Here is a 56,246-nt window from a genome sequence, read left to right on the forward strand (position 1 = left end):
GCAGCATACCGAGTGCAGTACAGTGGTGCGAAGCCAATTCAGCGCGAATTTGGTCCCACGCTCAGCGACGACGTTGACGCGGACGTCAGTCAACGTTTTGTTAAGCTCCCTGGCCTGCTCGCGAATCTTGTGTTCCCTGCATGTCTTTTTCGTTGGAAATCCTGCTCGCGCTGCCTTTCATCATGGCGGCCGCCGCCGCGCTGCTCTGGCGCACATCCCGTTCGATCACTGCGTGGTTGGCTGCGGCTGCGCCGTTGGCCGGGCTGCTGGTGCTGGCCCTGTTGACGCCAGCGGTGCTGCGCGGTGAGGTGATTGGCAGCGAACATGCATGGTTGCCGCAGATCGGCCTGATGTTCTCGCTACGGCTCGATGGCCTGGCCTGGATGTTTGCGCTGCTGGTGCTGGGCATCGGCGCATTGGTGGTGATGTATGCGCATTACTACCTGAGCGCACGCGATAGCGCATCACGCTTTTTCGCTTATCTCATGCTGTTCATGGGTGCGATGCTCGGCATGGTGTTGTCGGGCAATCTGTTGCTGCTGATGGTGTTCTGGGAACTTACCAGCATCAGTTCGTTCTTGTTGATCGGGTTTTGGTCGCATCGCAAGGATGCACGCGAAGGTGCGCGCATGGCCTTCGTGTTGACCGCTGGCGGTGGATTGGCATTGTTGGGCGGCGTGTTGATGATCGGCCGCATCGTCGGCAGTTTTCAGCTGGATGCAGTACTAGCTGCCGGCGATGCGATTCGCGCCAGCCCGCTGTACCCATATGCGTTGGGGCTGGTGCTGCTGGGGATTTTCACCAAGAGCGCGCAGTTCCCGTTCCATTTCTGGCTGCCTCACGCGATGGCCGCGCCCACGCCGGTGTCGGCATATCTGCATTCGGCCACCATGGTGAAGGCCGGCGTGTTCTTGCTGGCGCGCCTGCATCCTGCGCTGGCCGGCACCGATCTGTTTTTCTACACGGTCACCAGTATCGGCGCGATCACGCTGTTGCTGGGCGCCTGGCACGCGATTTTTCAGCATGATCTCAAAGGTGTGCTGGCTTACTCGACCATCTCGCATCTGGGCCTGATCACGATGCTGTTTGGTTTGTCCACGCCGATGGCGATGGTGGCCGGCGTGTTCCATATCCTCAACCATGCCGTATTCAAGGCCTCGTTGTTCATGGCTGCCGGCATCATCGACCACGAGACCGGCACGCGCGACATGCGCAAGCTGGGCAATCTGCGCCGTTTGATGCCTGTCACCAGCGCGCTGGCGATTACCGCATCGCTGGCGATGGCGGGGGTTCCGCTGCTCAACGGCTTCTTGTCGAAGGAAATGTTCTTCGCCGTTGCGTTGGAGACCGAAGCGCCGCAGCTGATGCGCATTCTGGCGAGCATTGCTGCGCTGCTGGCCGGTCTGCTCGGCGTGGCCTACAGCTTGCGCTTTGTGCACGACACTTTCTTTGGCGAAGGCCCGCGCGATCTGGACACCGCGCCGCATGAGCCACCGGGCTGGATACGGATTCCGGTAGACGTGCTGGTACTCACGTGTGTGGCCGTCGGCATCGTGCCGGCGTGGACAGTGGCGCCGGTCTTGCGCGCCGGTGCAAGTGCAATTCTTGGCGGCATGCTGCCCGACTATAGCCTGGCGTTGTGGCATGGCTTCAACTGGCCGCTGGCGATGAGCGTCGCCGGCATGATCGGCGGCATGCTGTTGTACATGGCGCTGCGCCGCACGCTGGATCTGTACGCGATCCAGAACCGCTCGCCGGGCAAGGCCTTGTTCCAATGGAACCAGCGCGCGTTGTTCGCCGGCACCACACGCATGACCGATGCGGTCACCAACGGCAATCTGCAGCGCATGTTGATGTTGCTGGTGCTGAGCGCAGTGGTGGTTGCGCTGGTGCCGTTCCTGCAAGGCGGCACGCTGGCGGACTGGCCTGCGCCCACGCCGATGCCGTTGCTGGGTTGGATGGTGTGGCTGCTGATGATGGCATGTGCGCTGGGCAGCCTGTTCTTGTACCAGCAGCGCCTGCTGGCGGTACTGGTGCTAGGCGGCACCGGCCTGGCGGTCAGTTTGACCTTCGTGTTTTTGTCGGCGCCGGATCTGGCGCTGACGCAGTTGCTGGTGGAGATGGTGACGCTGGTGCTGATGTTGCTGGCGATGAATTATCTGCCCGAGCGGTCGTTGCCCGAGCGTGCACGGCTAGGCAAGATCCGTGATGCGTCGATCGCCATCTTCGGCGGTGCGGGCCTGGCGGCGTTGGCTTATACGTTGATGACACAGCCCAGCCGCACCGTTGCTGGCGAACTGCTGCAACGCGCGCTACCGGAAGCTTACGGGCGCAATGTGGTCAATGTGATCCTGGTGGATTTCCGCAGCTTCGATACCTTCGGCGAGATCACTGTGTTCGCGATTGCCGGGCTGGTGGTGCACGCCTTGCTGCGGCGCGCGCGCATGGCACCGGAGCGCACCATGCCCGGGCCGCCGATCAAGTTGCCGGTGCCGGCCGATCTTGCGCAGATCATGTTTCCGCTGACGCTCACGGTGTCGTTGTTCCTGTTCCTGCGCGGCCACAACGCGCCTGGCGGTGGCTTTATCGCCGGCCTGGTGCTGGCGGTGTCGCTGCTGATGCAGTACGCGATCCAAGGCAACGCATCGGTGGAATCGCGCTTCGGCTTCGACTACATCCGCCTGATCGGTATCGGCCTGCTGTGCGCGCTGGTCAGCGGCGCCGGTTCGCTGGTGTTTGGCATGCCGTTTATGAGCAGCGGGCATCTGGAGATTCCATTACCGCTGTTGGGCGAGCTGGAAGTCGCCAGCGCGTTGGGCTTGGATATCGGCGTGTATCTGGTGGTGTTCGGTGCAGCGATGTTGATGCTGTCGATGATGGGCACGATCAAACCTTCGCGTACGCGCAGTTCGCAGCGCGGCGAGATCGACCCTACCCAACGTTCGACACGCACCGCGGAGCAGCATTGATGGAATTGGCAGTGGCAAGCGCGATCGGCGTCCTTACCGCATTGGCAATCTATTTGCTGCTACGCGCGCGCAGTTTCGATGTGATTCTGGGAATGACGTTCCTGTCGTACGCGACCAACCTGCTGATCTTCGCCGGTGGACGGCTGCGTAGCGGCCAGGCGCCGGTGTTGCGCGATGGTGTGCCCGCCGACCTGATGCATTCCACCGATCCGCTACCGCAAGCACTGGTGTTGACCGCGATCGTGATTGCATTTGCGATGACGGCGGTGAGCCTGGTGCTGGCGATCCGCAGCCGCAGCGACAACGGGAGCGATCATGTGGATGCACACGAAGATGCCGCCACCGGTGTGGATACACGCCAGGCGCGGCGATGAATCATCTGCCGATCCTGCCGATCCTGATCCCGGTGCTGGGCGCGGCGGCGGCGCTGTTTGTCGAGCATCGCCGCTATGGGCCACGCGTACAGCGCACGGTGGCATGGGTGAGCATGGCCTTGCTGGCAGCGGCAGTCACCGCCTTGTTCGCGCGCGCCGCCGAAGGCCAGGTGCTGGTGTATCTGCTCGGCGATTGGCCGGCGCGTATCGGCATCGTGCTGATGGGCGACCGCTTGTCGGCGTGGATGTTGTTGACCACCTTGATCCTGGGCGCGGCCTGCCTGCTGCACGCCTGCGCTGGTTGGGACCGGCGCGCGCCGCATTTCCATGCTTTGTTTCAGTTCCAGTTGATGGGCTTGAACGGCGCGTTTCTGACCGGCGACATTTTCAACCTGTTCGTGTTCTTCGAAGTGATGTTGATCGCTTCCTACGGCCTGCTGCTGAGCGGCGGACGCGGCCTGCAGATGCGTGTAGGCCTGCATTACGTGGTATTCAACGTGTGTGCGTCGACGTTGTTTTTGATCGCGCTGGGCTTGTTGTTCGGTGTGTTCGGCACGCTCAACATGGCCGAGTTATCGCACCGCATCGCCGATCTTCCGGCGCAGGATGTGCCGTTGGCCAAGGCCACGCTTGGCTTGTTGCTGTTGGTGTTCTGCAGCAAGGCCGCATTGTTGCCACTGTATTTGTGGCTACCGGAAACCTATTCGCGTGCACCGGCAGCGGTGGCCGCGTTGTTCGCGATCATGACCAAGGTTGGGCTATACGCCACGCTGCGGGTGTCCTCGCTATGGTTCGGCGTTAGTGCCGGCGCACTGCATGGCTTCGGTCGGCGTGCACTGCTGTGGCTGGGCATTGCAACCCTGCTGATGGCCGCGTTCGGCGTGATGGCCGCATCGCGACTGCGGGTGATGGTGTCGTACCTGGTGGTGTTTTCGGCAGCGACGTTGTTCATCGCGTTCTCGTTGGATGATGTCGGCGCAGTGGGTGCAGGCCTGTACTACCTGCCGCACAGCAGCTTCGTAGCGGCCGCGTTGTTCATGGTGTCGGACCTGATTCGGCGCCGCCGCGGCAGTGCCAGCGATCGCAAGGAGGTGGTCGCGCCGCTGCCGCGACGTGGAAAGCCCGGCACCATGTTCATGATCGCCGCGATCGCTGTGGCGGGCCTGCCGCCACTGTCCGGATTTCTTGCCAAGGCAGCCTTGTTGCAGCACGTGCCCGCCAGTCTGGTCGGGCCGGTGTGGGCCGCGATCCTCGGCAGCAGTCTGTTGGTGGTGATCGGCCTGACCCGTGCGGGTGTGCGTCTGTTCTGGCGCGTGCCAGCAGCCCTGGAAGGCGTGCACGAGTTGCAGCCGCAACGGCGCGGTCGCATGCGACCGGTGGAAACTGCCGCCGCCGTGGTGTTGCTCACCGGGCTGGTGGCGATGACCGTGGCGGCAGAGCCGTTGATGCGCTACACCAATGCCGCCGGTGCACAGTTGCGCGATCCGGGCGCGTATGTGGAGCAGGTCCGCGCCACCACGCCGCAGCGGAGGCAGCCATGACCACGCAGGTGCCGTTGAAGCGCCGCATGTTTCCGTCCGCGCCGTTGAGCGTCATGGTGTTTGTCTTCTGGCTGCTGCTCAGCGACAGCTTCGGCCCGCAGCAGTGGGGGCTGGGCGCGTTGCTTGGCTGGGTGGTGCCGCTGTTCGCTGCGCGGCTGGACCGCGAATTCGCACAGATCGGTTCGCTGCGCTCGGTACCGCGCATGCTGCTGGTGGCCGCGGGCGACATCGTGCGCTCCAACATCCAGGTCGCCGGCCAGGTGCTCGGCCCGGAGTCGCGCATCCATCCGGGCTTTATCTGGGTGCCGCTGGATATCGCCAACATCCACGGCATCGCCGCGCTCACCAGCATGATCACGCTGACCCCGGGAACAGTCTCGGCGGCGCTCTCGGACGATCGTCGCTATCTGCTGGTGCACGTGCTGCACCTGGATGATCCGGACGCGTTGATCGCCCAGATCAAGACCCGCTACGAAAAGCCCCTGATGGAGATCTTTCCATGACCGGCCACATGTTCATCGAATCGACCATCGTCATCTGCATGCACACGGTGGGCCTGGCCATGCTGATGGCGCTGTGGCGGCTGCTGCGCGGGCCGACCGTGCCCGACCGCATCCTGGCGCTGGACACGCTGTCCATCACCGCCATCGCCGAGCTGATGCTGTGGGGCATGTATCTGGATTCACCGATCTATTTCGAGGCCGCATTGGTGATTGCGATGCTGGGCTTCGGCAGCACCGTGGTGCTGAGCAAATACGTGTTGCGCCGGAGCATTGTCGAATGATCGCCTTGACCGAGTATTTGCTCAGCGCATTGTTGCTGGTAGGCACGTTCTTCATCCTGATCGGCGCGTTCGGGCTGGTGAAGTTGTCTGACTTTTTCAAACGCCTGCATGCACCGACCAAAGCCAGCACATTAGGGGTGGGCTGCGTGCTGCTGGCCTCGGTGGGCTATCACCTGTTCCTGGGCGTGGACCCGCAGCCGCGCGAATTGCTGATTACCGTATTCCTGTTCATCACTGCACCGATCAGCGCGCATTTGATGGCCAAGGCCGCGCTGTCGCTGATGATGGAAAACCGCCCGGAAGTGCCGAATCATGGCCAGACGCACAGGGAAGCAGTACCGCAGCTGCAGGGAGATGCAGGCGAGGACGGACAGACCGAGAAGCAGCATCCGGGGCCGCAATCGGAGCAGCATCAAGCAAGCTCTGAACAACTCTTCCATGAGCCTTCGATCGAGAACCGAGGCGATCGCCGCGATGGGTAAGCGCATGATTTTCAGCATGGACAATCGGCGCGTTCCGGAAACGGCCTGTCGTTGGGCACTGCAACGCGCCCGCCTGTTGACTCGTTGACATAGTAAAACGGCGTCACGGTGGCAGCCGCGACATCTCAGCCTGGCGCGTGCTGCCGGGCCACTGCATCCAGCGCATGCACCGCGGCCGGCCAGCAGGCGGCGGCGGACACTTCGCGCATGCGCGGCTCGTCGGCGGCCACACCATGCTCCTGCTCGTGTGCCCAAGTCATCGCGTACGGCGTGTAGATGCCCCAGCCACCGATCGCCAGCACTGGCTCCACGTCCGAGCGCAGCGAATTGCCGATCATCACAAAGCGATGCGCCGGCAGGTCGAATTCGCGCAGCACGCGCGCATAAGTCCTGGGATCTTTTTCGGAAACCACTTCTACCCGCGGAAACAGATCGGCCAGACCGGACTGCTCGATCTTCTGCTCCTGATGAAACAGGTCGCCCTTGGTGATCAGCACCACCGCGTAGTGGGCAGCGATCGCAGCGAGCGCCTCGCGCACGCCAGCAATCACCTCCACCGGGTGTTGCAGCGTGGCGCGACCGATCTCGACGATGCGTTGGATGTCGCGCGCGTCGATGCGGGCCTGCGTCAACTCGATTGCGGTTTCGATCATCGACAACGTCATGCCCTTGGCACCATAGCCGAACACCTTGAGGTTACGCCGCTCCACCGCCAGCAGATGCTGCTGCATGCGGCTGTCGCCCAGGTCCAGATAACCGGCCAGGATCGCTTCGAACGCCGCTTCGGCGCTGCGGTAATAATCCTCGCTCTTCCAGAGGGTGTCGTCGCCATCGAAGCCGACCAGCTGGATCGCCTGGCCTTCGCGCTGTGCAAAAGAGGTCATTGCGCAAGTCTAGCAGCGCGGTATGGCGGTGCTACGCTCAGTCCCCTGCGGCATCGCCCGGGCCGGGCTGATAGCTTGCGAATTCCTCGCGCGACAGATGCACGTCGCCATTGCTGTCGAAACCGGCGAAATTCTCGCGCAGGATCGGGTCGGCGCCCGCTTCGGCCACGATCAGCAATCCATCGGCGTCGGTGTCCAGGTTACGAAAGCTGTGCGGCGCCAGCGTGCCGGCCGGTGCGACAGATGCATCGGCTCCGCTCTTGGTGCTGGATGGCCCGGAAGCATCGACAGGCAGCAAGGGAGTTGTGGCCGGGGTTGTCGGATCGATCGGCATCGGCATCGGCAACATCGCCGACGCACCACGAGTGGCAGGCACTACCGACGCCGGGTTGGCCTGCGGCAATTTCGGTGGCGCGGCAAGCGCCAGCATTGGACCCGACAACCCGACCAACAAAGCGATGCGCAGCTGCGGCATGGACGACGACCTGACGCGCAATGCATCACCGTAGCGCGGCAGATGTAAAGAAAGCGGGAGCGATCCTGGCAGATCGCTCCCGCGCGTCCATCCCGTTGCTTGGTGTAATTCACTTGCCGGTGGCCTCGCAACGGCGCCACCGAATTGCGTTGTCGTTGCCATCCGCTCGATGGCGTGCGGGAGAGTGACAGAAGACGTGCGCGAGTATGTGATCAGTTGCCCTGCGAACCGGTTGCTGCACCGCCACTCTGTTGCTTGGCAACGAAAGCCTTGTACTCATCCGTGGTCAGCTTGCCGTCGGTGTTGCCGTCGGCTTGATCGAAAATCTGCACGAGCCCTGCATTGACCTGCGCCTCCTGCTTGCTGATGGTGCCGTCGCTATCGGTATCCACGCTGGCCCACGTCTGACCGCCGCCCGAACTTGCACCACTGGATTGGGCCGAAGTGGCCGAACTACCCGACTGCGCGGCGGCATCCTGAGCGGGACTTTGGGCGATGGCCGGCAGCGCCAGAGCGGCGGACAGAGCGGCGGTGGCGGCGAGCAGCGAGGTGCGGTTCTTCATATTGAATGGTCTCATTGGCTTGGGAATGCGCGGTATCCCCGCGCATTCCACTACCCTACCCAACGCAAATGAACATTCAACCCACCGCAATTTCGTGCAAAACGACCTTTTAACCACACAACAAACGTTTGCGGCTAGCCGTCTGTTAGGCGTCGGTGAGCCAAATAGAAGTGCCTCATTCAATATATAAAACTTTGCGAAACGCAGCGCGTTCTACGACATGATTTCAGACGTTGGGGGCATCGTCGTCCCAAGGTCCGGAACTGAACGGTTTCCAACCCACCGCGACTCAGGCAATCGCACCGACCACTTCCAACACCACCCGCGAACCCAACGCGTTGGGATCTTGGATAGCGTGTGCCCGTGGGTGAAGTGCAGTCGCCGACCGATATGCTCTACCGCCGCAAACACCAGCACACCGAGGATGAGTGCGATCGAGCCGGCCTCCAGCGAATCGAGCAAGCCCAAGTGCAGCGGCAAATTCATCGTGACGGTCCAGGCAGCAGGCGCATCAGTCTAGCGGCTGCGGGCAATGGATTCTTGCCGTGTACGCTGGCGAGGCTGGATGCGCGGTTCGCGCAATGCGTTCCTGTGGTTCTGGGCTCAGGCGTCGTTCTGCCCACGTGCGCGCACTTGCGCCTCGCCCTGTTCATCCCATTGCACGCCGACCGAAATCGGCTTGCAGCACACTTGGCAGTCTTCGATGTAGTGCTGGTCGCCGCCGGTCAGATCCAGCGCCAGTGTGATCCACTCCCCGCAGTACGGGCAGGCGATATCGACAAAGCGTTCCGGTTCGGACATTGCAGTTCCTTGAATCAGATAAATCGTCGCGAGCGACTGTCGGATCGAGCAGTCCGCGCGCAGACCTGGAGCGTACGAGGGTCCATGCCGATTCCGTGGACCGCGCCCGCTTAGCGAGTGCGCAGCGGCTCGTCGCGTCGCTGTCAGTCGACCGGCACATCGTAGGCGGTGTCGGGGGTCGGTTCGGGACGGAAGGTGAAATGCCACCATTCCATCGGGTAGTTGGCAAACCCTTCGGCCGCCAGTGCGCGCAGCAATCGCTGACGGTGCGCGCGCTGCGCCACGCTGATGCCGTGCGAATCGGTATGCGCACGCGTATCGAAAAAATCGAAGTGGGTACCCATGTCCACAGCGCGGCACGGACCCGACCGGCAAGCCAGCAACCCAAGGTCCAGCGTCGCGCCACGGCTGTGTCCGGAGGTCTGCGCAATGTAATCACCGAGCAGCGCACGCTTGTCCACGCGCGGGTAGTACTGCGCCTTGGTCGATTGATCCTGCAAATCCGCAGCCCAGGTCACAAATGCCTGTACTGCCCGCACCGGTCGATAGCAATCGAACACCTGCAACCGATACCCTTCGGCCTTGAGCGTGCGCGCCGCCCGCGTCAATGCCTCGGCAGCCGGCCGCAGCAAATAGCACGTCGGCGCCACATAGCCTGGCACCACACGCCCGGTGAAGTTATTGCTGCCCGCATAGCGCATGTCCACCGCAATCTCGGGCGCAAGACGGTGTACGTCGACCAGACCAGCCTCGGCGGTTGTTTTTGCTGAAGACACGTGCACATCGGCCGCAATCATGGCAAATGGCGCGGTGGTTATCAGCAGCACGATGCCCCAGGCAACGAGATGCCGCCAACAGCGCGAAGTCCGTAAAAGCGTGGTTTTTTTCATCGCCGTTCCTTTACGGGAGCATGAGATCTGCACGCTACGCAACGAGCTCCACACCCTGGTGCCAGCAATACGCGGCTTTTATCCGACCACGATGCACTTATCGGCTGTCGCCCTCAAGCGACTCGACGGCATCATGCACACTCGGTGGCCGCAGCCGTCCGGTCAGCGCGTAGAGGATGCGCAAATCTTCCGCATCGAAGGTGCGTGTATCGCTGCCCCGATAGTGATGATGAAAAGCCCGCAGCGTGGCGGCGGGATCGTCGAGGCTGTAGCCGACCAGAGCCAGCGCCTGCCAGGGGTCGAAATCTGCCGGAGCGGCTGGGGTGTCGGCGGCAGGCCAGCGGCCGAATCCGGCGTCGGCCAGGCGCTTCCATGGGAATAACGGGCCAGGGTCGTTCTTGCGTGTCGGCGCGAAGTCTTCATGGCCGACGATCTGCGTGCGCGGGATGCGCAGACGCGTGCACAGGTCTTCCAGCAATAGCAGCAGGCTGTCGATCTGCGCAGGCACAAATGCCTCGCTGCCGTCGTTGTCCAGCTCGATGCCGATCGAGACGGAGTTGACGTCGGTGATGGTGCCCCAGCTGCCAGCACCCCCATGCCAGGCGCGTTGCTCATCGCTGACCAATTGATAGCGCTGCCCATCTTGGCCAATCAAATAGTGCGCACTGACCAGACCACCGCTATTGCGCCCGCGCAATGTGCCCAGGCTCTGCTGCACCGAGTGTTGGCCGGTGAAGTGCAGCACGATCAGGATCGGCCGTCGCGCATCGTAATTGGGCGACGGCACCCAGTGAGCGAGCGGATTGCGCTGTGGCGCATGTGCGCAGGCACCCAGTGACAGCAAGACCATGCACAAGGCGGGCCGCAGCCAGACCGATGGCATCAGGTTCGAAATGGATGACATCGGTTTCTCCTGGCCAAATGACAATAGCATGCACCGTGCTTCGGCCCCGAATGGACACCGGATGCCAAGCGCCCATTGATCTGCCAAGTAGGCCACAGTGGGGCGCCATCAGGCGCATCGGGGTCCAGGGGCATGCAGCTGAGTTGCTGGCGATGCCATCTTCAACCCAGCATCCTGCACGCCGCATGGTTTCGTGACATGTCATGGATTGCCTCAGGCAAAGCGCGTACGAATGCAGTGCCAACGCCTGCAATGCACCCTTGCAGGCGGTTCCCGGCCAAGAGCAGGCATGGCGACACGAGCGCGACGAGTGGAATCGCGCCACTGCGTCATCGCCCCACGGCGAGCGCCGCAGCATCGGCATGTGCCACGATACACTGCCAGCCGTGCGCGCTGTTGGCAGGTGTCGATGCTGGGCATTGGCACTATCGCGCAGTGCTTCATCGGTTATCGGTCGTTGCATCCTTCAAGAGCCTTGTTCATGCCACTGTCGCGTCATTTGCTGATGTTGCTGCTGGTCCTCGCCCTGCCCTGCATTGCCGATGCGGCAACCCGCTACACCCCAGTGCGGCAAATGGCTCCGTTTGTGATTGGTGACGCGCAGCTAACACCCGATTACTGGATCCAACGCAGTCGCACAGCGCAAACGCCGCGCATGAACGCCATGCAGATTGCCGGCTTCAATACGCATCTGATGCGCGACGATGCCTCCATGCACGATCTGTGGCAATTGCCCGAGACACTGCCAGCTGCCGATGTGCGCGCACGCATCCAGGCGCTATCGGCCACGCCGATGCGGGCGCTGTACGACGCGAATGGAAGCGCCATCGCTGCGACGCGTTTGGCAGCACTGCGCAGCGCGTTGGCGCTGGATGCGCTTCCCGATCAAGTAACACCGCACTTTGCATTGGTGGTGAAGCGCGCCGCGTTACGCACCTTCCCAACCTCGCAGCGGGTATTCACCAGCACCGATGACCACGATATTGACCGCTTTCAGGAATCGGCGCTCTATCCCGGCACACCCGTTGCGGTGTTGCACGGCAGTGCCGATGGGGCGTGGCAGTTCGTACTCGCCGCCAATTACGCGGCATGGGTCGCTACCGATCAAATTGCCGAAGGCAGCCGCGCCGAGGTGCTGGACTACGCGCAACGCGGCTCACGCATGATCGTCACCGGTGCCCGCGTGCAGACTGCCTACACGCCTGAACTGCCTGCCGGTTCCGCTCTCACGCTGGACATGGGCACCAGCCTGCCGTTGCTCAGCGACTGGCCACCGCAGCAGCCGGTCAACGGACAGCTGCCGCTTGCTGCCTATGTGGTGCAACTGCCGCTGCGCATCGCCGATGGGCGCTTGCAGCTGGTACCGGCATTGATTCCGCGCGCCGCCGATGTGCGCATTGGCGCGTTGCCGGCCAGCGATGCTGCACTGCTACGACAAGCCTTTAAATTCCTTGGCGAGCGCTATGGCTGGGGCAACGATTACGACGCGCGCGACTGCAGCGGCTTCGTGCTGGATGTCTACCGTAGCCTGGGCATCGCACTGCCACGAAATACAGGCGATCAGGCGCGCAGCCCGGTGCTGCGCAGGGTGCCGTTCGACGTACGCGCACCGATGCCACAACGCCTGCAACAGCTCGCACAGGTGCAGATCGGCGACCTGATCTATCTCCCCGGTCACGTGATGCTGGTCATCGGTCACGAGCGCGGCGCACCGTGGGTGATCCATGATGTGGCCGGCGCCAATTACCGCGCCGCCGACGGTAGCGTGCAGCGCGCGCGTTTGAATGGCGTATCGGTCACGCCGCTGCTGCCATTGCTCTCCAGCGACGGCACACCGTTCATCGACAACATCACCCGCATCCAACGCATCGTACCGGTTGGATCCCCATGAAGATCACCAGCTTCCGACTCGGCATGCTGCGCGTGCCATTGAAGACCCCGTTCAACACTGCAGTGCGCACCGTGCACGCGATCGAAGATGTGGTGGTGCTGTTGCAGACCGACGGCAGCCACATCGGTTATGGCGCGGCACCGGCCACTGCACCGATCACCGGCGATACGCATGGCAGCATCGTTGCCGCGATCCAACACTGCATCGGCCCACGGTTGATCGGCCAGGACGTGGCCGATCTCAATCGGCTATGCGGGCTCGTGCAACACGCGCTGGAACGCAATACCAGCGCCAAGGCCGCAGTGGAGATCGCGCTGTACGACCTGTGGGCCCAGGCCTTCGGTGCGCCGCTGTATCAGCTGCTCGGTGGCGGCACTCCACGTATCACCACCGACATTACTATCAGCGTCGATGCCATCGACGCCATGGTCGCACAGGCCCAGTCGGCGCTTGCACGCGGCTATCGATCGCTGAAGATCAAGGTCGGCAAGGACCCCGGCTCGGATGTCGAACGCGTCAAGGCAATCCATGCAGCGGTCGACGCAAGCGCATCGCTGCGACTGGATGCCAACCAGGGCTGGACGCCCAAGCAGGCGGTGCGCACTATGCGCACGCTCGAAGACGCCGGCATCGTATTGGAACTGCTGGAGCAACCGGTCAGGGCCGCCGACATCGATGGGCTCGCCTTCGTCACCGCACGCATCGACACCCCGGTGATGGCCGACGAAAGCGTGTTCTCGCCAACACAGGTGATCGACCTCATCCAGCGCCGCGCCGCCGATATCGTCAACATCAAATTGATGAAGACCGGCGGGCTGTCCAACGCGATCCGTGTTGCAGATGTCGCGGCGTTGTACGGGGTGCCGTGCATGATCGGCTGCATGATCGAATCCAGCGTCAGTGTGGCCGCGGCGGTGCATCTGGCGGTGGCCAAGGCCGACAGCATCACCTTGGCGGATCTGGATGCGCCGGCGCTCGGGCAGTTCGATCCCACCGCCGGCGGCGTGCACTTCGATGCGGCGCAGATCCACATCGACGATTCGCCGGGGCTGGGTATCCGCCGCATCCGCGGGCTCGAGTTGCTGCCGGGCTGAGTACCGCTGCTGCAGACATGCGTACAAACACCACACAGCGCCTGCGGCATGCGCGCGCATTGCTGGGTACAGTAGGGGCCGAGTGTTTGCGAATGACACGTTGCAGGCGCACAGCCTCATCGTTGCGCATCATCTACTGATCAGACGCGGGCTTATCCCAGCTCGCCCCCTTCCTACGGAGCCTGCATGCACCTTGCCATCCCGTTTCGATCCGTCGCGTTGCTGACGCTGGCGAGCTTTATCAGCGTCGCACGCGCGGCCGCGCCAATCGATGCATTGCATCAAGCACGCGCCCTGATCGTGGTGACCACGACGGATTGGAACAGCACCCAGGCCCGCCTGCAGACGTTCGCGCGTGTGGACGGCCATTGGCAACCGGCCGCCGTACCGGGGTTTGCAGTCGCACTTGGTCGCCATGGCAGCGCCTGGGGCGAGGGCCTGCATCCGGCGCAAACGCAAGGCCCGCAGAAGCGCGAAGGCGACGGTCGCAGCCCGGCCGGCGTGTTCGCCATCGGCACGGCCTTCGGTGATGCGCCGAGGATCGAGAGCGCGATGCCGTATCAGGCGATGAGCGCCACCAACTACTGCATGGATGTGCCTAGCTCGCCGCTGTACAACCGCATCGTCGATGCCGCGCAGGTCGGCGAGGCCGCAGTGGCTGGTTCGACCGAACCGATGCGCCTGGATCTGCACCATCGCAACGATGCGCGCTACAGCGAAGGTTTTGTCATCGCGCACAATCCCAAGGCCATTCCCGGCCGCGGCAGCTGCATCTTCGCGCACCTGTGGCTTATGCCAGGGCAGTCGACCTCTGGTTGCACCGCCATGGCGCTGGCCGACATGCAGCGCCTGCTTGCGTGGTTGAAGCCCGATGACAACCCGCTGTTGGTGCTGTTGCCACGCGCCGAATATGCGCGCCTGCAAACCGAGTGGCAATTGCCGGTGTTGGCGGAGGCCGCACCATGAGTACGCCAACTGCTCGGCCCGATGCGTCCGGGCTGGTCCGCGTCGTCAACCGTTGGCAGATCGTCGGGTTATCGATCAACGATGTGATCGGCAGCGGCATCTATCTGCTGCCGGCCGCCACTGCCGCACTGTTGGGGCCGATGAGTTTGTGGGCGGTGATATTGGCTGGCCTGGCGGTGGCTCCGTTAGTGCTGTGCTACGCGCAGGCGGCGAGCTATTTCGACACGCCAGGCGGCAGCTACCTCTACACGCGTGAAGCGTTCGGCCCGTTTGTCGGTTTTCAGATCGGCTGGATGATCTGGCTGACGCGCATCAGTTCGGCAGCTGCATTGAGCAACGGGCTGGCCGATGCGGTGGCGCGGTTCTGGCCTAACGCAGCCACCGATCAATGGGCACGTCTGCTAGTCGTGGTCGGCGCGTTGGGGTTGCTGACCGCCATCAACGTGATCGGGGTGAAGTCGGCCGCACGTACCGGCATTGCGCTGGTGATCGGCAAGCTGGTGCCGTTACTGTTATTCGTGGCGATCGGTGCGTTTTACGTCGATTGGTCATGGGCCTTTGCCGGCACCACGCCCGACCTGCGCAACCTTGGCAATCTCGGCGAAGCCGCTTTGTTGTTGCTGTTCGCCTACGCTGGTTTCGAGAACATTCCCGCGGCCGCAGGCGAATACCGCAACCCGCGTCGCGATGTGCCGTTCGCACTGATCACCATGATCATCACCGTGACCTTGATCTACGCCGCGGTGCAGATCGTTGCGCAAGGCACGCTGCCGAATCTTGCCGCCTCGCCCACGCCATTGGCCGATGCCGCTAGCCGCTTTGGTGGCGAAGCGTTAGCGCTGATCCTCACTGTTGGCGCCACCATTTCCATTCTCGGCACCACCAGCAATACAGTGATGCTCGGCCCGCGTTTTTTGTTCGCGCTGGCTAAGGATGGCTATGGCCCGGCGTTTCTGGCGCGCGTGCATCCCCGCTTCCACACGCCTGCAGCGGCGGTTCTCACCCAAGGCGTGCTGTCGCTTGCATTGACGTTGTCGGGCTCGTTTACGCAACTGGCGCTGCTGTCGATGGTCACCCGCCTGTTTGCCTACATCGGCACGGCAGCTGCGGTGATCGTGCTAGCGCGCCGATATCGGCAACGTACCGAGACCTTGCGCCTGCCCGGAGGCCCCACCATCCCCATCGCTGCGCTGCTGCTCTCGCTCGGCTTGCTGGCCAGTGCCAGCTGGCAGAATCTGGCCGCTGCGGGCGTGGCGTTACTGGTCGGCTGGGCGTTCTATCTGTTCCCGCGCAAGGTCGCGTAGTGGTTTCGCAACACCCTCGCGCAGCGCTCACGCACGCCTAACCGCGCACGCCCAACGCTGCGGCTCTACCTTCATGGGAGCTTGCGATGAAATTTCGCCGTGTTTACAGCACATCCAATCTCGAGAGCGCGCAACGTGTGCTGCAAGCCGCGCGCAGTTCAGGCATCGACAACGATGCGCTGTCGCTGATCGCTCGCTCGGATATCGAGTTGCAAGATATGCCCGACGAACGCAAAAACGCCAAAACCGACTTTCTCCCCGCTGCCGCACGCGGCGCTGCCACAGGCGGTGCCGCCGGCCTGATCGCGGGCCTGGTGGCGACCGCAGTGCCGTCGATTGGGCTGACGTTGGCTGGCGTCGGCGTCATGGCAATGGCCGGTGCTTTGGTCGGCGCCTGGTCCTCGGCGCTGATTGGCGCAACCGTGCCCGATCCGGTGCGACGTCTATTCGAAGACCAAATCCAGGCCGGGCGCGTCTTGGTGATCATCGATGCGGATCAAGCATCGTTGCAGACTGCGCAATCCACAGTGGTTGCTGCAGGTGCAACACAGCTGCCCTACGACGCAGTATCTGCGGCTACCTGATACGCCAAGAACGCACTGATGCAAGGCGCTCTGTGGAACGCAGCATCGATATCATCGGCCCAGCAATTGCTGCAGACCACGCGCCATTTCGACCAGCCGCGTTGATGCTCTCCTCACCCGTCTTGGCAATGAATTTAACATCGGCCCGCCTACGTTAGATCGCACATACACCACGGAGACGAACATGAGCGTGCCGTATCAGATTCCTGGCCGCGCCCCAGATGAAAGCAGAAACCAGAACGTGTCGAACTACTGGCGCGAACGCTTTACCGAAGAGCCGTATTACACCGACGGCGATCGCTACGAAGATTACGAGCCTGCTTATCTCGCCGGACACGAAGCACGCATACGCGAAGTCGCACTCGCCTACGACCAGATAGAAGCGGAGTTGCATAAGGACTGGGAAACCAACCGTGGCTCGTCGTCATTGAGTTGGAGCAAGGCACGCCATGCCGTGCGTCGTGCGTGGGAAAATGCGGCCGATTTCGTCACTGGCGACGACATGTCCAGACCCTGAAAACGAAAACGACAACGCCACCGTCGCCACCGTCAAGGTGCCGTTGTCGCATCGGCGTATGCGTGGCGCGTCAATCCAATGCAGGCGGCGCCGAGCGCGAACATGCGGACGCATCCACATCCACCACAAAGCCAATGTTCTTCTGCAACGCAAAACGGCATACAACAGGCTCAGTGCATATGCCATCGCGTAGAAACTTTTTTCGCGCAGCAAGCAATGTCGCCTTGATCAACCCGATGGCCAATAGCACCAGCGCAGTGATCAGCGAGAACCAGAAAATGGCTTAATACAACACGGTCACCGCAATACCATCCACGCGGTCACGCACGCTCTTTTGCAGTGAGACGCGGGCGTCTTGCAGAGAGTGATCCACGACAAGGGCGACCTGCACGGCGTCGTGCAGGGTACTTGAACCCGACGCGGGACACGTTGCCGAAAGGCTGCAGCGCCACCGCGCCCCATCCTCTGGAGAACTTCATGCCTATCCGACGTCTGCGTGCACTGGCCTGCTCGCTCGCACTGTTCACAGCAAGCGCTGCAATCGCAGCGCCTGCTGCGGCCCCCGCAGCCTCCATTCCCAAGGCGCAATGGCCATTTCAGGCCACCACCATTGCCGATTTCCAAGAACCCTGGGCAATGACTTTTTTGCCCGATGGCACGCTGCTGGTCAGCGAAAAACGGGGCGCATTGATGCGCCTGGACCCCAAGACCAAGCGTCAGAGTGCCATTACCGGGTTGCCGGCCGTGGCCTACGGCGGCCAGGGCGGTTTTGGCGATGTGCTCACGCACCCGCGCTTTGCCCAGAACCGCTTGGTTTATGTGAGCTACGCCGAGCCAGGCCAGGGCGATACCAGCGGAGCGGCCGTGGCACGCGCCAAGCTCACCCTGGATGCGACCGGCGGCGGCACCTTGTCGGATCTCAAGGTGATCTGGCGCCAGGAGCCCAAGGTCACCGGCAACGGCCACTTCGGGCATCGGCTCGCCTTCGATCAGGCAGGCAAGCTGTGGATCAGCTCCAGCGAACGGCAGAAGTTCGATCCCGCCCAGGACATAAAGGCAAACCTCGGCAAGCTGATCCGTCTCAACGACGACGGCAGCGTGCCGGCCGACAACCCGTTTGCCGCGCAAGGCGGCGTCGCCGCACAGGTGTGGTCGCTAGGTCATCGCAATATCCTGGGCATTGCGTTCGACAACAAGGGCCGCTTGTGGGAACACGAGATGGGCCCCGCCGGTGGCGATGAGCTCAATCTGATCCAGCGTGGCGCCAACTACGGCTATCCGATCGTGTCCAACGGCGATCATTACGACGGCACGCCGATCCCCGACCACACCACCCGCCCGGAATTGGCTGCGCCCAAGATCAGCTGGACGCCGGTAATTTCGCCTGCCGGCTTTGTGATCTACAACGGCACGCAGTTTCCGGCGTGGCGCGGCAATGGCTTCATCGGTGGTCTGTCGTCGATGGCGCTAGTGCAGGTTTCGCTCGGCGATCAGCCACGCGAAGTGGCCCGCTACGACATGGGTGCGCGCATCCGTGAAGTGGAGCAAGGCCCGGACGGGGCGCTGTGGCTGCTGGAAGACGAGGCCAGCGGCAGTACCGGGCGCCTGCTCAAGTTGACGCCCAGGAACAAGGCGGCCGAGAACGACGCTTGAGTCGATGCATCACCCGGATGCGACGACAACACAACTACGTGTTGACTACGTGTTGTTTGCCGTCTCGGATCATCGCACCAACCGGTGCTGCATTGAGTAGCAGCACCGAGTCACTGATTGGCATCATCGCCATACGCTCGCTGGCGATGGGTGCGATGGGTGCGATGGGTGCGATAAAAATCTATCGCTTGAAGGCGGCTGCAGTACTCCGGGCCCATGTGTTTGCAAAGCGTTCGCAGCTGTAGCCCCGGGGCCTCAAAACCACCGATCAACCGCTGCGCACTACGCAGCGCCTATTGATCGGTCGATCGCCTCGTGCGCTTCGAACTGGTGAGCAGACGCCTACCAACGCTCAGCCTTCCAACAACTCGAACGCCACCGCTTCGCCACTCTTGGCCGAAGCACAGACCCACACGTCGAACAGTCCCGGCTCGGCGCCGAACACACCCTTGTGGTTGGTAAAGGCTAGTGCATCGCGCGCCAAAGTAAACACGACATCCATACTCTCGCCCGGCTGCAACAACACCTTGCAGAAGCCCTTGAGTTCGCGCACTGGACGCACACGGCTGGCCACGCGATCGTGCACGTACAGCTGCACCACATCTTCGCCTGCAACGCTGCCGGTATTGGTCACGCGGGTGGTGATCGCCAGCGTGTCGTCCCAGCCGAGTTGGGCCGTGCTCAGTTGCGGCTGCGCGTAGGCAAACGTGGTGTAGCTCAAACCATAGCCGAATGGGTAGAGCGGCTCGTTGGGCATTTCGCGCCAGCGCGCCTTGTATTCGGCCAGTGTCGGCAATTCCGGGCGACCGGTGCGCAGATGGTTGTAGAAATACGGCTGCTGCCCGGTCACCTGCGGGAAGCTGATCGGCAAACGCGCAGACGGGTTGTAGTCGCCGAATAACACATCGGCCACGCCGGTGCCGGTCTGCGTGCCCAGATACCAGGTCACCGCAATCGCATCGGCATCGCGCACCGCACCGTTCAATGCCAGCGCGCGCCCGTTGCGCAACAACACCACGATCGGGGTGCCGGTCGCTGCAACGGCTTCGGCCAGCGCCTGCTGCGCCAGCGGCAAGGTGATCTCGGTGCGGGACTGCGCCTCGCCACTGAAACGCTGCGGCTCGCCAAGCGCCAATACCACCACGTCGGCAGCCTGCGCGGCATCGATGGCAGCGGAGATGCCACCCTCCAGCGCTTCTTCCAGGCCACAGCCCGGCACCACGCTCAGATTCTCGGTACCGACCACCGCACGCACACCCTGCTCCAGGGTCACGTAACGCTCCTTATCGCCGAATAGCGTCCAGCAGCCCTCGATGTTCTCGCGGTCCTGCACGAACGGGCCGATCAGTGCGATCTGTTGCCCGCGCTTCTTCAACGGCAATATCGCGCCGTCATTCTTCAACAACACGATCGAACGCCGCGCTGCGTCGCGCGACAACGCATCGTGCGCCGGCAGATGCGTGGCATCGGCTTCGCGGGCCGGATCCAGCGAGCGATACGGATTATCGAACAACCCAATCGCCTCTTTCAGCTGCAACATGCGGCGCACGCTGGCATCCAGCGTGGCCATCGGCACCTCGCCGCTTTCCACCAGCGATGGCAGATGCGCGGCATAGAAACCGCTCTGCATGCTCAGATCCAGCCCGGCCAGAAACGCCTTTTTGGTCGCGTCGCGCTCGTCGGCCGCGTAGCCGTGCGCGATCAATTCCATGTCGGCGGTGTAGTCGGAAATCACCACACCGGGGAACTGCCATTCGCCGCGCAGGATCTCGGTGAGCAGCTCGTGGTTGGCGCTGGCCGGCACGCCGTTGATATCGTTGAACGAGGACATCACGGTCAACGCGCCGGCATCGAAGGCGGCCTTGAACGGCGGCAGATGCACATCGCGCAAGGTCTGCGGCGCAATGTCGACGGTGTTGTATTCCATCCCCGCCGCGACTGCGCCATACGCGGCGAAATGCTTCGGGGTGGCCAGCAGCGAGTCGTCGGCCTTCAGGTCGGCGCCCTGGAAGCCACGCACGCGGGCAGCAGCAAACGCTGCACCCAGCAATACGTCTTCGCCAGCGCCTTCGGCGCCACGGCCCCAGCGCTGGTCTCGGGCGATATCCACCGCTGGAGCGTAAGTCCAATGCAAGCCGGCGGCGGTGGCCTCGATCGCGGTGGCGCGTGCAGTGCGCTCGGCCAGCTCAGGCTCGAAGCTGGCCGCCTCGCCCAGCGGAATCGGGAACACCGTGCGCATGCCATGGATCACGTCGGCCGCCAGAATCACCGGGATGCCCAAGCGGCTTTCTTCCACCGCCACTTTCTGGATCTGCATGCCCAGCGCGGCGCCGACGCCATTGAACAGCGAGCCGACACGGCCCTGCCGCACCTGCTGCAATACCTCGTCGGCGTTGAGCACGTTTGCTTCGGGATTCACGTCCGGCGCGAACGGCCGCACCATGTCGGCGAATACACCCAACTGTCCGACCTTCTCTTCGACGGTCATCCGGGCAATCAGGGTTTCGATGCGATCAGCAGACATGAGATCCTTGAGAAAACGTTTACATACACCGGCAATTCTAGCCTGAGGCGCCCGCGAGGACGCAAGTCTAGGGAGTCCGGAGGTGGGACCGGGGGGGCGTAAAGCGGGCTCTGCCCATGCTTTGGCCTCACGAATTACCAGTGCCCGCCCTATATCCGGTTGCAGGTGTACGCCTGAGGTCTATATGGAACGACGCTCGCGCTCGATGATCACGCCCACCGACTGCGCGCCGCGCACCGCGCCCGGCTTGCTCAGCTTCAACCGCAGCCAGTGCACCTGGAACTCGTTCAGCACGATCGCCGCGCAGCGCTCGGCCAGGGTCTCGACCAGCCCGAAGTCCGAGGCCTGCACGAATTCGATCAGCCGCTTGCTCACCGTCTTGTAGTTCAGCGTATCGGCGATGTCGTCACTGGCTGCCGCAATGCGGTTGTCGAAGCCCATCTCCAGGTCGAACCGCAGGGTCTGGCGGATACCCCGCTCCCAGTCGTAGATGCCGATCAGCGCATCGATTTCGAGACCTTCAATGAAGACTTTGTCCATGGGGGAGAATAGGAAATGGGGAATAGGAAATGGTGAGAAACACAAGCAACAGCACAGCAGCGCGGACGGGATCGGAGTGACGCTCTTACGATTGGCGATTCCCCGCTCCCGATACCTGCGCCTGCGCCTGCGCTAACAGCGGCAAGCTAGCCATATCCCAGCGCGGCGTCACATGCACCGCGGCATCGGCGCGCTCGCCGGCCTCCAGCCGTAGCGCACCGGCGAAGGCGATCATTGCGCCGTTGTCGGTGCACAAGGCCGGGCGCGGGAAGCAGACCCGGCCGCCGCGTCGCTGCGCGGCTTCCTGCAGGCGCGCGCGCAGGCGCTTGTTGGCGCCCACGCCGCCGGCCACCACCAGGGTGTTGCAGTCGGCCGCATCCAGCGCGCGCAGGCATTTGATCGCCAGCGTCTCTACCACGGCGTCCTCGAAACCTCGCGCGATATCCGCCCGGACGGTGTCGGATTGGTCGCTGGCGCGCCAGGCCAGCAGCACCTGCGTCTTGAGCCCGCTGAAGCTGAAATCCAGCCCTGGCCGGTCGGTCATCGGTCGCGCGAATTTATAGCGTTCCGGCGTGCCGGTTTCGGCCAGCGCTGCCAACTGCGGCCCGCCCGGGTACGGCAAGCCCATCATCTTGGCAGTCTTGTCGAAGGCCTCGCCAGCCGCGTCGTCCAGGGTCTCGCCCAACACTTTATAGCGGCCCAGCGCCTTCACCGACACCAATTGAGTATGCCCGCCGGAGACCAGCAGCGCCACGAACGGCGGCTGCGGCGGGTCGTCTTCCATCAACGGCGCCAGCAGATGGCCTTCCATGTGGTGCACGCCGATCGCCGGCACGTCCAGCGCCCAGGCCAGCGAGCGCGCCACGCCAGCACCGACAAGCAGTGCGCCAACCAGGCCCGGACCGGCGGTGTAGGCCACGCCATCGAGTTCGTCGATGCGCAGCCCGGCCTCGCCCAGGGTCTGGCGGATCAGCGGCAGTAGCTTGCGCACGTGGTCGCGGCTGGCCAGTTCCGGCACCACCCCGCCGTATTCGGCATGCAACGCGATCTGGCTGTAGACCGCGTGGGCGCGCAGCGCCGGCACGCCCGACAGCGCAGTGTCGTAGACCGCCACGCCGGTCTCATCGCACGATGATTCGATCCCAAGGACTTTCATGGCAGCTCGGCAGTCAGGTACATGCGTCTATTTTCGCAGCTTTTGTGCTGCGCCGATCACACGGCGGCGATATGCTGCGCGCCGTGTGATCGCTGTCGGATCAAGCCCAAACGTAACGCTTTGACAAGCCTGCAGAGGTAGAACTTGCCGGGGGCTTGCAGGTCGTTGGCAAGTCGTTATAATGCGCGGCTCGCCGGGGCAACCCGGAAACTCCGTCACGCGAGTCCGCTCGCACCCGCCCGGGGCTCCCGGACGGAAATCCCATCACCTGGAGAACCCATGCCCAGCGTTAAAGTCCGCGAGAACGAGCCCTTCGAATTTGCGCTCCGCCGTTTCAAGCGCACCTGCGAAAAGGCCGGCGTGCTGGCCGAGACCCGCAAGCGCGAGTTCTACGAAAAGCCGACCCAAGAACGTAAGCGTAAGGCTGCCGCTGCTGTGAAGCGTCAGTTGCGTCGTTCCTCGCGCGACGTCACCAAGCGCCAGCGCTTGTACTGATCGAACGCGGTTCCTTACCGGTGGGTAGGCGCTGTAGGCGCGACCCACCGGGATCGAACCCAAGAGCCGGCACGCGCAAGCGTTGCCGGCTTTTTGTATTGGTCCCGGGTCAGGCCAGTCTCTGCGATCGCAACTGCGTGGCTGCCGAGCTTGGTCGCAACCGCATCCGCTTCGCTCGCCCCTCTACTTCCTGCCGCTGCGCTCTGCCAGCCATAGCGTATCGGCATACATTCAACATGCAAATCTTAGGAGTCACCGCATGCCCCTCAAGCAGCAGCTCACCGACGACATGAAGGCCGCCATGAAATCCGGCGACAAGCACAGCCTGAGCGTGATCCGGCTGATCAATGCCGCAATCAAGCAGAAGGAAGTGGACGAGCGCATCGAGATGGACGATGCCGCCGTGATCGCCGTGCTCAACAAGATGGTCAAGCAGCGCAAGGACTCGGTGACCCAGTTCGAGGCCGCCGCGCGCGACGATCTGGCGCAGATCGAGCGCGAGGAAATCGTGGTGATCGAGCGCTATCTGCCGGCCAAGATGGGCGAAGCCGAGATCGTTGCCGTCATCCAGGCTGCAATCAGCGAAACCGGAGCGAGCAACCCCGCCGACATCGGCAAGTTGATGGGCGCGCTAAAGCCCAAGCTAGCCGGTCAGGCCGACATGGGTTTGGTCTCGACGCTGGTCAAGCAGCACTTGGCAGGCTGAAATCTCCATCCGCACTGCCCTGCGCCAGTTGGCCGGGGCAGAGCGAGGCTTGCGCTTTGATGGCGGGGTGCCGCCGGTTGCGTGGTTTGCCAGCTGTGAGTTCCTCAACGAAGCAGCCTGCTTGATCCTGCTTCGTTGTCGCGTTCAGCGGACGCGGGGCGACATTGCCAATAGCGAATGTATGAAGATGTCGCAGTTCTGCAGCAACTGCCGATCTCACGATCGATGTCAGCTAATGGTTGAGTCAGCAATCTCGACAAAGCACGTCGCTTCGCCGCCCTGAACACCATGCGATCGGCACACGTGCACGACATCCGGCATCGTCCACGCCGCATGAATCGCGATACCCGGCGACCACGACTCACTAGCGCTGGACGAAGCGATGTACCCACTCACCCCTACATTCGCAGCAACGCGTTCCATGCACCATTGCACCAAACCGCTACGCTTTCACCAGACCTTCGATCCCGCCCTGTTAGAACGGATCGGCCAGCGCAGGCGCGGGCGAAGCACTCCGCATACCGGTTTTGCCTAACGACACCTGCGCGCACGACGGTATGCCCAAGGATTCCATCGCCGGTGACGAAGCTCTCAACCGAACACCTGCACAAGCATCTCGGCCGCCTGCAGCGCAGCCTGCCAGTAGCACTGCTGAATCGTTTTCTCGAGATCGATGTGATGACGCAAGCCGCATCGCTGTCGTTCTACGCCTTGCTGTCATTGGCACCATTGCTGGTGCTGCTGCTGTGGCTGACCGCCTCGCTGTATCCGCCTGCGCAGGAAGCGCTGGTGCAGCAAATTGCGCAACTGGCCGGTGGTAGCGCTGCGGAAGTGGCCGATACCGTGATCCGCAATGCCACCGATCAACCTGGCGTCGGCTCGCTGGCCGGACTGTGGAGCACGTTGCTGCTGTTCATTGGTGCCACCGCGGTGTTCGCGCAGTTGCAGAACGCGCTGAATCTGATCTTCCGCACCGACAAGCAGCGCCTGGAAGGCGTCATGGCGTGGCTGAAGAAGCGCGTGTTCTCCTTCGGCGTGATCCTGGCGTTGGGCTTTTTGCTGATCGTGTCGATGATCGCCACCACCGCGCTGCAAGTGGTGTTCGCGCGGCTGCCATCGGTGCTGCCGGCGCTGGGCTACGTCACCACACTGGCGCTATATACGCTCGCGTTCGCATTCCTGTATCGCTATCTGCCCGATCGCATCGTGAACTGGCGGCAGGCCTTCATTGGCGGCCTCATCACTGCGCTATTGTTTGCGCTGGGGCGTTACGGCATCGGACTGTATATCGCCGAAGCCGCACCCGGCAGCGCGTATGGTTCGATGGGCACGCTGGTCATCTTGCTGGTGTGGATGTACTACGCCTCGGTGGTGTTCTTCGTCGGCGCCTTGCTGACCGCGGTAATCGACGAACGCGTGCGTTCGCACCGCAAGCTGCGCGAGGCCGGGGTGGATCCGGAGCATGTGCTGGAAGGGTCGGTCGCACCGGTCGTTACCGCATCGGACACGCAGGACACGCGCACGCGTAGTTGATTTACGCCTGGCAAAATGTGCGGCGCATGACTCGCGCGCACGCAGCAGCGCGCTGAATCAGGCGGGCGCCAGCTGCTGGGATATCCTAGTGTGATGCCCCGCATCCCCGACGCGTTTATCGACGAACTGCTCGCACGCACCGACATCGTCGAGGTGGTGGGCGGTCGCGTACCGCTTAAGCGCCAGGGCAAGGAATATTCAGCGCGCTGCCCGTTCCACGACGAGCGCTCGGCCTCGTTCACGGTGTCGCCGACCAAGCAGTTCTATCACTGCTTCGGCTGCGGCGCGCATGGCACCGCGATCAGTTTCCTGATGAATTACGACCGCCTCGAATTTCTCGACGCGGTCGACGAGCTGGCCAAGCGTGCCGGCATGGAAATTCCGCAGCACACACAGCAACGCACGCCCCAACAGCAGGACGACAGCCGCGAGCTGTATTCGGCACTGGAGGCCGCCGCCAAGTTCTTCCAGCGCCAGCTTGAGGGCAGCGAACGCGCCCGCGACTACCTGGATGGGCGCGGCGTGGATGCCGACAACCGCATGCGCTTCCAGATCGGTTACGCGCCCGATGGCTACAGCGCCTTGAAGGACGCGCTCGGCACCGATGCGCGCCGCATGAGTGTGCTCGAGCGCGCCGGGCTGTTTTCCAAGAACGATCGAGGCCACGTCTACGACAAATTCCGCGACCGGGTGATGTTCCCGATCTTCGACCGGCGTGGCCGCGTGATCGCGTTCGGCGGACGCATCATGGGCGCGCCGGTCGACGGCCGCGACCCGGGGCCTAAGTACCTCAATTCGCCGGAAACCGCGCTTTTCCACAAGGGCCGCGAGTTGTATGGCCTGTGGCAGGTGCGCCAGACCAACCAGAAGATCGAGCGGCTGATCGTGGTTGAGGGCTACATGGATGTGGTCTCGCTGTTCCAGTTCGGCCTCACCCAGGCGGTGGCCACGCTGGGCACGGCGACCACGCCCGAACATGCCGAACTGCTGTTCCGCAACGCACACAAAGTGTATTTTTGCTTTGACGGCGATAGAGCGGGTAGGTCTGCAGCGTGGAAAGCGCTGGAATCGGTACTGCCGAAAATGAGAGAAGAAAAGCAGGCTTTCTTTCTCTTCCTTCCCGATGGCGAGGATCCGGACAGCATCGTCAGAAGTCAGGGGCCTGACGCATTCAATGCCCGCCTTGAAAAGGCAACCCCTATTTCAGAGTTTTATTTCAATCAGCGTCTGCAAGGAGCACAACTCGCCAGCAGAACCGGACAGGCTGCTTTTTTCGACAAATGCAAACCCGATATCGTGGCGATGCCCGATAGTGGTTTCAGAGACATCATGGTTACCCGGATCAAAGAACTTACCGGCCAGGATATCTTTGGAGCGTCTAAGAGGAAGAGCAGCCTTCCATCCAATACCAACGGCCGAGAGGCAGTTCCCAAGCGCAGCTTGGTGCGCGCCGCCATTGCGATCCTGCTGCAACAGCCATCGCTGGCGCTTAGCCTGGACCGCCACCACGACCTAACCGCCCTGCGCCTGCCTGGTGTGGAACTGCTGATCGAGTTGCTGGATCTTGTGCAGCAACGTCCCGAAATCAGCACCGGTGCGCTGCTGGAACATTTTGCCGACCGCGCAGAACAGGCCGCCTTGCAGAAACTGGCCGCGCAAGCGCTTCCCGGCGACGAACACAGCTGGGCAATGGAGTTGCACGACGTGGTTACCCAACTTGATAAGCAATTGCTGCGTCAGCGCGTGGAAGAACTGCAGGCCAAACAGCGCTCGCAAGGGCTGGACAACACCGACAAATACGAAATGCGCGAGTTGCTCAAGGCGCTCGCAGCGCTCTAAGAGTGGCTAACAAAACGTAGCGCGCGTGCATGCGATGGTGCTGCACGGTGCGCTCAGAACCGACTTGTGCAATTGGGTACATACCATTCCGAGCAGCGGCCGCGCCTGCCTGACGGTGAGCGCGACCGTTTTGCCAATCGCTCGCGGTGGCAACTGCCTGTCGTTGCGGCTAACGCACCCAAGGCAGTAGCAGATGGTCGACCATCAGAAACGCGAACAACGCCATCAGGTAGACGATGGAGTAGCCGAACATCTTCATCGAGAACAGCTCGTCTGGCGGGTCGAGCATGCGCCATGCGTACCAGAGGAACACCACGTTGAGCACTACTGCGCCGCCGAGGTAAAACACTCCGCTCATGCCCACCGCCACCGGCAGCACGGTCACGATTGCCAGCAGCACCGTGTAGACCAGGATCTGCCTGCGCGTATGCGGCACGCCGTGGGTCACCGGCAACATCGGGATCGCCGCCTTGGCGTAATCGGCGCGACGAAAGATCGCCAGCGCCCAGAAATGCGGCGGCGTCCAGATAAAGATGATCAGCACCAGCAGCGAGGCGTTGATCCAGTCGGCACTGGTCGGCAAGCCGGTGACTGCGGCCCAGCCCAGCATCGGCGGCATAGCACCGGCCAGCCCGCCGATTACGATATTCTGCGAGGTCGCACGTTTCAGGTACACCGTGTAGATCACCGCATAGCCGATCAGCGAAGCGAAGGTCAGCACCGCGGTAATGACGTTCACCCACACCACCAAGATGGTCATGGAGATCACGATCAGCACGCTGGCAAATACCAGCACCTGCCACGGACGCACCTTGCCCACCACCAGCGGCCGCCATGACGTCCGCGCCATCTGCGCATCGATCTTGGCATCGAGCAACTGATTGATCGCCGCCGCCGCCGAGGCCGCCAGCCAGATACCCAGAAAGCCAAGCGCACCGGTGCGTACCTGTGGCCAGGTCGGCATGTCCGGGATGGCCAGGAACATGCCTACCAACGCGGTGAACACGATCAGTGCCACCACCTTGGGTTTGGTCAGATCCCAGTAATCGCGCACGCTGACAGCCATCCTCACTCCGGCGCGCGCAGCCGCGCCAACAGCGAGACCAACACGAACAGCAACGCCAGCGCGCCACCGTTGTGCATGACCGACACTTCCAGCGGCAGCGCCAGCTTGACGTTGAGCATGCCCAACATTACCTGCACCGCCACCAGCACTGCCAGAGCGCCCCCCCAGCCGCGCATGCCCGGCGAGCGCGACAAGCGCCACGCCAGCCACCATAGGTACAGCGCCGTCGCAATGGCCCACAGCCGGTGTGCCATCTGGATGGCAATACGCGCCGCGCCATCAAGCACGCCGCCTTCGTAATCCACCCCGATCCCACGCCACAGCGTGAAGCCTTCGCGAAAGTCATGCGGCGGCCACCACTGGCTGACGCAACGCGGGAAGTTGTCGGCCGACCAACTGCCGCCGCCACACGCCAAGGCCGCGTAATTGGCACTGACCCAGCCACCGAGCGCGATCTGCAGGCCCAGCACCGCCACGCCCAGGCGCAGCAGCCACTTCAGCAGCGAGGCGTCTGCCAAGGTGATCGGCACATGGGTCGCGCGCCAAGCCATCCACACCAGCAGCGAGAACATCAGCATGCCGCCAAGCAGATGCCCCATTACCACGATGGGCTTGAGCAGCAGCGTCACCGTCCACATGCCCAGCAGCGCCTGGAAGATCACCACCGCCAGCGTCAGCACCGCAGCGCGAGCCAGATCAATATTGCTCCAGCGCAGCGCCGCCGACAGCAGGACGGCCTCGCCCGCGACCGCCATGCCAAACGCGACGCTGTGCCAGCCGGACATGTAGAGAGGAATCGACAGCGCCACCAACACTGCGGCCGATACGACTTGCGCAATGCCCATGCGGCGCCGACGTGCTGCCAGCAACGACAACACCATCACTTCCACACCGAGTGCGCCGGCCAGGAAACGGTGCACCTGTTCGCGCCAAGCCTTGTGCGATTCCAGCGGACGGATCTGACTGGCCACATGCGTGTTGGCTTCGTCGGTGGTCTGCGGCCAGGTGACACGGCCGTAGCAGGTCGGCCAGTCTGGGCAACTCATCCCGGCATCGGACAGGCGCACGAACGACCCGAACAGGATCGTGCTCGCAGTGAACAACGCAGCCAGCCATGCCATGCGGTGGAAGTGGCGAAACAATGCCGGTGGCGCAAACAGATTCATCGAAACAGGCTCACATCAGTTTCAGCAGCTTGACCAGATCGGCACGCAAGCCGGCCGGGTCGAAACCCGGAGCGTAACGCAGGATCACGAAGCCATTGGGATCGATCACATACACCGGCACGCCGGCAGCGTCGGCGGCGCGCGGCAGCAAGGCCTGCCGCAGCCGCGCGTCCTCGCGCAGCACACGCAGGGCCGGCATCGGCGGCAAACCGGTTGGCGGGGTGCCGATCCACAACACCTCCACCTTGTCGGCGCGATGCCCAAGCAACTGCCACACCTTGTCCAGTTCGGCCGCCAGCGTCACGCACTGCTGCGTGCAATTTGGCGGCGGTGCAAGAACAATCCGCCAGACCCGCTCGATCGGCGCCCACGCATATGGCTGCCCGTTCGCGCGTAGCGGAACCAATGCACGCAGGTCGGCAGGCGGTTTCAGCAGTTCGCCGTGATTGCGCATCGATGCCGGCTGCCATCCGGAGAAGCGCAGCACGCCGGCCAGCAACATCGAGCCGAAGAACAGCACCGCCAGGGCAATCAGCATGCTGCGGCCGCGTTTGACCGAGTGCGGCGTGGCCGATGTGGATGAGGTCATGCCGGCGATTTTCTCATGCCGCAGGCGTCAGTGCTCGCGTCGAGGGCGGCGGTGCGCACGCCACGTCAGCAGCGTTGCGGTGAGCAGCACTGCCGTAGCCAGCCCGAACCATTGCACCGCATAACCCAGGTGCCGCGCGGGTGGCAGCGTGTTCGGCAGCATCTCCAGATCGCGCGCATACCCAACCGGTAGGGCCGGATCCAGGCGCAAGACCTGCGACGAAATGTCGCGCCTGCCAAGCGTGCTGCGCAAGGCCGTTGTATCCAGGCGCGTGGCTAACCAGATCTGCGGTGCATCGACCGCTGCCAATGCCGGCCCAATGGCGAGTCCAGCCGAAGGCGGTGCGCTCAACAACCCCTGTATTGCCTGGGTACCTTGCATCGGAGTGATCGTTGGTAACTGCCGATTCGCCGGCAGCGGCAGCCAGCCCAGCTCAACCAGCAACGTGCCTGACATGCCTTCCGGTGCTGCAAGTTGATAGACGCGCACACCCGCGCGCCCTTCGTGCAATTGGTTGTCCAGCAAGACCTGCTGCGGCAGAAAGCGCACGCGCCCGCTCACCCAGTCCAGTTCGTGCGGCATGGCGAATGCCTGCATCAAGGTCAACGGCGTCTCACGAACATGCGCAGCGCGTTCCAGTAAGGCTTGCTTACCATGCATGCGCTGCAGCTGCCATTGCCCAAGCGCCGCAAAACCAGCGCTGACCAATAATGCCAGACACCAACCCAGCACCATCGTGTGCTTGCGCATCATGACAAGCGAGGCAAAAAGGCGTGCAATGCCGTTACCACGCCGATGACTACCGGGGCTGTTGTGAACGATTCGCTCAAGACGCTGCTGATTGTCGCCTTCCTGATCGTGATCCTATGGAACCTGGGCGCCGGTCTCTACTACCTGCTCACCGACCGTGGCGAGACAAAGCGCACAGTCAACGCACTCACCTGGCGCATCGGTCTGTCGGTCGCGTTGATCGCGGTCGTGATCATCGGTATCTACACCGGCTGGATCAAGCCGCACGGAGTTGGGCGCTGACGCGCCGGGATTGGGCGTTAGATGCGCAACAGCGACTTGTCACTGCGCTATTACGAATCCCCAATCCCAGCCCTCAAAGTACATACACGAATAGGAACAACGCCAGCCACACCACGTCCACGAAGTGCCAATACCACGCTGCTGCTTCGAAAGCGAAATGGTGATCGCGGGTAAAGTGCCCCTTCGCGGCACGCATCCACATCACTGCCAGCATGATCGTGCCCAGCAGCACATGCATGCCGTGGAAGCCGGTGAGCATGAAGAAGGTCGAACCGTAGATGCCAGATCCAAGCGTGAGATTGAGTTCGGTATAGGCGTGGATATATTCCTCGGCCTGCAGGAACAAAAACACGCAACCCAGCAGCACGGTCAGGCCCAGCCACAGCAACAACGAACCGCGACGTCCGCCTTTGAGCGCGTGATGGGCGATGGTCAAGGTAACGCCGGAGCTGAGCAGGATCAGCGTATTGATCAGCGGCAAGCCCCAGGCCGGGATGGTCTGAAATTGTCCACCGATCGTGCCAGGGCCATTGGTCGGCCACGCAGCGGAATAGCCGTTCCACAGCAACTCGTTGGTCATCACGCCATCGCCTTCGCCACCCAACCAGGGCAGCGTCAGCACGCGGGTGTAGAACAACGCACCGAAGAAGGCGCAGAAAAACATCACTTCGGAAAAAATGAACCACACCATCCCCATGCGGAACGAGCCGTCTACTTGGCGGTTGTAATGCCCGGCGTTGGATTCGCGAATGACATCGCCAAACCACATGAACAAGGTCGCCAGCAACATCGCCACGCCAGCAAAGAACGTCCAGCGCCCCCATGCTGCGTCGTTGAGCCAACTGGCCACGCCGATCATCATCACGAACATCGCAATCGACCCCACAAACGGCCACTTGCTCTGGCTCGGGACGAAATACGCATCGGCATTGGAACTATGGTCGGCCATGGCGTTGCTTCCGTGTCGTGGGGCGAGTGGATGAACAGTTACGGTGCTGCGCGCGGCGCGCTGGATGCGCCAGCGCCCTGTAATTCCGAGGTCAGTGCGTCGTTGCGATAGAACGTGTAAGACAAGGTGATGGTGGCGACTTCCGGCGGCAAGGCAGGGTCGACGATAAAGCGCAGCGGCATGTCGCGCGTTTCGCCTGCCTGCAAGGTCTGCGCGGTAAAACAGAAACATTCGGTCTTGTTGAAATATCCCGATGCGCGCGCTGGCGCGACCGACGGCACCGCGCTACCCACCACCGCACGCGCGCTATCGTTGCGCGCGAAATACAGCGCTTCGTTGAGTTCGCCAGGCACCACGTCCATCGTCATCTGCTCGGGATGGAAGGTCCACGGCAGTTTGGAATTCACCCCGGCATCGAATTCCACCCGCACGGTACGCTTGCCGGATGCAGCAAGCGCACCCTCGCTCGCACGTGAGCTGCCGCTGCCGGGTGCACGCTCCATGCGGATTCCGAACACTTTCTCGCAGGCGATGCGGTAGAGCGGCACCAGCGAAAAAGTCAGCACGAACACGCCCAATACCACACCCAGCAGCTTGAACAGGCCGGCAGTCGGTGCAGGCGCGGGCGCGCGGGCATTCATCGTGCGATGACTCCAGAGGCGATGAAGCCTGCGTAGATCAGCGCTGCGACGATGCCGACTGTGACCGCAGTGCGGCGGACGGCACGACGCTGTTGCGCCTGCCGTTCGGCAGCGCAGAGCAAACGTATCACGGCCGATGCCGGCGCGGGCTCAGTGACCGATGTCTTCATGCGCAAGATCTCCAGGCTTGATCATCGGCGGCACGGTGAAGGTATGCGCCGGCGCAGGTGAGGGCACTGTCCACTCCAAACCCTTCGCCCCTTCCCATGCGCGCGCATCGGCCTTTGCGCCACTGCGCAACGACGCGAGCAGAATCCCGGCCATCAGGAACGGTGTGGCGAACATGCCGAACGCACCGATCGAACTGATCAGATTCCAGTCGGCGAACACCACGTTGTAATCGGGAATACGCCGCGGCATACCGGCCAAACCGAGGAAGTGTTGCGGGAAGAACAATAGATTGACGAACACCATCGTCCACCAGAAGTGGAACCGGGCCCAGGTCTCGTTGTACATGCGTCCGGTCCACTTCGGCCACCAGTAATACACCGCTGCAATCAATGCGAACACCGCACCGGTAACCAGCACATAATGGAAATGCGCGACAACAAAATAAGTGTCGTGATACTGGAAATCCGCCGGCACGATCGCCAGCATCAGGCCCGAGAAACCACCGATGCTGAAGAGAATGACGAATGCCACTGCCCACAACATCGGCGACTCGAACGTCAGCGAGCCTTTCCACATCGTGCTCACCCAATTGAACACTTTCACCCCGGTCGGGATGGAGATCAGCATCGTGGCGAACATGAAGTAGATTTCGCCACCGAGCGGCATCCCCACGGTGAACATATGGTGTGCCCACACGATGAAACTCAGGAAGGCGATTGCGGCAATCGCATAAACCATCGCCTGGTAACCGAACAGCGGCTTACGGCTGAAGGTGGGAATGATTTCGCTGACCACGCCGAACGCCGGCAGGATCATGATGTAGACCTCAGGGTGCCCGAAGAACCAGAAGATATGCTGGTACATTACCGGGTCGCCGCCGCCGGCGGCGTTGAAAAAGCTGGTACCGAAGAACTTGTCGGTCAACAACATGGTCACCGCACCGGCCAGCACTGGCATCACGGCGATCAGCAGGAATGCGGTGATCAGCCAGGCCCAGCAGAAGATCGGCATCTTCAACAGATCGATGCCAGGCGCGCGCATGTTGAGCACGGTTGCGATGATATTGATCGCACCCATGATCGAACTCACGCCGGCCACATGGATCGCGAACACGCTGAAAGCCACGTTGTAGCCGCCTTGCAACGACAGCGGCGGATACAACGTCCAACCACCCGCCGGCGCGCCGCCCGGCAAAAATAGCGTCAGCAGCAACAAGGTGAACGCGACCGGCAGCAACCAGAACGACCAGTTGTTCATGCGCGGCAACGCCATGTCCGGCGCGCCGATCTGCAGCGGGATCATCCAGTTGGCCAGGCCGACGAAGGCCGGCATCACGCCGCCGAAGATCATCACCAGTGCATGCACGGTGGTCATCTGGTTGAAGAATTCCGGTTTGACGAATTGCAGCCCGGGCTGCATCAGTTCAGCGCGGATTACCACGCTCATCGCCGCGCCGACGATGAACATCACGAAGGAAAACAGCAGGTACAGCGTGCCGATGTCCTTGTGATTGGTCGAGAAAAACCAGCGCTCGACGAAACCGGGCTGGTGGTGTCCGTGGTGATCGACTGCGGTATGCGCCATGACGGAACGACCTCTGCCAAACGAGCGGTTGTGAGCGATTAAAGAACGGCGGTCGGCGCCGCGGCTGGCGCTGTTTCGCCAGACGGCGTCACAGGTGCAGCGGCTGCCGCAGATGCACCCGCAACACTGCGGCGCGCTGCCAGCCAGCGCTGGAACTCGGCTTTGGGCAATGCTTCGACCACGATCGGCATGAATCCATGATCCTTGCCGCACAACTCGGCGCATTGCCCGCGATACACGCCCGGCTGCTCGATATTGGTCCATGCCTCGTTGACGATGCCGGGAATCGCGTCCTGCTTCCAGCCCAGTGCAGGCACCCACCAAGCGTGGATCACGTCGTCGGCAGTAATCACGAAGCGGATTTTGGTATTGACCGGCAGCACCAGACGGTTGTCGACGTCCCGCAGATAATGCGGCTGCGACGCAGCGGTCGGGCGCTCACCGCTCTGCCGGATGCGGTCGGATTCACGCGCCAAGCGACTGGTGAATTCCACACCCTGGCCCAGATACTCGTATTTCCACATCCACTGATAGCCGGTCACCTTGACCGTCATTTCCGATTCGCGGGTGTCGTACATCGCAATCAACTTGGCTGTCGCCGGCCACGCCATCGCGATCAGCACCAACACCGGAATCACCGTCCACAAGATTTCGGCCGTGGTGTTGTGACTGAATTGCGCAGCCACCGCGCCTTTGGACTTGCGGAACTTGAAGATCGCATAGCCCATCGCCGCGAACACCAACGCGCCGATCACCACGCACACCCACAGCGCAACCATGTGCGCCTCGTAGGCCATGCGTGCGGTCTGGGTCACCCCTCGGCCCATGTTGAGCTGCCATTCCTTGGGGTCGGCCGATTGCGCCCATGCGGCAGGCGCGCTCAGCAGCGCCGTCATCGCCAAGCCCAAGCGTACGTGCATCGACTTCCAGCTGCTGCGTTGCGTCATTGCCTAGACCCTTACGTCATCGGTGACGGCCATTGGCGGCCGCGAGCAAGCGTTTTAGCGTAGTTGCCAGTTCTACACGTTCGGCCGGCCCGAGAAAACTTCCGATCTCGATTTGCTTGCCGCTGCTCACCAGCAACACTCTGTCGTCGCGTTCCATGCATAACCGAACCCAATGCGGATGTGCCTGAAACGCTGGTGGCGCGTGTCCGGACGCAAACACCTCGACAACGGTTTCCTCCACCCGGATCGCTTCTTCGCGCTCGCCACTTCGCCACAACTGCCGTAGCGCCAGCGCCACCACACCACTGTGCAACAGGGCGAACATCGGCGCGAACGCATTGCCGGTCCACCAACCCAAGCCTGCAAACAACCACATCGTTCCCGCCAACACTGCGAACAGCAGCACGAATTGCTTGCCCGACAGTGCCCGCGGAGGCCGCAACCGCACTTGCGTCCCAACCCTTTCAGCCATCAACGGCAGCAATTGGATCATTGGTAGACGCAGCGCACTGCGGGAATGTCTTGATGGTAGACCCGCGCGAATGCATGCGGCAAGCGTTTCCGAAGATCCAGGATTTGCTGCAGTGCAGCTAAAAAATGCGCGTAAATCAACCACTTCCGAGCTGCGTGGCGACACCTGCTTCGAAGCAGGCCCGCCAAAGCAAGTGCTGGAGCAAGTGCTGGCGACCGACATGCACAAAACGGCAGGAAAGCTGCCGCTTCCACACAAGTGCGCGGGCGGGGTGGCTCACTAGAATGAGCGAGGATTCCCAGCCCTCTTTCGCATGAACGCTCAGCTCGACCCGTTTGCCTCCAACCCGGTTGCGCGCCCGCTGTTGGCGCCCGAACTGCCCGCCGCGCCAGGCGCTTTGCGTGCCGCCGTCACCGCCGCCTGGCTCAAGGACGAAGCCGAGCACGTGCGCGAATTGCTAGCCCATGCACGCCTCCCGGCCGCCGAACAAACGAAGGTGCAAGCGGTCGCGGCCGACTTGGTCACCCGCGTGCGCGTGCGCGCACACGACCAGAGCGCGATCGAAGCCTTCATGCGCCAATACGACCTGGGCAGCGAAGAAGGCGTCCTGCTGATGTGCGTGGCCGAAGCGTTGCTGCGTATTCCCGATCAGAACACTGCAGACAAACTGATCCGCGACAAGCTCGGCGATGCCGACTGGAACAAGCACATGGGCGGCAGCGACTCGGTGCTGGTCAACGCATCGACCTGGGGGCTGATGCTCACCGGCAAGCTGGTGCAGCTCAACGACCTCACACGCGCCGATGTGCCCGGTGCATTCAAGCGACTGATCGGCCGCGTCGGCGAACAGGTGATTGGTCTGGCTGTGCGTCAGGCAATGAAGATCATGGGCCATCAATTCGTCATGGGACGCACCATCGGTGAGGCATTGTCGCGCTCGCGCAAAGGCGACAACGCCGATTACCGCTATTCGTTCGACATGCTCGGCGAAGGCGCACTCACCATGGAGGATGCGCAGCGCTATCTGCAGGCGTATCGCGATGCGATTCATGCGATCGGCCGCAGCGGCAGCTTCGTCGGCACCGACGTGTTCGCCGCGCCCAGTATTTCGATCAAGCTGTCGGCGCTGTATCCGCGCTACGAGCATGCAAAACGTGCACGCGTGTTGGCCGAACTGGTTCCCGGCGTATTGGAGCTGGCGCAGTTGGCCAAGGCCTACGGCATCGGCTACACCGTCGACGCCGAAGAAGCAGACCGCCTGGAACTGTCGCTGGACATCATCGAGGCCACGTTCTCCGACCCGTCGCTGGACGGATGGGAAGGCTATGGTCTTGCCGTGCAGGCGTATCAAAAACGCACGCCCTATACGATCGATTTCCTGGCCGATCTTGCACGTCGCCTCGGTCGGCGCATTCCTGTGCGTCTGGTCAAAGGCGCGTATTGGGATGCAGAAATCAAGCGCGCACAGATCGAAGGCCACCCCGGCTATCCGGTATTTACCCGCAAGCAGAATACCGACGTGTCCTACCTTGCCTGCGCACGTCGCATGTTCGCGCACAGCGATGCGCTGTATCCGATGTTCGCCACCCATAACGCGCAGACCATCGCGGCGGTGCGTGCGATTGCTGCAGGCAAGACTTACGAGCATCAGAAGCTGCACGGCATGGGCGATGATCTGTATGCCGAAGTGATTCCGGCCGATCGTCTGGGTGTGCCCTGCCGCGTGTATGCACCGGTCGGCTCGCACGAGGATCTGCTGCCGTATCTGGTACGCCGCCTGCTCGAAAACGGCGCCAATTCCAGCTTCGTCAATCGTATTACCGATGAAACCGTCGCTATCGAAGATTTGATTCGCGATCCGGTCGAAGCGGTTTTGTCATTTACCTCCATTGCGCATCCCAAGATTCCGCTGCCAACCGAACTGTTGCGCAGCCAGAACCAGCACAGGAAAAACTCCATGGGCGCCAATCTCGCCAACGACAACGATCTGCGGCAGTTGGCCGAGCAACTCAATGCCGCGATCAAACCGTGGAAGGCAGCCCCGCTGGTGCCCGACGCGGTGATCAGCACGCCCAGCGAGGCGGTGCTCAACCCGGCAGATCGTCGCGAAACGGTCGGGCAGTGGCAGCCAGCCGACCCGGCCACCGTACAGACGTCCCTGGCGACCGCTGCCGCCGCGCAGCCCGCCTGGAACCGCACACCTGCAGCAAGTCGCGCCACCATCCTGGAACATGCCGCCGAACTGCTCGAAGCGCGCATGCCCGGATTCATGGCGATTTGCGTCAAGGAAGCCGGCAAGACCTTGCCCGACGCAGTGGCCGAGGTCCGCGAGGCGGTGGATTTCCTGCGCTATTACGCCAGCCAGGCACGCGCGCAGTTCGGCGCGCCCGAACGCCTGCCCGGACCAACCGGCGAATCCAACGAGCTGCAGCTGCATGGCCGCGGCGTATTCGTCTGCATCAGCCCCTGGAACTTCCCGCTCGCCATTTTCCTCGGCCAAGTCGCAGCCGCCCTCGCTGCAGGAAATAGCGTCATCGCCAAACCGGCCGAGCAGACCAACCTCATCGGATATGCCGCAGTAAAACTACTTCATGAAGCTGGCATCCCCGAAGCAGTCGTGCAGTTCTTGCCAGGCGATGGCGCCACCGTCGGCGCCGCACTGACCAACGATCGGCGGGTCGCCGGCGTCGCTTTTACCGGCTCCACCGACACCGCACGCATCATCAATCGCACGCTGGCCTCGCGTGATGCCGCGATCGGCGTCTTGATTGCCGAGACTGGCGGCCAGAACGCCTTCATCGCCGACTCGTCGTCGCTACCGGAGGCCGTCGTCAAGGACGCGATCTCCAGTGCCTTCATGTCTGCCGGCCAACGTTGCTCGGCCGCACGCGTGCTGTTCGTCCAGGACGACATCGCCGACAAGGTCATGACCATGCTCGCCGGCGCCATGGGTGAGTTGAAAATTGGCGACCCCGGCCAGTTGTCCACCGACATTGGTCCCGTTATCGATGCCGATGCGCTCAAGATTCTCGGCGATCACGCAGCGCGCATGGATCGCCAAGCTCGCCTGATCGGCTGCACCACATTGGATGCAGTAACCGCAAACGGCAGCTTTTTCGCTCCGCGCGCGTACGAACTGACGTCGCTTGCGCAGTTACATCGCGAGGTTTTCGGTCCCGTCCTGCACGTGATCCGCTGGAAAGCCGATCAGCTAGACACTGTTATCGATCAAATCAACGCCACTGGATATGGCTTGACCCTAGGAGTGCACTCGCGCATCGACGAGACCATCGAGCGCATTACTTCACGCGTCACGGTCGGCAATGTTTACGTCAACCGCAACCAGATCGGCGCCGTCGTCGGCGTACAGCCCTTCGGCGGCCAGGGCCTATCCGGCACTGGGCCCAAAGCCGGCGGCCCGCACTACCTGTTGCGTTTTGCAACCGAAAAGGTCGTCACTGTCAACACCACAGCCGCAGGTGGCAACGCCTCACTACTGACAATGGGCGACTGAGACGAGGATAATGGCCGTCGCGTCAGGGTCTTGGCCTTGCCACGATGCAACACCTGCACGCCATCCACCTCGCGCCCGCGATCGCCCAGATCCACGATCGCCACGGTTGGTTGGATACCCAGATCCTGCAGCAACCCGCGCGTCCGCTCCAGTTCTGGCAGCTCAACCGGTGACAAGCACGACCCGCGCGAAATTGCGCTTGCCAACCTGGATGACACCCTCAAAGCCTTGGCCAAACTGGCGCGAAGGATCCTCGACCACTTCGCCGTCGATCTTGACTGCCCGCTCCTTGAGTTTGCGCGTGGCTTCGGAATTGCTGGGCGTCAGGCCGGCGGCAGTGAGCAGGCTTGCGATCCGCAGCCCTTCAGCCGGCACGGCCACTTCCTGCAGTGGCAACAGGCTGGTGTCGCCCTGCCCCGTCACCACGGCGTGCCAGCCGGCAATAGCCTGCTCGGCCGCTGCGGCATCGTGAAAACGTGCGGTCAGTTCGCGAGCCAGACGCAATTTGACCTCGCGCGGGTGCAGCTCACCCGAAACGACCTGTTCTTTCAGGCGCGCGGCCTCGGCAACGTCAATGTCGAAGGACAGCAGATCGATCCAGCGCCAGGTCAACTCGTCACCGATCTTCATCGTCTTGGTGACAATGTCGATGGCGGGCTCATTGATACCGATGTAGTTGCCCAGCGACTTGGACATCTTGGCAACGCCATCCAGACCTTCCAATAACGGCATGGTCAGCACGATCTGCGGCGCCTGTCCATAATGTTCCTGCAAGCTGCGACCCACCAGAAGGTTGAACTTCTGATCGGTGCCGCCCAGTTCGACGTCTGCCTTCAAGGCGACCGAGTCGTAGCCCTGCACCAGCGGATACAGGAACTCGTGGATGGCGATCGGCTGGTGGCCGCTGAAGCGCTTGGCGAAGTCGTCGCGCTCGAGCATGCGCGCGACCGTGTGCTGCGCCGACAACTTGATCATGTCTGCGGCACTCATCTGGCCGAACCATTCGGAGTTGAAGCGCACCTCGGTACGCTCGCGGTCGAGGATTTTAAAGACCTGCTCCTCATAGGTACGCGCGTTGGCCAGCAACTCTTCGCGACTGAGCGGCTTGCGGGTGACGTTCTTGCCGCTAGGGTCACCGATCATGCCGGTGAAGTCGCCGATCAGGAAGATCACCTGATGGCCGAGCTGCTGAAAATGCCGCATCTTGTTGAGCAGCACGGTGTGGCCCAAATGCAGATCCGGTGCGGTGGGATCGAAGCCGGCCTTTACCCGTAGCGGGACACCTGATTTGAGCCGCGCTTGGAGCTGATCGAGCTTGAGGATCTCGTCGACACCGCGGCCAATGAGCACAAGGGATTCTTCGATAGTGGCCAACCACAGACTCCAGCGGCGTGTGCCGTCAAAAACATGAATGATGTTAAACGCGAGTTAATTCCGCGCCGAGTGAAATAATGAACAGGCTCAATACTTTGACGCGCTGTTACATGGTGCCTATGTTACCGATGTTTGCGCTCGCATTCCGAGCCGCTTAGGAATTTGAACGATGCAGAACTCAGAGCAGGGCCGTGCGCGTAAGCGGCGCTTTCAAGAACGTCTCCACGTCCTCCACGACACTGCACTGCATCGCAAGCTCAGGGCACACCTGTCGGCAGCATTCAACGACAGCTGGACACGCCGCCATTGGATCCATGCCAGTCTGTTCGCGACCATCGGCGCGCTGGTCGCGACGATCGTGCCGGGCTTTTCCAACGCAATCGATACGCCGCTCTCCAGCCATTCCACGCTGGCATTGCCGCTGCCGCCCTTGTTACCTAGCCGCAAGCAGCTCGCGCCTGGCACCGATTGGGAAAGGGTGCAGGTCAAGCCCGGTCAGACGCTGAGCACCTTGTTTAGCGAGTTGGGGATTCCGACCGCGGTGATGTATCAGGTGCTTGCGCATCCGGGCACCAAGGAGGCGCTGACCAAGTTGCGTCCAGGCACCGAGATCGCCTTCGATATGCCAACGCCAGGGCAGCTGCGCGCACTGCGCTTCGATCGCGACGACAGCCATCGTGTGGAGCTGCGCCTGTTGGGCGACAGCGTGCGCGAGAACGTCACCGAGCGCGCGACGACCATGCGTACGGTGGTGGCAAGCGGGGAAATCAGCAGTTCGTTGTATGCATCGGCCGGCAAGTCCGGCCTGTCACCGGCGGCGGTGGCGATCATGACCGACGAGATTTTCAAGTACGACATCGACTTCGATAAGGACCTGCAGCCGGGCGACCGTTTCAGCGTGGTGATGGATGAGAGCTGGCGCGAGGGCGAGCGGATCGGCACCGACGAGATCCTGGCGGCGACCTTCACCACTGGTGGCAAGACCTATACCGGCTTCCGCTTTAAGCGCGAGGGCAAGCCGGCCGAGTATTTCGACATCAATGGCCGGCCGCTGAAGAAAAGCTTCATCCGTATGCCGGTGGCCTACAGCCGTATCAGCTCCACCTTCGGTGCGCGTAAGCATCCGGTGCTGGGCACCATGCGCATGCACAAGGGTGTGGATTACGCGGCCGCCTCGGGCACGCCGATCATGGCTGCTGGCGATGCGCGCGTGGTGTTTGTGGGCACCCAGCATGGCTACGGCAACGTGGTGATCCTGGACCACGGCAGGAACTTCAGCACGCTGTACGGGCACATGTCGCGCTTCGGCAAGATCAAGGCCGGCCAGCGGATCAATCAGGGCACGGTAATCGGTTATGTAGGCATGACCGGTCTGGCGACCGGCCCGCATCTGCATTACGAATTCCGCCTCGCCGGCCAACAGCGCAACCCGATGTCGGTGACCATGCCGCCGCCGGAGCCGCTGCAAGGCGCCGAGCTGGCGGCGTTCCGCGCGCAGACTGCGCCTGCATTGGCACGTATCGAAAGCATCGAGAAGCTGATCTATGCCGATGCCGCCAAGCCTGGCAAGAGCAAGCCGCGCGGTTGAGTGGAGCGTATGACAAGCCTTTGCGAGCAGTTCCCTGGTCGAACACTGCACCTGTTCATGCCGAAAGCGCAGCCTTGCTAAGCCGCCACTATGAATGAAAAGCCGGTTGACGGCTCTGCCCCAGCTGCACAAGCTGGGCGATTGTGCATATCTGGCTCGGGCATGTGTGCTCTGAAACACGTGGAATTCCCGCTCTATCTGGGCCTGATGTCGGGCACCAGCGCCGACGGCATCGATGCCGCGCTGGTGCGCTTTGCCGACGGCACACACCGCCGCTGCGAACTCGTCGCAGGCATCACGGTGGCCTGGGAGCCGCAACTGCGGGAAAGGTTGGTGGCGCTGGGCCAAGGAGCTGAGGCGATCGCCATCGATGCGCTCGGCCAGCTGGACGCGCAGGTGGGACTGGCGTTTGCCGCTGCTGCCAATCAGCTGATCGGCGAAAGCGGCGTGGACCGGCAGCGCATTCGCGCAATCGGCTCGCATGGGCAGACCATCCGCCACCGACCGAAAGCGAATCCGTCTTTCACCTGGCAGATTGGCGATGCCAGCCGGATTGCCGAGCACACCGGGATCACCACGGCGGCCGATTTCCGCCGCCGCGATGTCGCGGCCGGTGGGCAAGGCGCGCCGCTGATGCCGGCCTTCCATCTGGCGATGCTGGGCGCGGGCGACGAAGACCGTGCCGTGCTCAATCTGGGGGGCATCGGCAATCTGACGTTGATCCCGCGCGATGGCGCGGTGCGGGGCTTCGATACCGGGCCGGCCAATGCGTTGCTGGATAGCTGGTGCCAGCAACACCATGGCACCTCGTTCGATGCCGAGGGTGCATTTGCCGCCAGTGGGCGAGTCGATGCGGCATTGCTGCAGGCGCTGTTGGCCGACCCATGGTTTGCATTGCCGCCGCCCAAGAGCACCGGGCGCGAACAGTTTCATCTGGCCTGGGCGCTGCAGGCAATGCAGACGACAGGCAGCGCGACCCCACATGCGGCCGATGTGCAGGCGACCTTGCTGGAACTCACCGCGACCACCGTGGCCGATGCGTTGCTGCGGCTGCAACCCGACACCCGCCGAATAATGGTGTGCGGCGGCGGAGTGCGCAATCCTGTGTTGATGGCACGATTAGCGGCACGGCTGCCAGGCGTGGTGGTTGAATCCAGCGCGCGACATGGGCTGGATCCGGACTACCTGGAAGCGATGGGCTTTGCATGGCTGGCGGCGGAGTTGCTGGCGGGACGCGCGGCCAATCTGCCGTCGGTGACCGGAGCGATGGGGTCGCGGTTGCTGGGGGCGATCTATCCGGCGTGAGTGGTATGGATCGGCTCGACCTGCATGCCACTCGCCTTCGCTTTTTGGGATACAACCCGGGAATTGTGCGATTTTCGACCGGCGTGCAAACGATTATGGGTCGGCGATGAGGTATGCGGTCCAGATCGAGGAGTGCAAAGAAGCCGAGCCTTCTCGGCAGCGTGCATCGCTTGCTGACCGAGCCATTAGGCTTTCCAGAACAGCGTCGCGCCAAGTGGATTCGCACGCGAGGCAGCGCTGGCCAATTGTTGTGCAGCGCTAGGGATTATTTCCCGCCGGCAGCGCTTTGAGCGCGGCAATGGCTTCGGCAAGGGCATCGACTTCCGGATGCTGCAGGCCGCCGGTGACTGCGTACTCACTGGCGAACAGGCCGTGTTCGAGCAGATGCATGACGGTCTGGTGCTGGGTCCAGCCACGTGCCACGGAAATGCGGCGGACCCTGTCCACCAGCACCGGATCGATGTCACGCAATACCAGATCGGTCATGCCCTGCCTCGTGCAATGCGCTGCCCCGCTGGCATCATCGGCAACCTTGGCCGGCGTTTCAATCCGGCCGCCTGTCGTGCGCCAACAGGCGTGGCCACAGCCAGGCCAGCAGCAGCAGCGTCGGGACCACGGTCAGGGCGCTGAGGATGAAGAAGGTGCTGTAGGACGTCGCTTCGACCAAAAAACCAGAAACGCCGCCAGCGAACTTGCCCGGCAGATTGGCCAGCGAGACCAACAAGGCGTATTGGGTCGCGGTGAAGTTGCGGTCGGTCAGCGAGGACATGAAGGCCACCAGCACGGTGGCGGCAAAGCCCTGAAACAAGTTGTCTGCGCTGAGCGCGGCATAAAACGCCCACAATTTGCCGGGGTTGTATGCCATCAGCAGGAAGGCGAGGTTGGACAGCGCCACGCCCAATGCGGCGACCAGCAGCATGCGACGGAGCCCGAACGCCGCCACCGCTGCACCGCCGGCGAAGGCACCGACGATCCCCATCCAGACGCCGAACAGTTTGGAGACGGTGGCGATGTCGGCTTTGGTGAAGCCCGAATCCAGATAGAACGGGCCAGCCATGACGCCGATCACCTGGTCGGGGAACTTGTACAAGCCCACGAACAGCAGCAGCACGATGCCCAGCGCCAGGCCATTGCTGGAAAAGAAGCTGGAAATCGGCTGCCAGAACGCACCGACGACATCGACACGGCGCATCACCGTCGCCTCGGTCCGGTCGGGTTCGCGGCACAGCAAGGTGGTGACGATCGGCAGCAGCATCAGTGCCGCCATGCCCACATAGGCCCATGTCCAGCCCAGGTATTCGGCCATGTACAGCGCGCCTGCGCCGCCCAGGATCAAGCCGATGCGATAGCCCAGCGTGTAGGTCGCCGCCAGCGCGGCCTGCGCTGCGTCGGGAGCGATTTCGATGCGATAGGCATCCACGACCGAGTCCTGGGTGGCACCCCAGAACGAGGCAAACAGGACCCAGCCAATCAGGCCGGTCACGCTCAGGTCCGGACGCGAGAACGCCAGCGCAAACAGGCCGATGGTGACGCCGATCTGCGCGACCAGCAGCCAGGAGCGACGGCGCCCGAGAAACGCGGTGAGCGGAAACGCATAGCGGTCGATCAGCGGCGCCCACAGGAACTTGAGCAGGTAGAAGAAGCTCGCCAGACTGATCAGACCAATGCTGCCCAGGTCAAGGCCGACATCGCGCAACCGGGTCGACAAGGTTTGCGAAGCGATCAGCAGGAACGGCAAGCCGCTCCCGAAGCCGAGCAGCGCCATGGTCGCCGCCGATGGCGTGGCGAAGGCGTGCTGGATGCCGCGCCAGCTTTTGTAGAGAGCAGCGGGTTTGGTCATGCGTGTGGCCGGTGGGAACGGAAGGCGATCGGCGCGGCCGATTGAATGCGTCGCGCAGTGGCGTGGGTCGAGCTTTCGGAGGCAGACAGCGCGCTCCGAAAAGTATTTATGGCATCAACGTGCGTCGTATCGAAGTGAGATAGTGCAGCTTCCACGACCGACGTCTTGATCTGTGTCTTCAGGCCGCTCGAGGGCAACCGACCCTGACTGCCCATCGCCCTACCACGCAAGTCGCGCTGCGTGGCGGCAACGTCGCCAGCCAGGCCCAGTTCGGTAGCGGCAAAACGCTGGCGTTGTTTTTCAGAAGCCAATGCCAGTGCTTGACTCACTGCGCGTAATCCACGATGTAGGGCGCGTGGTCGGAGAAGCGCTGTTCGCGGTAGATCGAACAGGCTTTCAAAGTGTCGCGCAGGCCGGGGGTGACCAGTTGGTAGTCGATGCGCCAACCGACGTTGTTGGCGCGCGCGGCGCCGCGGTTGCTCCACCAGGTGTAGTCCTCGCCCTGCGGGTGCAGCACGCGGTAGCTGTCGACCCAGCCGCGGCCGTTGGCGGCATTTGCGTCGTCCAGCGCGTCGGCGCACAGGCCGTTGAGCCAGTCGCGCTCGGGCGGCAGGCAGCCGGAGTTCTTCTGATTGGATTTCCAGTTTTTGATGTCCAGCGCGGTGCGCACGATGTTCCAGTCGCCGCACAGCACGTACTGCCGGCCGCTGGCCAGCCACTCGTCCAGGATCGGCCGCAGCCATTTCATCACCTGGAACTTGTAGTCCTGGCGCAACTCGCCCGACGAGCCGGACGGAATATAAAAAGACACCACGCTGAGGTTGCCGAAGCGCGCTTCGATGTAGCGGCCCTCTTCGTCGAACTCGGGCCAGCCCAGCGCGGTGCGCACCTCATCGGGCTCGTGCCTGCTATAGATCGCCACGCCGCTGTAGCCCTTCTTGGTGCTGGCGTCGCGGAACCAGGCCTTGTAGCCGGTGGGCAGGAATTTCGGCCCGGCCAGTTGATGCTCCTGGGCCTTGGTCTCCTGGACGCACAGCACATCGGCGTCCTGAGCGGCGAACCACTCGAAGAAACCCTTGCCGGCGGCCGAGCGCAGGCCGTTGGCGTTGAAACTGATGATGCGCATAGGGGCCTGGAATAGGGAATTGGGAATGGAGAATCGTAAAGCCTACCCCAGCACCGACGGGAAGGCTGCTTGCAACCGATGCGTTTACCATTGCCGGTTCCCCACTCCCCAACCCCGTTCGATGACCGACCACCGCACCCGTTTCCTGCAGCTGGCCCTGGGCGCCGATGCCCTGCGCTTTGGCGAATTCACGCTCAAGTCCGGGCGCGTCAGTCCGTACTTTTTCAATGCTGGGCGTTTCGATTCGGGCGCCAAGACCGCGCAGCTGGCGCAGTGCTATGCCGATGCGATCGATGCGGCCGGGGTGGAGTTCGATCTGCTGTTCGGGCCGGCCTACAAAGGCATTCCGTTGGCCACTGCACTGGCCTGCGCCTATGCCGGGCGCGCTCGCGACCTGCCGCTGGCCTTCAATCGCAAGGAGGCCAAGAACCATGGCGAAGGCGGCAGCCTGATCGGCGCACCGCTGGCCGGCCGCAAGGTATTGATCGTCGATGACGTGATTACCGCCGGCACCGCGATCCGCGAGGCGCTGGGCACCATCCGCGGCGCGGGCGGGATTCCGTCCGGGATCGTCGTGGCGCTGGACCGGCAAGAGATCGCCTCCGAACAGGATCTGCGCTCGGCGGCGCAGGCAGTGGCGGCCGAGGCCGGCATCCCGGTGATCGCAGTGGCCAACCTGGCCGACTTGCTTGCTTTTGCTGCAGGAAACGCTGATCTTGTGGGCTTCCGGGAGCCGCTGCTGGCCTATCGTGGCCGCTACGGTACCGACACCACAGACTGACGGCAGGCGACAGGGGGCTGCGATGATGCCGAGACACACCCGTTTGGCGTTACTCGCCGCCGTTGCGGCAGCCCTGGCCGCCGCGCCTGCCGTCGCGCAGGACAAGCCGGCCGCAAAAAAGCTGTACTGCTGGAACCAGAACGGAGCCCGGGTATGCAGCGATACGCTGCCGCCGGAGGCGGTCAATCAGGCGCGCGACGAATTCAACGCCAAGAGCGGCCTGCGCAGCGCCGAGGTGCAGCGCGCCATGAGCAGCGACGAGCGCGCCGCCGCCGCGGCCAGCGAGCAGCAACGCCAGGCCGATCTGGCCGCCGAGCAGATGCGCCAGCGCACCGACCAGGCGATGTTGATGTCCTATCGGAGCGAGGACGACCTGCGCCGGGTCTTCAACGAGCGCATCGCCATCGTCGACAACAACATCCACACCGCGCGCTTCAATGTGACCAGCCTGCGCGAAGGGCTGGCCAGCATGCTGCGCACCGCCGGCGACCGCGAACTGGCCGGCCAAGCGGTGGCCGACAAGCTGGCCGCCGACATCCAGCAGCGCCATCGCGAACTGATGGCGCAATTGCGCCTGCAGACCAGCTTCGAGCAACAACGGGTGGCGCTGGACGGCGAGATCGCCGACATCCTGCTGCGCTACCGGGCCATGTAAGGAGCCGCAAGCCGGCGCTTCGCCCACCGGCTGACTGGCGCAGCCGTCATTCCCGCTCGCCCGCTGCACTGCTGCCGGCGGCATTTCCCGATCCGCCGCCCTGCACGCATAATGGCCTGTCTTACTCCTTGCCCACGAGGCTCTCCCGCATGGCCCGGATCATCGCCATTGCCAACCAGAAAGGCGGCGTCGGCAAGACCACGACCGCAGTCAATCTGGCGGCCGGCCTGGCGCGCGCGTCCAAGCGTGTGTTGCTGGTGGATCTGGACTCGCAGGGCAACGCCACCATGGGCAGCGGCATCGACAAACGCGACGTTGCCGCCTCCACCTGCGATCTGCTGTTAGGCGAAAACACCGCTGCACAGATCCGGGTGACCGCGCCGGAAGGCTTCGACCTGCTACCGGGCAACATCGACCTGACTGCCGCCGAGATCCAGCTGATGGACCAGGCCGAGCGCGAACAGCGGCTCAAGCGCGCACTGGCGCCGATCCGCGACGAATACGACTTCATCCTGATCGACTGCCCGCCGGCGTTGTCGCTGCTGACGCTCAATGCATTGACCGCTGCCGATTCGATCATCGTGCCGATGCAGTGCGAGTACTACGCACTGGAAGGACTGACCGCACTGCTGGAAACGATCGAGGCGTTGCGCGCCGACCTCAATCCGGCGCTGGAAATCGAAGGCGTGCTGCGCACGATGTTCGACATCCGCAACAACCTGGCCAATGCGGTATCGGCGGAGCTGACCAAGCATTTCGGCGACAAAGTTTTCCGAACCATCGTGCCGCGCAATGTGCGTCTGGCCGAGGCGCCCAGCCATGGCCAGAGCATCGTCGGTTACGACCGCACCTCGCGTGGTGGCGTAGCGTACCTGGGGCTGGCCGGCGAGATCGTGCGCCGCCACAACGACCGCAACAAGGCCGTCCGGCCCGTGGAGACCGTCTGATGAGCAAGCCGATCCCCGCAAAGAAGCGCGGTCTGGGCCGTGGCCTGGAAGCGCTGTTGGGACCGAAGGGCGCAGCCGCTGCAGCGGCACCGAGCGCCGCCAGCGAAGATGCATTGCAGCCGGGCGACAGCTTACGCCAGTTGCCGGTGGCCCAGCTGCAGCCGGGCAGGTACCAGCCGCGTCGAGAGATGGACGAGGTCAAGCTGGCCGAGCTTGCCGAATCGATCAAGGCGCAGGGTGTGATCCAGCCGATCGTGGCGCGCGAGCTGGCGCCGGGGCAGTTCGAGATCGTGGCAGGCGAACGCCGCTGGCGCGCCTCGCAGCTGGCCGGTCTGACCGAAGTGCCGGTAGTGGTGCGCGAGCTGGACGACCGCACCGTCATCGCGATGGCGCTGATCGAGAACATCCAGCGCGAAGACCTCAATCCGCTGGAAGAAGCGCAGGCGCTGCAACGCTTGATCGACGAATTTTCGCTGACCCACGCCGAAGCCGCTGGCGCGGTGGGCCGTTCACGTGCGTCGGTGTCCAACCTGCTGCGGCTGCTGGAATTGCCGGTGGCGATCCGGGTACTGCTGGAAACCCGCCGTCTGGAAATGGGCCATGCGCGTGCGCTGCTCACCCTGGCGCCGGAACTGGCCAGCAAGCTGGCGCAGGAAGCGGCCGATCAAGGCTGGTCGGTGCGCGAGGTGGAACACCGCGCGCAGCAGTTCGCCGCCGGCAAGGTGCCCGGCTCGCTGCGCAAACTCAAGCCGGCAGCCGTCGCGCCGCAGGCCGATATCGTGTCGCTGGAAACCGAGCTATCCGAGTCGCTGGGCACCAAGGTGGTGTTCAATCACGGCCGCGGCGGCAAGGGCAAACTGGTGATCCACTATACCGACCTGGACACGCTGGACGGCGTGCTTGAACGTCTACGCATGCAGCGCAGTTGAGTTCTCTCCCCACGCACCAGGAGCATCCCCGGCAATGAATCCAGTCAAGGTCGATCGCAAGCACCTGCTGCATCTGACCGACTTGCCGAACGTCGGGCCGGCCTGCGAAAAGGATCTGCAGCGGATCGGCATCCGCGTCGCCGCGCAATTGCGCGGTCGCGATGCCTACGACATGTACGCACAGTTGTGCCTGCGCACCGGCGTGCTGCACGATCCCTGCGTGATCGACGTTTTCCTGTCGATCGTGCGGTTCATGGAAGGCGAGGCACCGCAGCCATGGTGGGCGTTCAGCAAGGAGCGCAAGGCACTGCTCGCCAGCGAAGCACCGCTCAGCCTGGGGTGAGTGCTTACCCTGATCAAGCGCTGCCATCAACAGGAGCGACCCAGGAGCAATGCAAACGACCACATCGACCTGGGCGGCAGCACGATAACGACGCGCGCGCAGGAACAAGGACTTCGAGCCGGCATACGGCAAAGCCTGCATTGAGCAGATCAGCGCGCATATCGAACAGCATCTGAGGCCAATGTCGAGCGTGTTGCATGACATCATTTCCGACGCCGTGCATCTCGATGCGATCCTGTGCATGAGCCTGGTGCCGCTCTACCCGGAGAAGATGGCGCTGAAGCTGAAGGACGGCAGCGACGCATGCTGGATCGCTTCGATGCCAAGGGATTGGAGACATCATTGCGCTCGATCGCGTCAACGTTGACAAAAAAAGCGCTTCGGGCTGTTCCAAGCGCCGCTTGCTTGCTCCCTTGCTTTTTGAAATCTCCAGGACCACTGCAATGACCATTCTCGTCACCGGCGCCGCCGGTTTCATTGGTGCCTACACCTGCCGCGCGCTGGCTGCACGTGGCGAATCGGTGGTGGGTCTGGACAACTACAACAGCTACTACGACCCGCAGCTCAAACGCGACCGCGTCGCGGCGTTGTGTCCGAACATCGATATCCGCACACTGGACCTGACCGATCGCGACGGCCTGGCCGCGTTGTTCGGCGAGGTCCAGCCCACCCGCGTGGTGCATCTGGCCGCACAGGCCGGAGTACGGTATTCGCTGGAAAATCCGTCCGCCTATGTCGACAGCAACCTGGTCGGCTTCGTCAACATGCTCGAGCTATGCCGGCATCGCGGCGTGCAGCATCTGGTGTATGCGTCGAGCAGTTCGGTCTATGGCGATTCGGCCACCCCACCTTTTTCCGAAGACCAGCGCGTGGATCAGCCGCGCTCGCTGTATGCGGCGACCAAGGCCGCCAACGAGCTGATGGGCCATACCTACGCGCAGTTATACAGCCTGTGCGCCACCGGGCTGCGCTTCTTCACCGTGTATGGCCCATGGGGCCGGCCGGACATGGCGCCGCTGATCTTCAGCCGCGCGGTGCTGGCGGGGCGCCCGATCGAGGTGTTCAACCACGGCAGGATGCAGCGCGATTTCACCTTCGTCGACGACATCGTGGCCGGTGTGCTCGGTGCGCTGGACACGCCCAGCAGCGAGCCGGTGCCGCACCGCATGTTCAACCTGGGCAACCACACCCCGGTGGAGTTGGAACATTTCATCGACGTGATCGCGCAGGCCGCAGGCCGCCCTGCCGAGAAGGTCTACCTGCCGATGCAGCCGGGCGACATGATCCGCACCATGGCCGACACCCAGCGCGCGCAGGCAGCATTCGGTTTCGACCCGGCCACCCCAGTCGAGCGCGGGTTGCCGCAGGTGGTGGCGTGGTGTCGGAACTATTTCGGCAATCGCGCTTAACCCACCATCGAAACGGCTGCGCAGCCGTCAAGCGATCGTGCGGCTCTGTTTGGCATTGGCAGGTGGTGCTTGATCATTGCGGTTTTCTGCGCACTGTCCGCACCCGCCCGACCGCGGCTCGCGAGGTCTTGGCTGGCTTGCTCGCAGTCCGTAATTCGACGCGCTCCTACACGCTACACGCCGCTTTCCACTCGCTCCAACGCACATAACGCACATAACGCACTTTCGCTTCATGCCTGACTCAGACAGTCAGGGCACAATGCGCGATCTTTTTCGCTCAGCCTTCATCCGGCCACTACGAATCCATGAGCCAACCTCAGCTTTCCGTCGTCGTCCCGGTGTTCAATGAGCGCGACAACGTCGCTGCGCTGGTCGGCGAAATCGTTACCACATTGCGCGGATTGATGGCCTTTGAAATCGTCTATGTCGACGACCATTCGCGCGACGACACGCTAACGGTGCTGCAAGGCCTGAAAACCATCACGCCGGAACTGCGCGTACTGCATCACGTGACCCAGAGTGGGCAGAGTACGGCGGTGCGCAGCGGGGTCAAGGCCGCACGCGCAAGCTGGATCACCACGCTCGATGGCGACGGCCAGAACGATCCGGCAGATATCCCCACGCTGCTGACCGCGCGTGCCAGCGCCGATGCGCAGGTCAAGCTGTTCGCCGGCTGGCGGGTCAACCGCCAGGACTCCGGCTCCAAGCGCTGGGCCAGCAAGTGGGCCAACGCCATCCGCTCGCGCATGCTGCACGACAACACCCCCGACACCGGCTGCGGCATCAAGCTGTTCGAGCGCGAGGCGTTTTTGGACCTTCCCTACTTCGACCATATGCACCGCTACCTCCCCGCGCTGATGCAGCGCGCCGGTTGGCGCACCGTGAGCGTGCCGGTGAATCACCGCCACCGCACCGCCGGCGTGTCCAAATACAACAACCTCAATCGCGCCTTGGTCGGCATTCGCGACCTGCGCGGCGTGGCGTGGTTGATCACCCGCAGCAAGCGCACCGTCGTGCAGGAACGCTGATGGAACTGCATTGGCTGGATCAACCGCTGACTTGGCTGTTCTGGACAGGGCTGCACGTCACCGGATGGAAGCTGATCGGCTATGCGGGCGCGCTGATGTTCGGCGGCCGCTGGCTGGTGCAGTTCGTCGCCTCCAAGCGCGCCGGCAAACCGGTGATCCCGCGCATGTTCTGGTACATGAGCGTAGTCGGCAGTCTGATGACGCTGAGCTACTTCGTGTTCTCGGCAAAGCAGGATTCGGTGGGTGTGCTGCAGAACCTGTTCCCGGCGTTTACTGCGTTTTACAGCCTGTATCTGGATGTGAAGCATCGCGGTTGGATGCGGGATCGGGCGATGCATTGAGCGGGGATTGGGAATTGGGGATTGGCGTGTTCGGGGTTCCAATTCTCCCGCCTTTTGACGTGAGACTGGCTGTGTAAGCGACGCTGATGCATCACGATGTATTAGCTCCGCTCTGCGGTGCACCAGGCGGACCGCTCGATGTCTGACATTCGAAACGTTTCTTCGTACATCGCGACGCGATGCTGACCGACCTGATGTAACGCGTGTGGCCGATGCCGCAATTGCCTGGCCATCGGCACGCTAGGGCCATGTCCAGCGCATTGCCCCATCGTCCCTTGTCCATGCCGGCGCCCATCGCAGCGCACTGGTATCTGCGTCTGCACACGCATCAGCAGGTGCCGCTGTTTTCAGACTGGCGTTGCGCGCGGGCGGCAGCATCCAGCCTGGCGGCGGCCAGTCATTGGCGCGGAGCGCAGTTGCTGTGTTGGGTGTTGTTGCCGGACAGTTGGTGCGCCTTGCTGCAGGCGCCGGGCAGGGCTGCGCTGCTGCAGATGGCGACGGCGGCACGACAGGCCGCTAACGAGGCGGTCAATCGCGCACGCGGACGTGGCGGAACGGTGTGGCAGCCGGAAATGGAGGCAACAGCGCTTGCGCTGCATGCCGATCACAGGCAGTTCGCGCGTTCGCTGGTCGCACTGCCATTGCGCGCAGGATTGGCCGATCGGATCGGCGCCTATCCGTATTGGGACGCGGTCTGGTTGCTGCACGATGACGGTGGAGCCGCAGGCGCGATACCTGCGCCAGGTGATCGGCCATGTATGGCAGGTTTGAGCGGCAGCTGATGGTCACCGTCACCGCAGCAGGCTCGAATAGCGCGGAATCGGCAAATGCACCCAGCCTGCTCTGCCTCGCTCCAGGCAGAGCAGTCGTTCGCCATCCGGCAATCAAAACGTCAGCGGATGCTCGGGCAACAACGCCTGCAATTGGCTACGGAACAATGCGCGAATCCGCTGCAATGCAGCCTCGGTGTCGGCTTCGAAACGCAGCACCAGAATCGGCGTGGTGTTGGACGCGCGTACCAGGCCCCAACCGTCGGCGAAATCCGCGCGCAACCCGTCAATCGTCGACAAGCGCGCCGACTCGAACGGTGATTCTTCGCCGGCCTCGGCTCGTTCGACAAAGCGCGCCACCAGCGCGTGCGCATCGCCGTCCACCGGCACCTTGATCTCCGGGGCAGATACACTTTCGGGCAGTGCGTCCAGCACCTCGGAGGGGGTTTGCTCGCGCTGCGCCAGGATTTCCAGCAAACGTGCGGCCGCGTAGATACCATCGTCGAAGCCGTACCAGCGTTCCTTGAAGAAGAAGTGCCCGCTCATCTCGCCCGCCAGTTCGGCATCGGTCTGGCGCATCTTGGATTTGATCAACGAATGCCCGGTCTTCCACATCAACGGGCTGCCGCCGTTGCGCAGCACGTAGTCGTACAACTTGCCGGTGCACTTCACGTCGTAGATCACCAACGCGCCGGGATTGCGTTGCAGCACATCGGCAGCGAACAACATCAGCAGACGGTCCGGAAACACGATGGCACCTTCCCTGGTGACCACGCCCAGACGGTCGGCATCGCCATCGAAGGCCACGCCGATATCGGCATCGAACCGCTTCACCATCTTCACCAGATCGTCGAGGTTGTGCGGCTCGCTTGGGTCGGGGTGGTGGTTGGGGAACGTGCCATCGATCTCGCAGTACAGCGGGACGACCTCGGCACCGATCGCTTCCAGCAGACGCGGCGCGATATCGCCGCCCGCGCCATTGCCGGCATCCACCACGACCTTGATCGGGCGGTCCAGCGATACGTCGCCGACGATGCGCTGGATGTAGGCATCGCTGATGTCGCGCTGTTCCAGTTCGCCGGGCGTGGCGGCGGTGTGCAACCGACCTTCGTTGATGCGCTGGTGCAGTTCGGTGATCTCCGCACCCGACAGGGTCTCGCCGCCGATGACAATCTTGAAGCCGTTGTAGTCGGGCGGATTGTGGCTGCCGGTAACCGCCACGCAGCTGCCGGCGTGCAGTTCGTAGGCGCCGAAATACACCACCGGGGTGGGCGCCAGACCGATGTCGATCACCTTGCAGCCGGCGCGGCGCAGGCCTTCGATCAACCCATTGGCAAGCTCCGCACCCGACAGACGCCCGTCGCGACCGACCACCACATCGCCCAAGCCCTGCGCTTGCATCACGCTGCCGATGGATTGGCCGATCAACGCAGCAATGCCGGGATTGAGGTCTTTGCCGACCACGCCGCGGATGTCGTAGGCGCGAAACATCTCGGTGGCGATCTGCACGGGTGGCACCAGTGCCGGTGCTGCTGGCAGTGCGCGCTCCTCGTCCAGCGCGGGCGCCTCGCTGGCGAGGCTGGCATCGTACTGCAGGCTTTGACTGAATGTGGGCTCGTCGGCGGTCGAGTCGCCGGCAACGCGGCGGCGCGGCAGGGCAACACGGCCACGGCTGACCAGCACCAGCAAGACGGCGATGCTCAGCAGCAACGCGGCCACGATGGCGCAGCCGAGCGCGCCAAGCCCCAGCGGGCCGTTGTGGCTTTGCGGTACGGCAGCAGCGACGCGCAGGCCACTGGTGCCCAATGGTTTGGCCAGCGTTTCGGCGGCATCGGCCAATGCGGCATTGCCTTGCTGGGCCACGTTGTAGCTGCCCTGGCGCAGTGCCAGATAGGCGCTCCCGGGCACCGCAATCGCATCCAGCGGGCCGGTCAGGCGCAACAACGGAAGGCGCGCATAGGCCACCGCCGGTTGCGCGCCCAGGCGTACCGCTGCCGCCACACCGAGACGTACCTGCTTGGCGTCGCGCACCACGTGTACCTGCGCGCGTTCGGCGACCAGTGCCGACTCGAGCAGGCTCAGCCGCGCATAGCCGAAGTCCTTGGGATTGTCATAAGCGGCGGTGAGATGGCCCGGCAGCACCTGCACGTCCTCGGCGCCCTTGAAGCGCTCGCGGATGGCCGAGGCGGCAGCCAGTGCGTCGCCATTGG

At 63.0% G+C, this 56,246-nt stretch carries 55 protein-coding genes and 4 pseudogenes (1 of these 59 cut by a window edge); 32 read left to right on the top strand and 27 right to left on the bottom strand.

Annotation, left to right across the window (positions count from 1 at the left end):
- Positions 1-140 precede the first annotated feature (140 nt).
- From J5I97_RS17270 to J5I97_RS17295, 6 genes are read left to right on the top strand one after another with little or no spacing between them, the layout of a single operon-like run.
- A complete protein-coding gene (locus J5I97_RS17270) occupies positions 141-2,969 on the top strand; it encodes a monovalent cation/H+ antiporter subunit A (protein WP_208587830.1) in 2,829 nt (942 codons plus the stop codon).
- On the top strand, positions 2,969-3,343 hold the full coding sequence (locus J5I97_RS17275) for a Na+/H+ antiporter subunit C (protein WP_208587831.1): 375 nt from the start codon (positions 2,969-2,971) through the stop codon (positions 3,341-3,343). The genes J5I97_RS17270 and J5I97_RS17275 overlap by 1 nt, the downstream gene beginning before the upstream one ends.
- Complete coding sequence (locus J5I97_RS17280; protein ID WP_208587832.1) at positions 3,340-4,884, top strand: monovalent cation/H+ antiporter subunit D; 1,545 nt, start codon at positions 3,340-3,342, stop codon at positions 4,882-4,884. Before J5I97_RS17275 ends, J5I97_RS17280 begins: the two co-directional genes overlap by 4 nt.
- Entirely contained in the window at positions 4,881-5,387 is a 507-nt protein-coding gene (locus J5I97_RS17285) for a Na+/H+ antiporter subunit E (RefSeq protein WP_208587834.1), read from the top strand. Before J5I97_RS17280 ends, J5I97_RS17285 begins: the two co-directional genes overlap by 4 nt.
- Positions 5,384-5,668 (top strand): K+/H+ antiporter subunit F, encoded by a 285-nt coding sequence (locus J5I97_RS17290; RefSeq protein ID WP_208587835.1) that lies wholly within the window; start codon positions 5,384-5,386, stop codon positions 5,666-5,668. Before J5I97_RS17285 ends, J5I97_RS17290 begins: the two co-directional genes overlap by 4 nt.
- Positions 5,665-6,150: a Na+/H+ antiporter subunit G gene (locus tag J5I97_RS17295; protein WP_208587837.1), complete on the top strand. Its 486-nt coding sequence runs from the start codon at positions 5,665-5,667 to the stop codon at positions 6,148-6,150. Before J5I97_RS17290 ends, J5I97_RS17295 begins: the two co-directional genes overlap by 4 nt.
- Positions 6,151-6,275: 125 nt before the next feature.
- Here J5I97_RS17295 and J5I97_RS17300 read toward each other — a convergent pair whose 3' ends face one another.
- From J5I97_RS17300 to J5I97_RS17330, 7 genes and pseudogenes are all read right to left on the bottom strand, one after another.
- A complete protein-coding gene (locus J5I97_RS17300) occupies positions 6,276-7,034 on the bottom strand; it encodes an HAD family hydrolase (RefSeq protein ID WP_208587838.1) in 759 nt (252 codons plus the stop codon).
- 37 nt (positions 7,035-7,071) lie between these two features.
- Positions 7,072-7,476: an EF-hand domain-containing protein gene (locus tag J5I97_RS17305; protein ID WP_208591803.1), complete on the bottom strand. Its 405-nt coding sequence runs from the start codon at positions 7,474-7,476 to the stop codon at positions 7,072-7,074.
- A 245-nt stretch (positions 7,477-7,721) separates the two neighbouring features.
- A complete protein-coding gene (locus tag J5I97_RS17310) occupies positions 7,722-8,072 on the bottom strand; it encodes an EF-hand domain-containing protein (protein ID WP_208587839.1) in 351 nt (116 codons plus the stop codon).
- 226 nt (positions 8,073-8,298) lie between these two features.
- Positions 8,299-8,558, bottom strand: a pseudogene (locus tag J5I97_RS17315) (hypothetical protein).
- Positions 8,559-8,675: 117 nt separating this feature from the next.
- Positions 8,676-8,873, bottom strand: a complete 198-nt coding sequence (locus tag J5I97_RS17320; RefSeq protein WP_002808322.1) for a CPXCG motif-containing cysteine-rich protein — start codon at positions 8,871-8,873, stop codon at positions 8,676-8,678.
- A gap of 143 nt (positions 8,874-9,016) precedes the next feature.
- The gene (locus tag J5I97_RS17325; RefSeq protein WP_208587840.1) at positions 9,017-9,763 is read right to left on the bottom strand and encodes a M15 family metallopeptidase; all 747 of its coding nucleotides are present in this window, start codon (positions 9,761-9,763) and stop codon (positions 9,017-9,019) included.
- A 97-nt stretch (positions 9,764-9,860) separates the two neighbouring features.
- Positions 9,861-10,667: an N-acetylmuramoyl-L-alanine amidase gene (locus tag J5I97_RS17330; RefSeq protein ID WP_208587841.1), complete on the bottom strand. Its 807-nt coding sequence runs from the start codon at positions 10,665-10,667 to the stop codon at positions 9,861-9,863.
- A gap of 481 nt (positions 10,668-11,148) precedes the next feature.
- Between J5I97_RS17330 and J5I97_RS17335 the strand changes: the two genes are divergently transcribed.
- The 6 genes from J5I97_RS17335 to J5I97_RS17360 all read left to right on the top strand — a co-directional run bounded on the left by J5I97_RS17335 (position 11,149) and on the right by J5I97_RS17360 (position 17,023).
- Positions 11,149-12,558: an SH3 domain-containing protein gene (locus J5I97_RS17335; protein ID WP_208587842.1), complete on the top strand. Its 1,410-nt coding sequence runs from the start codon at positions 11,149-11,151 to the stop codon at positions 12,556-12,558.
- Positions 12,555-13,652, top strand: coding sequence for a dipeptide epimerase (locus J5I97_RS17340; protein ID WP_208587843.1), 1,098 nt, complete (start codon positions 12,555-12,557; stop codon positions 13,650-13,652). The genes J5I97_RS17335 and J5I97_RS17340 overlap by 4 nt, the downstream gene beginning before the upstream one ends.
- A gap of 186 nt (positions 13,653-13,838) precedes the next feature.
- Positions 13,839-14,618: a L,D-transpeptidase family protein gene (locus tag J5I97_RS17345; protein WP_208587845.1), complete on the top strand. Its 780-nt coding sequence runs from the start codon at positions 13,839-13,841 to the stop codon at positions 14,616-14,618.
- Entirely contained in the window at positions 14,615-15,922 is a 1,308-nt protein-coding gene (locus J5I97_RS17350) for an APC family permease (RefSeq protein WP_208587846.1), read from the top strand. Before J5I97_RS17345 ends, J5I97_RS17350 begins: the two co-directional genes overlap by 4 nt.
- 86 nt (positions 15,923-16,008) lie before the next feature.
- Positions 16,009-16,506, top strand: coding sequence for a hypothetical protein (locus J5I97_RS17355; RefSeq protein ID WP_208587847.1), 498 nt, complete (start codon positions 16,009-16,011; stop codon positions 16,504-16,506).
- A gap of 184 nt (positions 16,507-16,690) precedes the next feature.
- Positions 16,691-17,023 (top strand): hypothetical protein, encoded by a 333-nt coding sequence (locus J5I97_RS17360; protein ID WP_208587848.1) that lies wholly within the window; start codon positions 16,691-16,693, stop codon positions 17,021-17,023.
- Positions 17,024-17,093: 70 nt separating this feature from the next.
- On the opposite strand, the pseudogene J5I97_RS17365 reads toward J5I97_RS17360, so the two are convergent.
- A pseudogene (locus J5I97_RS17365) lies at positions 17,094-17,375 on the bottom strand (YiaA/YiaB family inner membrane protein); the annotation flags it as partial.
- 125 nt (positions 17,376-17,500) lie between these two features.
- Here J5I97_RS17365 and J5I97_RS17370 point away from each other — a divergent pair.
- Both J5I97_RS17370 and J5I97_RS17375 read left to right on the top strand, forming a co-directional pair.
- Positions 17,501-18,676, top strand: coding sequence for a PQQ-dependent sugar dehydrogenase (locus J5I97_RS17370; protein ID WP_208587849.1), 1,176 nt, complete (start codon positions 17,501-17,503; stop codon positions 18,674-18,676).
- Positions 18,677-18,768: 92 nt separating this feature from the next.
- Positions 18,769-18,921, top strand: a complete 153-nt coding sequence (locus J5I97_RS17375; RefSeq protein ID WP_208587850.1) for a hypothetical protein — start codon at positions 18,769-18,771, stop codon at positions 18,919-18,921.
- 107 nt (positions 18,922-19,028) lie between these two features.
- Here the strand turns inward: J5I97_RS17375 and J5I97_RS17380 are convergent, their stop codons facing one another.
- The 3 genes from J5I97_RS17380 to tsaD form a co-directional block, all read right to left on the bottom strand.
- A complete protein-coding gene (locus J5I97_RS17380) occupies positions 19,029-21,200 on the bottom strand; it encodes a glycoside hydrolase family 3 N-terminal domain-containing protein (RefSeq protein WP_208587851.1) in 2,172 nt (723 codons plus the stop codon).
- Between the two features lie 180 nt (positions 21,201-21,380).
- The gene (folB, locus tag J5I97_RS17385; protein WP_208587852.1) at positions 21,381-21,740 is read right to left on the bottom strand and encodes a dihydroneopterin aldolase; all 360 of its coding nucleotides are present in this window, start codon (positions 21,738-21,740) and stop codon (positions 21,381-21,383) included.
- A gap of 85 nt (positions 21,741-21,825) precedes the next feature.
- On the bottom strand, positions 21,826-22,896 hold the full coding sequence (gene tsaD / locus J5I97_RS17390) for a tRNA (adenosine(37)-N6)-threonylcarbamoyltransferase complex transferase subunit TsaD (RefSeq protein WP_208587853.1): 1,071 nt from the start codon (positions 22,894-22,896) through the stop codon (positions 21,826-21,828).
- Positions 22,897-23,175: 279 nt separating this feature from the next.
- Between tsaD and rpsU the strand changes: the two genes are divergently transcribed.
- From rpsU to dnaG, 4 genes are all read left to right on the top strand, one after another.
- Positions 23,176-23,391, top strand: coding sequence for a 30S ribosomal protein S21 (rpsU, locus tag J5I97_RS17395; protein WP_002808376.1), 216 nt, complete (start codon positions 23,176-23,178; stop codon positions 23,389-23,391).
- Between the two features lie 259 nt (positions 23,392-23,650).
- Positions 23,651-24,097 (top strand): GatB/YqeY domain-containing protein, encoded by a 447-nt coding sequence (locus tag J5I97_RS17400; protein WP_208587854.1) that lies wholly within the window; start codon positions 23,651-23,653, stop codon positions 24,095-24,097.
- Between the two features lie 579 nt (positions 24,098-24,676).
- On the top strand, positions 24,677-25,630 hold the full coding sequence (locus J5I97_RS17405) for a YihY/virulence factor BrkB family protein (RefSeq protein ID WP_208587855.1): 954 nt from the start codon (positions 24,677-24,679) through the stop codon (positions 25,628-25,630).
- A gap of 93 nt (positions 25,631-25,723) precedes the next feature.
- Positions 25,724-27,469 (top strand): DNA primase, encoded by a 1,746-nt coding sequence (dnaG, locus tag J5I97_RS17410; protein WP_208587856.1) that lies wholly within the window; start codon positions 25,724-25,726, stop codon positions 27,467-27,469.
- Between the two features lie 169 nt (positions 27,470-27,638).
- Here the strand turns inward: dnaG and cyoE are convergent, their stop codons facing one another.
- The 4 genes from cyoE to J5I97_RS17430 are packed head-to-tail and all read right to left on the bottom strand — an operon-like array spanning position 27,639 to position 31,043.
- A complete protein-coding gene (cyoE, locus tag J5I97_RS17415; protein WP_208587857.1) occupies positions 27,639-28,535 on the bottom strand; it encodes a heme o synthase in 897 nt (298 codons plus the stop codon).
- Positions 28,536-28,537: 2 nt separating this feature from the next.
- Positions 28,538-29,701, bottom strand: coding sequence for a COX15/CtaA family protein (locus J5I97_RS17420; RefSeq protein ID WP_208587858.1), 1,164 nt, complete (start codon positions 29,699-29,701; stop codon positions 28,538-28,540).
- A gap of 10 nt (positions 29,702-29,711) precedes the next feature.
- Positions 29,712-30,290 (bottom strand): hypothetical protein, encoded by a 579-nt coding sequence (locus tag J5I97_RS17425; protein ID WP_208587860.1) that lies wholly within the window; start codon positions 30,288-30,290, stop codon positions 29,712-29,714.
- Positions 30,291-30,317: 27 nt separating this feature from the next.
- Entirely contained in the window at positions 30,318-31,043 is a 726-nt protein-coding gene (locus J5I97_RS17430; protein ID WP_208587862.1) for an SURF1 family protein, read from the bottom strand.
- 60 nt (positions 31,044-31,103) lie between these two features.
- Between J5I97_RS17430 and J5I97_RS17435 the strand changes: the two genes are divergently transcribed.
- The gene (locus J5I97_RS17435; protein WP_088062145.1) at positions 31,104-31,322 is read left to right on the top strand and encodes a twin transmembrane helix small protein; all 219 of its coding nucleotides are present in this window, start codon (positions 31,104-31,106) and stop codon (positions 31,320-31,322) included.
- Between the two features lie 73 nt (positions 31,323-31,395).
- Here the strand turns inward: J5I97_RS17435 and J5I97_RS17440 are convergent, their stop codons facing one another.
- From J5I97_RS17440 to J5I97_RS17460, 5 genes are all read right to left on the bottom strand, one after another.
- Complete coding sequence (locus tag J5I97_RS17440; protein WP_208587864.1) at positions 31,396-32,271, bottom strand: cytochrome c oxidase subunit 3; 876 nt, start codon at positions 32,269-32,271, stop codon at positions 31,396-31,398.
- Positions 32,272-32,309: 38 nt separating this feature from the next.
- A complete protein-coding gene (locus J5I97_RS17445) occupies positions 32,310-32,912 on the bottom strand; it encodes a cytochrome c oxidase assembly protein (protein WP_208587865.1) in 603 nt (200 codons plus the stop codon).
- Positions 32,913-33,062: 150 nt separating this feature from the next.
- Positions 33,063-34,667, bottom strand: coding sequence for a cytochrome c oxidase subunit I (gene ctaD, locus J5I97_RS17450; protein WP_208587867.1), 1,605 nt, complete (start codon positions 34,665-34,667; stop codon positions 33,063-33,065).
- Between the two features lie 38 nt (positions 34,668-34,705).
- Positions 34,706-35,614 (bottom strand): cytochrome c oxidase subunit II, encoded by a 909-nt coding sequence (gene coxB / locus J5I97_RS17455; protein ID WP_208587869.1) that lies wholly within the window; start codon positions 35,612-35,614, stop codon positions 34,706-34,708.
- Positions 35,615-35,630: 16 nt separating this feature from the next.
- The gene (locus J5I97_RS17460) at positions 35,631-36,107 is read right to left on the bottom strand and encodes a DUF2244 domain-containing protein (protein ID WP_208587871.1); all 477 of its coding nucleotides are present in this window, start codon (positions 36,105-36,107) and stop codon (positions 35,631-35,633) included.
- 292 nt (positions 36,108-36,399) lie between these two features.
- Here J5I97_RS17460 and putA point away from each other — a divergent pair, with 292 nt between their 5' ends.
- The gene (gene putA / locus J5I97_RS17465; protein ID WP_208587873.1) at positions 36,400-39,600 is read left to right on the top strand and encodes a bifunctional proline dehydrogenase/L-glutamate gamma-semialdehyde dehydrogenase PutA; all 3,201 of its coding nucleotides are present in this window, start codon (positions 36,400-36,402) and stop codon (positions 39,598-39,600) included.
- Positions 39,601-39,614: 14 nt separating this feature from the next.
- On the opposite strand, the pseudogene J5I97_RS17470 reads toward putA, so the two are convergent.
- Together J5I97_RS17470 and tyrS are read right to left on the bottom strand one after the other, a co-directional pair.
- A pseudogene (locus J5I97_RS17470) lies at positions 39,615-39,755 on the bottom strand (IS5/IS1182 family transposase); the annotation flags it as partial.
- 7 nt (positions 39,756-39,762) lie between these two features.
- Positions 39,763-40,974 (bottom strand): tyrosine--tRNA ligase, encoded by a 1,212-nt coding sequence (tyrS, locus tag J5I97_RS17475; protein ID WP_208587875.1) that lies wholly within the window; start codon positions 40,972-40,974, stop codon positions 39,763-39,765.
- A 169-nt stretch (positions 40,975-41,143) separates the two neighbouring features.
- On the opposite strand from tyrS, the gene J5I97_RS17480 reads away from it, so the two are divergent.
- Together J5I97_RS17480 and J5I97_RS17485 are read left to right on the top strand one after the other, a co-directional pair.
- On the top strand, positions 41,144-42,562 hold the full coding sequence (locus J5I97_RS17480; RefSeq protein WP_208587877.1) for a M23 family metallopeptidase: 1,419 nt from the start codon (positions 41,144-41,146) through the stop codon (positions 42,560-42,562).
- 162 nt (positions 42,563-42,724) lie between these two features.
- Positions 42,725-43,867, top strand: a complete 1,143-nt coding sequence (locus J5I97_RS17485; RefSeq protein WP_208587878.1) for an anhydro-N-acetylmuramic acid kinase — start codon at positions 42,725-42,727, stop codon at positions 43,865-43,867.
- A 258-nt stretch (positions 43,868-44,125) separates the two neighbouring features.
- Here J5I97_RS17485 and J5I97_RS17490 read toward each other — a convergent pair whose 3' ends face one another.
- Genes J5I97_RS17490 through J5I97_RS17505 form a run of 4 tightly spaced genes read right to left on the bottom strand, consistent with a single transcriptional unit; the run spans position 44,126 to position 46,833 of the window.
- Positions 44,126-44,353, bottom strand: coding sequence for a hypothetical protein (locus tag J5I97_RS17490; RefSeq protein WP_208587879.1), 228 nt, complete (start codon positions 44,351-44,353; stop codon positions 44,126-44,128).
- A gap of 58 nt (positions 44,354-44,411) precedes the next feature.
- The gene (locus tag J5I97_RS17495) at positions 44,412-45,707 is read right to left on the bottom strand and encodes an AmpG family muropeptide MFS transporter (RefSeq protein WP_208587880.1); all 1,296 of its coding nucleotides are present in this window, start codon (positions 45,705-45,707) and stop codon (positions 44,412-44,414) included.
- Positions 45,704-46,036, bottom strand: a complete 333-nt coding sequence (locus J5I97_RS17500) for a hypothetical protein (protein WP_208587881.1) — start codon at positions 46,034-46,036, stop codon at positions 45,704-45,706. Before J5I97_RS17500 ends, J5I97_RS17495 begins: the two co-directional genes overlap by 4 nt.
- Positions 46,033-46,833, bottom strand: a complete 801-nt coding sequence (locus J5I97_RS17505; RefSeq protein WP_208587882.1) for an exodeoxyribonuclease III — start codon at positions 46,831-46,833, stop codon at positions 46,033-46,035. The genes J5I97_RS17500 and J5I97_RS17505 overlap by 4 nt, the downstream gene beginning before the upstream one ends.
- A gap of 121 nt (positions 46,834-46,954) precedes the next feature.
- On the opposite strand from J5I97_RS17505, the gene pyrE reads away from it, so the two are divergent.
- The 10 genes and pseudogenes from pyrE to J5I97_RS17555 all read left to right on the top strand — a co-directional run bounded on the left by pyrE (position 46,955) and on the right by J5I97_RS17555 (position 54,048).
- Positions 46,955-47,614: an orotate phosphoribosyltransferase gene (gene pyrE, locus J5I97_RS17510; protein ID WP_208587883.1), complete on the top strand. Its 660-nt coding sequence runs from the start codon at positions 46,955-46,957 to the stop codon at positions 47,612-47,614.
- 43 nt (positions 47,615-47,657) lie between these two features.
- Positions 47,658-48,303, top strand: a pseudogene (locus J5I97_RS17515) (hypothetical protein).
- A 115-nt stretch (positions 48,304-48,418) separates the two neighbouring features.
- Positions 48,419-49,216 (top strand): ParA family protein, encoded by a 798-nt coding sequence (locus J5I97_RS17520; protein WP_208587884.1) that lies wholly within the window; start codon positions 48,419-48,421, stop codon positions 49,214-49,216.
- Complete coding sequence (locus J5I97_RS17525) at positions 49,216-50,145, top strand: ParB/RepB/Spo0J family partition protein (RefSeq protein ID WP_208587886.1); 930 nt, start codon at positions 49,216-49,218, stop codon at positions 50,143-50,145. The genes J5I97_RS17520 and J5I97_RS17525 overlap by 1 nt, the downstream gene beginning before the upstream one ends.
- Positions 50,146-50,179: 34 nt before the next feature.
- Entirely contained in the window at positions 50,180-50,488 is a 309-nt protein-coding gene (locus J5I97_RS17530; RefSeq protein WP_208587887.1) for a helix-hairpin-helix domain-containing protein, read from the top strand.
- Positions 50,489-50,669: 181 nt separating this feature from the next.
- Positions 50,670-50,855 carry a hypothetical protein gene (locus J5I97_RS17535; RefSeq protein ID WP_208587888.1) on the top strand — a complete coding sequence of 62 codons (186 nt, stop codon included), beginning with the start codon at positions 50,670-50,672 and terminating at the stop codon, positions 50,853-50,855.
- Between the two features lie 76 nt (positions 50,856-50,931).
- Positions 50,932-51,897 carry an SDR family NAD(P)-dependent oxidoreductase gene (locus J5I97_RS17540; protein WP_208587889.1) on the top strand — a complete coding sequence of 322 codons (966 nt, stop codon included), beginning with the start codon at positions 50,932-50,934 and terminating at the stop codon, positions 51,895-51,897.
- 305 nt (positions 51,898-52,202) lie between these two features.
- Complete coding sequence (locus J5I97_RS17545; RefSeq protein WP_208587890.1) at positions 52,203-52,925, top strand: glycosyltransferase family 2 protein; 723 nt, start codon at positions 52,203-52,205, stop codon at positions 52,923-52,925.
- Entirely contained in the window at positions 52,925-53,266 is a 342-nt protein-coding gene (locus J5I97_RS17550; protein WP_002808434.1) for a lipid-A-disaccharide synthase N-terminal domain-containing protein, read from the top strand. The genes J5I97_RS17545 and J5I97_RS17550 overlap by 1 nt, the downstream gene beginning before the upstream one ends.
- Positions 53,267-53,478: 212 nt before the next feature.
- Positions 53,479-54,048, top strand: coding sequence for a hypothetical protein (locus J5I97_RS17555; RefSeq protein ID WP_371885817.1), 570 nt, complete (start codon positions 53,479-53,481; stop codon positions 54,046-54,048).
- A 102-nt stretch (positions 54,049-54,150) separates the two neighbouring features.
- Here J5I97_RS17555 and J5I97_RS17560 read toward each other — a convergent pair whose 3' ends face one another.
- Positions 54,151-56,246, bottom strand: partial view of a phosphomannomutase/phosphoglucomutase gene (locus tag J5I97_RS17560; RefSeq protein ID WP_208587892.1) — the 3' portion only. The gene runs 250 nt beyond the window's last position; 2,096 of the gene's 2,346 nt are visible here — the last part of the coding sequence; its start codon lies beyond the right edge, outside the window; its stop codon occupies positions 54,151-54,153.

Origin of the sequence: Xanthomonas fragariae (assembly GCF_017603965.1) — a bacterium.
GTDB classification, from domain to species: Bacteria; Pseudomonadota; Gammaproteobacteria; order Xanthomonadales; family Xanthomonadaceae; genus Xanthomonas; species Xanthomonas fragariae_A.

Coding starts and splice junctions, on each gene's coding strand:
- J5I97_RS17270 (WP_208587830.1), top strand. CDS start 141: ATGTCTTTTTCGTTGGAAATCCTGCTCGCGCTGCCTTTCATCATGGCG.
- J5I97_RS17275 (WP_208587831.1), top strand. CDS start 2,969: ATGGAATTGGCAGTGGCAAGCGCGATCGGCGTCCTTACCGCATTGGCA.
- J5I97_RS17280 (WP_208587832.1), top strand. CDS start 3,340: ATGAATCATCTGCCGATCCTGCCGATCCTGATCCCGGTGCTGGGCGCG.
- J5I97_RS17285 (WP_208587834.1), top strand. CDS start 4,881: ATGACCACGCAGGTGCCGTTGAAGCGCCGCATGTTTCCGTCCGCGCCG.
- J5I97_RS17290 (WP_208587835.1), top strand. CDS start 5,384: ATGACCGGCCACATGTTCATCGAATCGACCATCGTCATCTGCATGCAC.
- J5I97_RS17295 (WP_208587837.1), top strand. CDS start 5,665: ATGATCGCCTTGACCGAGTATTTGCTCAGCGCATTGTTGCTGGTAGGC.
- J5I97_RS17300 (WP_208587838.1), bottom strand. CDS start 7,034: ATGACCTCTTTTGCACAGCGCGAAGGCCAGGCGATCCAGCTGGTCGGC.
- J5I97_RS17310 (WP_208587839.1), bottom strand. CDS start 8,072: ATGAAGAACCGCACCTCGCTGCTCGCCGCCACCGCCGCTCTGTCCGCC.
- J5I97_RS17320 (WP_002808322.1), bottom strand. CDS start 8,873: ATGTCCGAACCGGAACGCTTTGTCGATATCGCCTGCCCGTACTGCGGG.
- J5I97_RS17325 (WP_208587840.1), bottom strand. CDS start 9,763: ATGAAAAAAACCACGCTTTTACGGACTTCGCGCTGTTGGCGGCATCTC.
- J5I97_RS17330 (WP_208587841.1), bottom strand. CDS start 10,667: ATGTCATCCATTTCGAACCTGATGCCATCGGTCTGGCTGCGGCCCGCC.
- J5I97_RS17335 (WP_208587842.1), top strand. CDS start 11,149: ATGCCACTGTCGCGTCATTTGCTGATGTTGCTGCTGGTCCTCGCCCTG.
- J5I97_RS17340 (WP_208587843.1), top strand. CDS start 12,555: ATGAAGATCACCAGCTTCCGACTCGGCATGCTGCGCGTGCCATTGAAG.
- J5I97_RS17345 (WP_208587845.1), top strand. CDS start 13,839: ATGCACCTTGCCATCCCGTTTCGATCCGTCGCGTTGCTGACGCTGGCG.
- J5I97_RS17350 (WP_208587846.1), top strand. CDS start 14,615: ATGAGTACGCCAACTGCTCGGCCCGATGCGTCCGGGCTGGTCCGCGTC.
- J5I97_RS17355 (WP_208587847.1), top strand. CDS start 16,009: ATGAAATTTCGCCGTGTTTACAGCACATCCAATCTCGAGAGCGCGCAA.
- J5I97_RS17360 (WP_208587848.1), top strand. CDS start 16,691: ATGAGCGTGCCGTATCAGATTCCTGGCCGCGCCCCAGATGAAAGCAGA.
- J5I97_RS17370 (WP_208587849.1), top strand. CDS start 17,501: ATGCCTATCCGACGTCTGCGTGCACTGGCCTGCTCGCTCGCACTGTTC.
- J5I97_RS17380 (WP_208587851.1), bottom strand. CDS start 21,200: ATGTCTGCTGATCGCATCGAAACCCTGATTGCCCGGATGACCGTCGAA.
- folB (WP_208587852.1), bottom strand. CDS start 21,740: ATGGACAAAGTCTTCATTGAAGGTCTCGAAATCGATGCGCTGATCGGC.
- tsaD (WP_208587853.1), bottom strand. CDS start 22,896: ATGAAAGTCCTTGGGATCGAATCATCGTGCGATGAGACCGGCGTGGCG.
- rpsU (WP_002808376.1), top strand. CDS start 23,176: ATGCCCAGCGTTAAAGTCCGCGAGAACGAGCCCTTCGAATTTGCGCTC.
- J5I97_RS17400 (WP_208587854.1), top strand. CDS start 23,651: ATGCCCCTCAAGCAGCAGCTCACCGACGACATGAAGGCCGCCATGAAA.
- dnaG (WP_208587856.1), top strand. CDS start 25,724: ATGCCCCGCATCCCCGACGCGTTTATCGACGAACTGCTCGCACGCACC.
- cyoE (WP_208587857.1), bottom strand. CDS start 28,535: ATGGCTGTCAGCGTGCGCGATTACTGGGATCTGACCAAACCCAAGGTG.
- J5I97_RS17420 (WP_208587858.1), bottom strand. CDS start 29,701: ATGAATCTGTTTGCGCCACCGGCATTGTTTCGCCACTTCCACCGCATG.
- J5I97_RS17425 (WP_208587860.1), bottom strand. CDS start 30,290: ATGACCTCATCCACATCGGCCACGCCGCACTCGGTCAAACGCGGCCGC.
- J5I97_RS17430 (WP_208587862.1), bottom strand. CDS start 31,043: ATGATGCGCAAGCACACGATGGTGCTGGGTTGGTGTCTGGCATTATTG.
- J5I97_RS17440 (WP_208587864.1), bottom strand. CDS start 32,271: ATGGCCGACCATAGTTCCAATGCCGATGCGTATTTCGTCCCGAGCCAG.
- J5I97_RS17445 (WP_208587865.1), bottom strand. CDS start 32,912: ATGAATGCCCGCGCGCCCGCGCCTGCACCGACTGCCGGCCTGTTCAAG.
- ctaD (WP_208587867.1), bottom strand. CDS start 34,667: ATGGCGCATACCGCAGTCGATCACCACGGACACCACCAGCCCGGTTTC.
- coxB (WP_208587869.1), bottom strand. CDS start 35,614: ATGACGCAACGCAGCAGCTGGAAGTCGATGCACGTACGCTTGGGCTTG.
- J5I97_RS17460 (WP_208587871.1), bottom strand. CDS start 36,107: ATGATCCAATTGCTGCCGTTGATGGCTGAAAGGGTTGGGACGCAAGTG.
- putA (WP_208587873.1), top strand. CDS start 36,400: ATGAACGCTCAGCTCGACCCGTTTGCCTCCAACCCGGTTGCGCGCCCG.
- J5I97_RS17480 (WP_208587877.1), top strand. CDS start 41,144: ATGCAGAACTCAGAGCAGGGCCGTGCGCGTAAGCGGCGCTTTCAAGAA.
- J5I97_RS17485 (WP_208587878.1), top strand. CDS start 42,725: ATGTGTGCTCTGAAACACGTGGAATTCCCGCTCTATCTGGGCCTGATG.
- J5I97_RS17490 (WP_208587879.1), bottom strand. CDS start 44,353: ATGACCGATCTGGTATTGCGTGACATCGATCCGGTGCTGGTGGACAGG.
- J5I97_RS17495 (WP_208587880.1), bottom strand. CDS start 45,707: ATGACCAAACCCGCTGCTCTCTACAAAAGCTGGCGCGGCATCCAGCAC.
- J5I97_RS17505 (WP_208587882.1), bottom strand. CDS start 46,833: ATGCGCATCATCAGTTTCAACGCCAACGGCCTGCGCTCGGCCGCCGGC.
- pyrE (WP_208587883.1), top strand. CDS start 46,955: ATGACCGACCACCGCACCCGTTTCCTGCAGCTGGCCCTGGGCGCCGAT.
- J5I97_RS17520 (WP_208587884.1), top strand. CDS start 48,419: ATGGCCCGGATCATCGCCATTGCCAACCAGAAAGGCGGCGTCGGCAAG.
- J5I97_RS17525 (WP_208587886.1), top strand. CDS start 49,216: ATGAGCAAGCCGATCCCCGCAAAGAAGCGCGGTCTGGGCCGTGGCCTG.
- J5I97_RS17530 (WP_208587887.1), top strand. CDS start 50,180: ATGAATCCAGTCAAGGTCGATCGCAAGCACCTGCTGCATCTGACCGAC.
- J5I97_RS17535 (WP_208587888.1), top strand. CDS start 50,670: ATGTCGAGCGTGTTGCATGACATCATTTCCGACGCCGTGCATCTCGAT.
- J5I97_RS17540 (WP_208587889.1), top strand. CDS start 50,932: ATGACCATTCTCGTCACCGGCGCCGCCGGTTTCATTGGTGCCTACACC.
- J5I97_RS17545 (WP_208587890.1), top strand. CDS start 52,203: ATGAGCCAACCTCAGCTTTCCGTCGTCGTCCCGGTGTTCAATGAGCGC.
- J5I97_RS17550 (WP_002808434.1), top strand. CDS start 52,925: ATGGAACTGCATTGGCTGGATCAACCGCTGACTTGGCTGTTCTGGACA.
- J5I97_RS17555 (WP_371885817.1), top strand. CDS start 53,479: ATGCCGCAATTGCCTGGCCATCGGCACGCTAGGGCCATGTCCAGCGCA.